Raw genomic sequence first — 44209 nt, forward strand, 5'->3', positions numbered from 1 at the left:
CACGCCCAGACGGTGATGCTGCCGCACCTGCGCCGGGGCGGCACGGTCGTCTGCGACCGGTACGTGTACACGACGATGGCCAACATCATCGCTCGCGGCCAGAAGTTCGAGGGCTGGTTCACCGAGGCGGCCGGGTATCTGCCGCGCCCCGACCTCAGTGTGCTCGTGCACTGCCCGGTGGAGCACGCCATCGCCCGTATCCGCACGCGTCCCGAGGAGGCCGAACGGCCCATAGACACCGCCCACATGACGAAGGTGTACGAGGCGTTCCGCAGTCTGGAGGCCGACGGGTACCTGCGTGGTATCGACACCTCGCGCACCGGCATCGAGGAGACGGCCGGCACCGTGCTGCGATGGATCGGCGATCGGACCGCCTCGTGAGCGTCGCGGTGCCCGAGGGCCTGGCCGCGGCCGTCCGGGCGCTGCGCCCGTTCGTGGACGGCCGGCGCGAGAACGGGGAACCGCTGGCCGACTACTTCGACGGGCACCGGGTGCTGGGCGACCCGATGGTGCTGTCCGAACTGGCCGACGTCCTGGCCGGGCGGATCGCGGACACGGACGTGGACTGCGTGGCGGGCGAGGCCGTCGCGGGCAGTTCGCTGGCGACCGCGGTCTCCCTCGCGCTGCTGCGCCGGGGCCGGGGCGTGCCTGTCCGGGCCCTGCGCCGTCAGCCGAAGTCCCGTGGCGTGCCGGGCATCCTGAGTTCCCACGTCCCGGACGGCAGCCGCTTCGCGCTGGTCGACGACGTCGCGGGGACCGGCGCCTGCCTGGAACGCAGCGTGCGCCGGCTGCGGGAGTTGCGGCACGAGGTCGTGGGCGCTTGGGTGGTCGTCGACCGGCAGGACGGCGCCGCCGCACGTCTCGAACGCCTCGGAGTGCGGCTCTCCGCCCTGTTCACCCTGAACGACATCAGCACAGCAAGGACGTCCCTTTCATGACCGAACTGTCAGCGCATCTCTCCGGCAACCGTTACCCCGGCCGGGGAGTCCTGTACGCCCGGGTCCACTCCGGCGCCCACGTCGTCGCGTACTTCCTCACCGGTCGCAGCCCCGCCTCGCGCGAGCGCAGCCTGCACATCGCCGGTGACGACCTCGTCGTCGGCCCGTCCACCGCGACCGGCCACGACCCGCTGCGCCACTACACGGCCGCCGAGAACGCCGGCGACTGGCTCGTTGTCGGCAACGGCGAGCAGGTCACCCAGGTCGCCGACCGGGTACGGTCCGGGATGCCGGCCCAACTCGCCCTGGGCGGCCTGGAGTACGAGCCGGACCCGCCGATCCACACCTCCCGTGTCACCGCCCTGGTGAGCCGGGACGGCGGAGGCGTGGGCGTGCTCGGTGCCGCCCGCCGCAGCCGGAACGGGCGTCGGGAGTCGGCGGATGTGATGACGCTGACGGTGCGCGACCTCGCGCCCGGCGACGCGGTGCTGCTGACCACGTACGCCTCCGACGGCGACACCGTCGAGACGGCCACCCCCTACGTGGAGTGCCGTGTCGCCGCTGAGCACCCCGGCAGCCTGCTCGACGAGATCTGGGCCGCCCTGGACCCGAAGCTGCGGATCGCCGCCGCCGTGCTGGACCCCGCCCAGGGGGCGGCCGGTGCGCTGCTCCGCGCCGACTGACACCCGTACCAGTCCACTTCAGGCGTGACTGCGCCGACCGGAGAGGTTCCCGTGAACGTACCGCGTACCCGTCCCCCAGCCCGGGACCGTGTGAGAGAGCTGCTCAGCCTGTGCAGTCTTCAGCCTCGCCACACTGTCGAGCAGAGCATCACCGCCGTCCAGCTCCTCGGAGCGGATGTGGTCGCCGACATCCTGGGGCGGCAGCGCTGCCGCAGCCTGGTGGTGACGCGGCTCTCGCCATACCGCAACCACGCCACCGTGGAACGGGTCCTCACGCTGCTCGAACCCCGGGCGGCCCGCATCCGGCGCATGCACGCCGTCCTGGAGGACAATCTGGCGCGCGTCGACGCCCTGGCCGCGAAGCACGGCGTGACCGTGCTGGCCTTCAAGGGGCTCGGCGCGCGCAAGGTCTATGCCGAACCGCGCTTCCGGGACTTCGGTGACCTGGACCTGTACGTGGCGGACCGGGCCCAGGCGGCGCTGCTCGCCGGGGCGCTGCGCAAGGAGGACCACTACACGGTCAACCCGGACGAGGTGCCGTGGCTGAAGTACGACGCACGGGCCCGGCTCCTGTACGGGCAGATCAATCTGCTCGCGCCCGCCGGGGGGGACGACCTCATCAATGTGGACGTGCACTTCGGGGATTACTCGGTGCGGCACAGCTCCCGGCTGGGTCTGGACCGCTCCCTTTCCTTCCCGGACGGCCCGGGACTGCACACGATGGACATCGAGCACACCCTCGCCAGCGGCGTGAACAACGCCGCCGGTGACCACTTCGTGACTGTCAAGGACACCAACGACCTGCTGTGCGCGCTGTCCCTGGAACGGTTCGACTGGGGAGTCTTCCGCGGCCTGCTGGAGGGTGCCGGGCTGACGCGGTTCTTCGGCTTCGTGGTCGATAAGCTGCGCGCGTGCTCTGTGCTGACGCCCCGTCAGGAGGAGGCTCTGGCCGTCGCGGGCGTGCGGACGTCCGGTCTGGAGCCGGCGCCGCGGCTGGACCGTCCCGATTGGGGGCGCCGCTGCTGGGCCACCACCGTGCACGCCTTCGCGGCCGCCCGCCCGCGCGGGCTGGGCCCGGCGGTGCGCACCGCGGCGGACGCCTATCGCTACTACCGGGAGCCGCTGCGGCTCACCGTGGACACCGATCCCGGGGCGACCGAGCCGCTGGAGCGGTTCGACATGGCGACATGTGTACGGCTGGTGCCGCTCGACCTGGCCCGTGAACTGCCGGGCGGAGGGCACCTGAACACGTCTTCCGGGCCCGACGTCCTGCGCCGTACGGCGCTGCGGGCCGACCGGGGTGTGGTCCGCCGGGACACGGTGGCGGGCACGTTCATCGATGTGGACGGCGAGCCGTTCGTGGCGACCGTGTCGTACCGGATACCGGGCGCCATGCTCGGCGGGAGCCGCGATGACCGGCGCCACGACTGACCTGACGGGACCCCAGCGCAAATGGCCGGAGCGGTTGATGGGCCGGTTCGCCGAGGCGCAGGAGGCGGCTCTGCGCAGCAGGGGATCGTGGGGTCCGCCCGCGCCGGGCGGTGACCGGCGGCTCCTGGACCGGCTGTGCGCCGATCTCGGCGCACCGGAGGGCCGGGTCTCGGTGACCGCCGGGGTGCGGGCTTTCGCCGGAGGGTGGGCCGGTCGGACGCGGCGGGTGCTGATCGAGCGCCCTGGCTTCGCCCCGCTGCCCGGACTGCTCGGCGCGGTCGGGGCTCGGGTACGGCAGCTTCCGTGGCGGGAACTGGCGCGGGAGGCGCCGGCCCTGGACGAGCCGGCGACCCTCTGGGTGACGAGTCCGGGCCGCAACCCGGACGGGCGCACCCTGTCGGCGGCGGGCGCGACGGAGCTGTCCTCGCTGGCCGGCCAGGGGCATCACGTCATAGTGAACCGGGTGTACCGGTGGTTCTCCGGGCCGGGGCCCGACGTGCCCGGCGGCTGGTCGGTGCACTCGCTGAGCAAACTGGCCGGCGGCGGTGCGCGGCTGGGCTGGGTGATCGGCCCCGAGGACGTCGAGCATCCGCCGCGGGTCCGGCTGACCGGCCCGGCCACGGTGTGGCAGCGGGCCTGGGCAGAGTTTCTGACCCCGCGCACCCTGGACGCGCTGGTCCGGGAGTGCGCGCAGCCGACGGTCGAGTCCCGGTCGGCGTTCGTCGCCTCGGTCCGCTCCACGCTGGGCTGGTACGAGCACGACGAGGTGGGCGGGGTCGCGGTGCTGCTGGCTGTGCGCGGGCTCGACGAGGACGCGGCCGTGGCGCTGTTCGCGGAGCACGGCGTGCGGGTCTCGCCGGGCAGTGCCTTCGGGACGCCCGGCCCCGCGGTGCGGCTGGCCTTCTCGGGGGTGACCGTCCGGCAGGCCACGGACACCGCCGGCCTGGTGGCCCGCCTCGTGTCCGCTTCGGCGACCCGCGGGTGTCTCGCGCCGTTCCGGCCGTGAGGCCGTCGCCGTAAAGGTGAAGAAGTCAGCCCCCGCGCCCCGCCGGAACCGCGCCCTGCCGCAACCGGGCCGCGCCGGGGCCGGGCGCGTGAACGGACCGTGAATTCAAGCCAAGTGAACCCTTGACAGGGTCAGTTGGCGGGATGGGATACTTGGTCTATACCAATGTCGTCCGTGTTTCCGACCTCTGCTCCCGTCGGTGCCGCAGCCGCGGCGCCCACCGTCCGAGGTGTGCGGTCGGTCTGGTCCGTATCCCCGGTCGATCCCATCGCCTCGGGACCGGGCGCACCACGCACGTGAACGGAGCGCAAACATCGCCGGGCCGGACGGTGTCGCGCGGGGGCACGTGCCGCGCGGGCGGCATCGCCACCGCAGGAACCGTGGAGAGAGGTCTGCATGCCTGTACAGAAGACGGAGAACGGCGACTGTCGCGGGCCCGCGGAGCCGGACCAAGCCCTCGGACCGGACAAGTTCGGCTGCTGCCTCGGCGAGCTGCTCGACGCCTGTGGCCCGTCGGCCGCCGTCGGCCTGCCCGGCGCGTCACCCGGAGCGGCGCACCCGATCCTCTCCTGCGGCTGCGAGAGGTCGCCAGTCGAGACCGTCAGCGTCTCCGCGCTGCGCTCCGCGGACTCTCCCCGGGCCCGCTCAAGAGACCCCGAACAGGTACGGGCCCTCGCCCAGCTCGACCCCGCCTCGCTGCCGCCGATCATCGTCCACCGCGCCACCATGCGGGTGGTCGACGGCACGCAACGCGTCGGCGCGGCCCTGCTGCGCGGTGACGAGGAGATCGAGGCATGCTTCGTCGAGGGCAGCGAGGAGGACATGTTCCTCCTCGCCGTCCGGCTGAACGTCGCGCACGGGCTGCCCCTGTCGCTGACCGAGCGCCGCTCGGCGGCGGCACGTATCCTCGCCTCCCGCCCGCACTGGTCCGACCGGGCCGTGGCCACGGTGACCGGCCTGTCCGCCGCAACCGTCAGCGATCTGCGCGCCGGTACTCCCGCCGCGGTACCGGACCCGGTCAGGATCGGCCGGGACGGCAAGCGCCGCCCCTTCAGCAGCGCGGAGGGACGCCGATCGGCGGGCGAACTCATCCGGGAGAACCCGCAGACCCCGCTGCGCCAGATCGCGAGGCAGGCCGGCATCTCGCTGGGGACCGCCTTCGACGTACGGGCCCGCATCCTGCGCGGCGAGGACCCGGTGCCGCCGCAGCAGCGCCGGCGCGGCGCCCTCGCGGCCGAGGCGGCCGGCAAAGTCACGGTCGTCACCTCCAGGATGCCGCCCGAGCCCCGCGCCGATGCCGGCCCGGTCGCCGGTACGGACGCGGTGCGCCCTTCCGAACAGCGACTCCCCCGGCGGGACACGACCCGGATGATGCGGAGCCTGGTCTCCGACCCCTCGCTGCGCCTGACCGGCCACGGCCGGACGATGCTGCGCTGGCTCAGCGGCAAGGTGATCCGCTCCGACGAGTGGCAGTCCTTCATCGGCGAGATACCGAGCCACTGCACGGAGACCGTGGCCGGACTCGCCCGGGCGTGCAGTGAGTCATGGGGCGAGTTCGCCCGGCAGTTGGAACAGCGCACGCAGGAACCGGACCGGCACGCGCCCGCCGTCCGGGCCCGGCCCGACCACGCCTGAGGGGAAAGTGCCATGGACACCGTGTCGACCCTGGTCAACTCGTGCCTGCTGCCCGCCTACGGCGGAAAGCGGCCGCCCGACTGGCTCCTGCGCGAGCTGGACGACGGCCTCGCCGGTATCGTCCTGTTCGGCGCGAACCTCGGCCTGCTCGACGGCCGGATACGGGAGATCGTCACCGAGCCGCTGCGGGCCCGGCGTCCGGACATGGTCATCGCCCTGGACGAGGAGGGCGGCGACATCACCCGCGCCGAGTACCACCGGGGCAGCAACTACCCGGGCAACCTCGCCCTCGGCGTCGTGGACGACGTGGAGCTGACCGAACAGGTCGCGCAGGCCGTCGCCGCCGACCTGATCGGCCTGGGGATCACGGTGAACCTGGCGCCCTGCGTCGATGTGTGCCCCGGCTTCGACATGCCCGTGCTCGGCGCCCGCTCCTTCCACTCCGACCCGGCCCGGGTCGCCGCCCATTCCCGGGCCTTCGTGACCGGGCTCCAGCGCCACGGGGTCGCCGCGACCGCCAAGCACTTCCCCGGCATCGGCGCCACCCGGGTCGACTCGCACTTCGAACTGCCGGTGGTGGACGCCTCCAAGAAGCTGTTGCGCGAGCGTGACCTGCTCCCGTTCGCGGCCTGCGTCGAGGCCGGCGCCCAGGCCGTGATGACGGGGCACGTCCTCGTCGGCGGCGTCGACGACGTGGCGGCCACCTTCAGCCGCACGTTCATCACCGGCATCCTGCGCGGCGAACTCGGCTTCGACGGTGTCGTGATCAGCGACGCCCTGGACATGAAGGCCGCGCAGGCCGGACTGGGATTCGGCGGAGCCGCCGTGCGGGCCTGGCAGGCGGGCGTGGACCTGATGATCCTCGGGCCCATGGACGGCGAGGACGTCTGCCGGGAGATCCACCTCGCGGCACACCGGGCGCTCAAGGACGGCACGCTCACCCTGTCCCGGCTGGAGGAGGCCGCGCGGCGGGTGGCCCGGCTGCGCGAGTGGACCAGCGCTCCCCGCGAGCCGGAGCGGGACCTGAGCGGCGTCGGGCTGGCAGCCGCCCGCCGCGCCCTGGAGGTGCGCGGCGAACCACCCGAGCCGGCCGCGCGGTACGTGGTCGAGCTGCGTCCCGAGCCCAGCATTTCCTGCGGCACCGTGCCCTGGGGGCTGTCCGGCGCGCTGCGCCGCTTCGGCCGACTGGCGGGCTCCTGCGAGGCCGCCCCGGGCACGTCGGCCGGGGAGCTGCCCGTACCCGGCGCGGAGGTGCCGCTCACGGTCGTGGTGCGGGGCGGGTCGGCGCAGGCGTGGCAGAAGGAGACGGTCGCCGCCTTGGTGGCCGACCGGCCGGACGCGGTCATCGTGGACATGGGATTCGCCGACACCCCTGTGCCGGCCGGCCGAACCGTGGTCAAGACGTACGGGGCCGGACTGGTCAACGCCGTCGCGGCGGCCGAACTGCTCAGCGGCCGCCGGGCCCGCTCCGCACCCCGCGACTGGTGGTGAGCGTCCGGTGGCTCACCCGCTGCCGGTGGTGCGCCGCCAGACGTCGTGACCCGACCGCACCACGGTCCACAGCCGGGTGCGGTCGGCCTCGTCCAGGTCGTCCAGGGGGAGACCGAAACGGCCGCGCAGCACGCCGAACCACTCGTCGCGGTCCGTCACTTCGCGGCGTTCCTCACCGTCCTCGGTAATCCGGGTCAGCACACAGCCGAGCAGCAGATCGGTGCCGTGCGCGTCCCTGCGCTGCACCCGCGCCAGGCGTACGAAATCCGACCCGGGATCGGTGGAGAGAAAGGCGTGCTGGGCCGCGAACTCCTCGGGGCGGGCGGGCCGGGCGGAAATGTCGGCGCCGGCGAAACCGCGTACCGGCCAGTGGTCCAGCCGCCATGCGTCCGGCTCGAACGCGGAAGGACCCAGCTCGTATTCGAAGGGGCCTTGCCGGGTCCGTCCCTTTCGCAGCGGAACGGGTTCGTGGAGGGTGAAGCCCAAGCCCACGTCCACCAGCCACTTACCGTCCGGTGACTCCGGCGTGGGCAGTCCGCCCACGGTCAGCGCCATGTGATTCGCATTGATTCCCGGCGGCGTGTCCTCGTCCACCTTCTGCACGCCCACGCGGTGCGTGGCGACCTGATAACCAAGTTCTCCAAGCAGCATCGCGAAGGCACCGTTCAGGTGGAAGCAGTAACCGCCCCGGCCGTGCCGCGCAATGCGCTCGAAGGCTTCCTCCGCGGTGATGCCGGGAACTCTGCCGAGCTGGAAGTCCAGCGTCTCGTAGGGGATCCGCTCCGCATGCGCGCGGTGCAGCAGCCGTAGATTCGCGTAGGTGGCGGGCAGTCTCTCCGGCATACCGAGCCGGTCGAGGTATGCGTTGACGCCACTGATGAGGGATGTCGGCACAGGCGGAATTTTAGCGGTGCCCCACGTTCAAATTCTGCCCGTGGCCGATGGGTGCCGCCGCCAGTAGTGTCCCGGTTGATCAGAAAGACGGCTACACAGCCCGCCTGGGAGTTCACCCTTGAGTTCTCTTCCGTCACGAAAGTTCCCGACGCCGGAAACGGTCGCCGAGTACGCGGCCCGAACCATCGCGCAAAACGTGAGAGAAGCCGTCTTCACACACGGTGAGTGCGTCATCGCCCTGACCGGAGGGAATACCCCGGTCCGCACCTACGAACTGCTCTCGGAGCAGGAAGTTCCGTGGGAGTCCGTGCACGTGGTGCAGACCGACGATCGGGTGCTGCCCGAGGCCGAGACCGGCTCCAACTGGCGGATGATCTGCGCGACACTGCTCGACCCGGCGTCCGTCCCCGAGGAGCGGCGGCATCCGATGCCCGTCCGCTCCCCCGACCCGGCCTCCGCCGCCCAGGAACACGCGCTGCTGCTGAGTTCACTGACACCTCGTCAGCACGCCGACCTGGTGCTGCTCCAGCTGGGCCCGGACGGACATCTCGCCTCGCTGTTCGCGGGCCGCTACGAGCCGGAGGACACCTCCGGCGTCACACTGACCACCACGGCGGACGGCGCGCTGCGCATGACGCAGACGCTGCCCGCACTGTGTGGCGCTACCACCCGCATCGTCCTGGCCACCGGAGCCGGCAAGACGGAGGCCGTGGCCAAGCTGGCCGCCGCGACCGACGACACCTTCGCGACCCGGTCCTTCCTCGGCTCCGACGGCCTGCTGCTGCTGGACGCCCAGGCCGCCGGCGTACCCGCGTGAGGGGCTTCTCCGCCGCCGCGGCCCGCGCGTACGACCGCCTCGTCGTGGTGTTCGACCTCGGCGGCACCTGGTTCCGTGCCGGGGTGCTCACCGGCGACGGCACCGTGACGAGGCTGCGCCGCGTCCCGGCGATCAGCAACCGCACCTGTCCCGCACCCGTCGCCGAACTCCAGCGCCGCATCACCGACTGGCTCGTACGAACCCTGGACGAGATTCGCGACGCCTGCCCCGATCCGGTCGACACCTGCGCCGTCTCGCTGGGCGCCGCCATGGACCACCGCACCGGCGAGGTCTTCGGCGCGGCACCGCTGTTCGGCCCCGCGCGGACCTCGTGGCGGCCCGCCGACGAGCTGGCCGCCCGGCGCCCCGGCGTGCGTTGGACCGTGGTCAATGACGTGTCCGCCCTCGCGTACGCCCTGCTGGCGGACGACGGCCTGGGCCGGTCCGGCAGCGCGGCGGCGGTCACGGTCAGCACCGGTATCGCCTACCGGACCATCGACCTCGCCACCGGCCTCATCCCGGTGGACTGGACATACGGCCTCCAGGGGGAGATCGGCCACCTGCCCGCCCAACTGGCCTGGAACGGACGGGCCCTGACACTGCCCTGCGACTGCGGCGCGGACGACCACGTCAGCTCCTACTCCTCGGGCCGCGGCATCGAGCAGTTGCTGCGCCGCCTGCCCGCCCCCGCATGGGGCGGCACGGAGGTGACAGCGCGGACGGGCGCGTTCGCGGCGTTCTCCACCGCCGTCGCCTCCGGGCACCCCGGGGCGCTGCGGGTGCTCGACGCCGTGACGGAACCGCTGGCCCGCGTCCTGCTGACCCAGGCCTGCCTGAACCCGCAAGTCGAGCGCACCGTGCTCACCGGCGGGGTGGTCGACAGCCTGGGCGACCCCTATCTGGCCAGCCTCCTGGCCCACCTGAACCGACTGGGGCTGTACGGGATGTCGGACCGGGACCCGGCCTACTTCACCGGACGGATCGTGCGGGGCCGCTCCGACGGTCTGAACGCGCTGCGCGGCGCAGGAATCCACGCGAGGGGACTTCCCGACGGGAGGGTGCGCTCAGCATGAGTCATGGGGACTGGACGGTACGGACGCGGCAGGATGTGGTGTACCGCGTGACCGACGCACCGGACGTGCTGGCGCCCGGCAACGGGGCCCTGGCCAGGGCCGCACGGCTGGAGCCCGGGGCGAGCCGGCTCGTCGTCATGGACGAGAACGTCTTCGCCCACCACGGGCAGGCGGTCCTCGCGTACTTCCTCGGCCGCCGTGTCACCCCCCACGTCCTGTGCCTGTCCGGTGGGGAGGGCCGCAAGACACTCGCCGCCGTCGAGAAGATCGCGCAGGGCGCCGCCGACGCAGGGGTGGCGCGCCGGGATCCGATCGTGGCCATCGGCGGAGGTGTGCTGACCGACCTGGTGGGTCTCGCCGCCAGCCTGTACCGGCGCGGCACCCCGTACGTACGCGTGCCGACCACGCTCATCGGCCTGGTCGACGCGGCCGTGGGCGCCAAGACCGCCGTCAACTTCCAGGGCCACAAGAACCGGCTGGGCACCTACTATCCGGCCGCGGACACGCTCCTGGACCGCGGTTTCCTGAGCACCCTGGACGACCGCCACATCAGCAACGGCATGGCCGAGATCGTGAAAATGGCCGTGATCAAGGACGCCACCCTCTTCGAGCTACTCGAAGGACACACCGCCGACCTCGTACGGACCCGGTTGGACGGCGAGCGGGGGCGGCAGGTGATGCACCGCGCCATCGACGCCATGCTGGAGGAGCTGGCCCCCAACCTGTGGGAGCGCGAGCTGCGCCGGGCGGTCGACTTCGGCCACACCTTCAGCCCCGTCGTCGAAATGGTCGCGGAGCCAAGGCTCCTGCACGGCGAGGCCGTGTCCGTCGACATCGCCCTGTCCAGCGCGCTGGCCCTGGACCGGGGCCTGCTGACGCCCGCCGACGCGGTGCGTGTCCTCGCGCTGCTGCGCGCGGCCGGGCTGCCGGTGCGGCACCGGGTGTGCGAGCCCGGCTTCCTCTGGGACGCGCTGGCCGACGCCACCCGGCACCGGGGCGGGGAGCAGCACATCCCGCTGCCCAACGGCCTCGGCAAGTGCGTGTTCGCCGATGATGTGACCCTGCCCGAGCTGACGCGCTGCGTGGAGCTGCTGCACCGGCTGCTGGACGAGCCGGAGGCGACGGTATGACGGCCCCGGTGGACGCGGTCCGCAACCCGACCTGGCGGCGCATCGCCGACGGGCGCGGCCTGCGCCTGGAGCACGAGGAACTGCCCACCCGCGACGGTGCGCTGCGCGTGCTGCGGGCCGGCCTCTGCGGAACGGACCTCCAGATCCAGCGCGGTGTACGCCCCGACGCGGCGGCGGTCCTCGGCCACGAGGGCCTGGTGGAGCACCGCGGTGACGGCGGCGAACTCGTGCGCGGCATCCCCAACCCGGTGGACCCGCACGACCAGGACAGCATCCTGGGACACTCCTACGACGGCCTGCTGCGCCAGTGGTACCCGGCCGGCGGGCACGCCCGGACGGTGCTACGGAACCTGGTGCGGGCCCGCCCCGACCTGCCCGCCGACCTGGCCGTGCTGGCCGAGCCGCTGGGTGCCGTCCTGTACGGCTGGGACCTGGTGGCGGACTCCCGCGGTGCGCCCGAGTCCGTCGTCGTCTGGGGCAGCGGTACCACGGCCGTACTGACCGCGCTGGTTGCGGAGTTGCGCGGCACACCGGTCACGCTGGTGCACCCGCGCAGTGAGCGGCTGGCGTATCTGCGCGGCCGCGGGGTGCTGGACGCGACCGTCCTCGGTACCGGTGCACCCTCCCCCGGCGCGGGAGCCGCGTTCGTGTGCCTGCCGAGAGAGGCCGCCGGCCAGGCTCTGGGCGAGGCCCTGCACACGGTGCGCGAGAACGCGGCGATCGACCTGTTCGGCGGTTTCGGCACTGGGACGGTGCACGAGCTGACCAGGGAGCTGGACCTCAACTCGGTGCGCCGCGCCAATGTGTGCGGCACGCCCGACCCCGGGACGGTGGTGCCGGTGGTGCTGCCGTCCGGCAAGCGGGTGCGGCTCACGGGCCACCGCGGCACCTCCGCCCGGCATCTGCTGCGTGCGCAGGAGCTGCTGAGCACGCATCCGCGGCGCTTCGGTCCGGTGCTCAGCCATGTGATCGCGCTCGCCGACGCCGGGCCCGTCCTGCGCTCCATGGCGGCCGACCGGCCCGGGGCGCGGCTGCCCGGCGAGCACCTGAAGGTGCTGATCGACCCTGAGCTGCCCCCGGGCGGCCACCGGCGGGCGGACCTCACCACGACCGTCGCCGACCTGCCCGCGGGCTGCTGAGTGTGTTCCCCCTGGAAGCTCGAAAGGTGCAATCATGCTGGTCCCGCGCTACGGATACCCCGCGCAGTTCGACGATGTAGACGGCCTCACCCGGAGCATCACCGACCTGCTGCTGTCCGGTGACTACATCCTCGGCAAGCCGGTCGAGCGGTTCGAGCAGGCCTTCGCCGGCTATTGCGGGGCCGGGCACGCGGTCGGCCTCAACTCCGGTACCGACGCGCTGATCCTGGCCCTGCACGCGCTGGACATCGGCCCCGGCGACGAGGTCGTCACCGTCGCCAACACCTTCCACTCGACGGTGCTGGCCATCGCCCGGGTCGGCGCGACGCCCGTCCTGGTGGACTGCACGGGCACCGACTACATGATGGACGTGGACCGCCTGGAGGCGGTGCTCACGCCCCGCACCAGGGCGGTCGTCGCGGTGCACATGTTCGGCGAGGTCCTCGACATGGACCGGATCACGGCCTTCACCAGCACGCACGGCCTCGCCCTGGTGGAAGACTGCGCGCAGGCCGTCGGTGCCCGCTGGGGCGGCAGGCCCGTCGGTACCTTCGGCGACATCGGCTGCTTCAGCTTCCACCCGTCGAAAAACCTCGCCGCCGCCGGCGACTGCGGTGCGGCCGTGACCGACGACCCCGCGCTGGCCGAACGGCTGCGCCGGCTGCGCGGCCTCGGCCAGCAGGGCCAGAACGATCACGTGGAGCTGGGCTTCAGCAGCCGGATGGACTCCGTGCAGGCGCTGGTCCTCCACCACAAGCTGCCCCGGCTCGACACGTGGAACCGGGCCCGGCGAGCGCTCGCCGAGCGGTACACGGCGGCTCTCGCGGGGAGCGCCGTGACCGTTCCCGCGGCCAGTGACGCCCATGTCTTCCACATGTTCCAGGCCGTCGTGCCAGAGCGGGACAGGACCCTGGCGGCGCTGCGGGAGGCGGGGGTCGACGCGGTGATCCGCTATCCGGTGCCGATCCCGAGGCAGCCTGCGTTCGCCCCGTACGCGTTCGACGCGGACGCCTTCCCCCACACGGACTTCCTCGCCCGTAACGGGCTGTGCCTGCCGCTGCGACCCGACATGGGCCACGACGACGTCGACCTCGTGGCCAGGACGCTGCGGTCGATCACCGGCTGACCGACAAGACGAGACTGAGGAGATCACCATGGACGGCAAACCGACGGACGAGGGCCGGGCCGCCATCGTGCCGGGCCTGTTCGGCGCCGACCCCCTGGAGTACGGGCGGGCGGTGGCCGACGCGGCCCGCACGGACGCGGAGCTGTTGCATCTCGACATCATGGACGGCCAGTTCGTGCCGGACATCAGCTTCGGGCTGAAAGCGGTACAGTCCGTCCGCAAGGCGTTCGGGCGCAGGCTGGACGCGCACCTCCAGGTGGAGCGGCCGCAGGCGCACCTGGACGGATTGATACGGGCGGGTGTCGACCTGGTGTCGGTGCACGTCGAGAGCACCCCGCACATCGCGCGGCTGCTGCGGGACTTGGGGAGCAACGGGGTCGCCGCCGGAGTCGTGCTGAACCCCGGCACACCGGTGTCGGCCGTCGAGGAGATCGCCCACCTCGTGGAGCAGGTCGTGGTGATGGCCGTGAACCCCGGCACCAGCGACTTCCTGGACTACACGGTGGGGAAGATCCGGCGGCTGCGCGCGGACCTCGACGCCCGGGGGCTGGGCCACATCAGGATCGCGGCGGACGGCGGGGTGACGGCGGAGCGGGTGGCGCTGCTGCGGAAGGCCGGGGCCGACCGGCTGATCGTGGCGTCCGCGCTGTTCCGGGATCCCGCCGGGGTGGAGCCGGCGTACCGGTCACTGTGCGCGGCCGCGGTGGAGGCCTGATGGCGGGCGGTGCCGGGTGGCCGGCCGACGCGCGGCTCCTCTTCGACATCGACGGCACCCTGGTCGACTCCAGGGACCTGATCGTCGCGGTGTGGCGGCAGGTGGCGGCCGAGTTCGGCGCGGACGCCGAGGCGATCCTCGCCGTGTGTCACGGAAGGCGGGACGCCGACATCGTGCCGGTGTTCTTCCGTCCCGGGGACGTGCCGGCGGTGCTCGCACGCATCCAGGAGTTGGAGAGGGCCCGGGGCGGCCTGGTCCGTCCGATGCCTGGCGCGCGCGCCCTGCTGGGCGGGCTCGCCGACGACCGGTGGGCGGCGGTGACCTCCGGCCCGAGCGCCCTGATGACCGGGCGGCTGCGCGACGCGGGCCTGCCTGTGCCGAAGGTCCTGGTCGCCGCCGACCATGTCGAGCGGGGCAAGCCGCACCCGGAGGGCTATCTCGCGGCGGCTTCCGCCCTCCACGTCGCCCCGTCGAGGTGCGTCGTCGTGGAGGACGCCCCGGCGGGTGTGGCCGCGGGGCGCGGCGCGGGCATGTTCGTCGTCGCCGTCACCACCACGCACACGGCGGGGGAACTGGAGGGCGCCCATGTGGTGCTGGAGGAGCTCGGCGCGCTCCACGGCGTGCTGCCGGGCGCCTTCTCCGGCCCGGCGTAGCCCTGCCCCCGTCCCGCGTGCGTCAGGCGGCGGGGGTCGCCTCCACGGCCGCCGAGACGATGACCTCCTCGACTGCCCGCAGCAGCTGCTCCGTCCGCTCCCGCGGCAGGTACCACAGGTCGGTCAGGGCGTGGTGGACGTCGACACCGTCCACCTCCTCCACCCAGTACCAGAGCGTGACCTCCTGCCGGGGCCGGGTCCCGTCCCACGTCACCGCCGTACGCGGCAGCAGGGCGCGGACCGCGTCGGCCGTGGCCTCGCCGTCGGCGGGCACGGGCCGGGCGGGGCGCAGGTCGTTGAAACCGCACGGAAGCTCGATCCGGGCCACGCCCCGTTCGGCGCTCACCCGCGAGCGCAGCTCGGCCAGCGCCACCGGGTCGCACTGGGACCTGCGGTACGCCTGGAGCGTGGCCCGACCGGTGTCCCGTACGACCTCGGGGAAGGTCCGTTCCCCGGTGTGAACCAGCGTCGCGCAGCTGCCGAGCGCGATGCCGACGAGGTTCTTCAGCTCCGTCAGTCCGCGGTTGGACGCGATGAGCTTCAGCGGCACCCGGGGGCGCCCGGTGAGGCGGCCCAGCACGACGTTGACCGCGGCCATCACCACGGTCGTGCCGCTCGCCCCGAGCCGGTGCGCCACTGCGCGCGTCGCGAGGGTGAGCGCGGGGGAAGCAAGACTGAGCTGCCCGAACCGCTCCGGATCGTCCAGCGGCGGTGGTGTGGGCCCCGGCGGGTCGAACACGGTGTGCGGGGCGTCCCGCAGAATCCGCTCCCAGTGGCCGAGCGCGGCCTGCGAGCGGTGCCGGCCGGCCGGCGCCGCCTCGGCCTCCGCCTGGTCGAGCGGCTGCCGCTCGGCCGGCGGGAGCGCCGGTACGGTGGTTCGGCCGCTCAGCAGTTCCGTCAGCTCGCCGGTGAGCAGCTTCAGACCGGAGAAGTCGATAGTGACGTGCGAGACGACGATCAGCAGATACCGGGGCGCGCCGGCGTGTTCCAGGACCGCGGCCCGCAGCGGCGGCTCCTCGGACAGCTCGAACCGCCGGCCGCGCAAGTGCCCCTGCAACCAGCCGGCGGCCTCGTCCGCTGTGGCGCCGTGCGTCCGGTAGACGTGCAACCGAAGCTCATCGGCGGCGAAGACCTCCTGGTACGGGCTGCCGTTTCCGTCGGTCGGGTAGCGGGTGCGCAGGCTCTCGTGCCGGGCCGCCACGGCCGCGAGCAGGCCGGCGAGGCCGGACACCTCCCAGCCTGACGGGACGGCCAGCCGCCGGGCGGTGTTGAAGTAGTGGTCGTACGGCTCCATCCACTTCGTGTCGTCCCACTGCACGCGCTGCGCCCAGGTCAGCGGGGCCCGGCCGGAGCGCTGCCCGACGACGGGCACCCGCACCTCGCGCACCAGAATCGCGGGGGCACCCGTCACCGCTGCTCCCGCAACGATGCCACGGCCGCCCACAGAGCACCGGGCGTGGCGAAGTTCTCGGGCGTCAGCAGCTCGTCAGGGATGGCCACCTCGAACGCCTCCTCCAGGCTGACCAGGAGCTGCACGGTCGCCAGCGAGTCCAGGCCGAGCCCGGACAGCGCCGCGTCCGGGCTGAGTTCCCGGTCGGCGTCCAGCAACGGCAGGTGTTCCCGCAGGACTTTTTCGAACTGCGCGTTCCACTCGGTTCGCACTGCGTGTCTCTCCGCTCTGCTTGTCAGGTGTGCGGCGCTCGTCAAGTGCGCGGCGCGCCGCCGATGAGGCCGACCGCGCGGTCCACGAGGCACAGAGTGCCCGTGGCAGTCAGCAGGCGGTCGTTGGAGTAGTTCAGGGCCGCCGAGCGCAGGTCGCGCAGGTGACGCTCCAGCGGTACGGGCGAGTCGGCCCGGTAGCCGAGGCCGAGCCCGGCCAGTGAGACGCACTGGTCGGCCGCCCGGTACGTCAACTCGGACGCCAGCACCTTCAGGGTGTTGAGGTGGATCTGCACCGCGGTGCCGGTCAGGTCGCCGCCCTCGGCACGGCGGCGCGAGACCTCCCCCACGCACTGGTGCAGGTAGGCGCTGACGGCCTCGATGTCCATACGGGCCCGGGCCAGCCGCTCGGCCACCAGGTCCGACTTCAGGTCGGTGGATGTCGGTCGCCCGGGCGAGCGGAGTACTGTGACCAGCTCGGACAACGCCTGCCGGGCCGCGCCCAGCCAGCAAGCCGCCCAGCCGATGTGCCCCAGCGGGATGAAGCTGCCGAGGGCGACGCGGGAGAAGGCGCCCCGCTCGCCGACGACGTTGCGGGCGGGCACCGTGCCCTTCAGGCGCAGGGCGACACTGTGTGTGCCACGCATCCCCAGCGGGTTCCAGTCACCGCTGACCGCCACGTCCAGCCGGTCGCGGTCGGCGTACACGAGCGTGACCTCGCGCGCCGCGGCGTCGGGCGCGTCGCGCATGGTCAGCAGGAAGCCGTCGGCCACGGCGCCGCCGGTGACGACGGGCGCGTCCCGCTCCACCAGCAGGCCGTCCCCGCCCTCCCGCAGCGGCGCCGCGCTGGTCAGCAGATGGCCACCGGTCTGTTTCTCGGAGGTGATGGAGCCGAGATACACCTCCCCGGCGGCGATCCGGGGCAGCAGGTCCGCGCGCAGCTCCTCGCTGCCGAACCGCACCACCGCGTCGGTCTGCTGGCAGTGCATCGCCCAGATCATCGCGCTGGACAGACAGCCCGAGGCGAGGATCTGCGCGACCTCGGCCAGCTCCGCCAGGCCGCCGCCGAGGCCACCGTAGCGTGCCGGAACCAGCAGGCCCATCAGTCCGCTGCCGCGCAGCGCGTTCAGCGACTCCACGGGGAAGCGGGCCTCGGCGTCCACTCGGCGGGCGTGCTCGGCCAGCACGTGCAGCACGGCGCGGGCCCGCTCCGCCGCGCGCGCCGACCGTGCCAGTGACGCTTCGGCGGGTCCGCGCCGCAGGTCCAGGCGGGTCGCGGACACCACATCGCCGCCGCGCAGGGCGACCTCGCCGGGGGCGGGCCGGGACAGGAAGCCGATGAGGCTGGCGCTCAGCCCGTAGGCACCGGTGTTGGGGATGACGAGAAGATCGTCCGGGGCGGGGACGGGCAGCACGGTGTCGTACGCCAGGGTGTCACTGGGCGTGCACAGCGGTCCGACGAGTACGACCCGCCGCTCCTCCCCGCCGTCGTCGGGGCCGGGGCCGGCGGGAACCGCCTGCGCCCGCACGGGCGGCAGCCTGCGCAGGCCGGCCAGCCCCCCGAGTGTGTTCACCCCGGCGTCCAGCACCACAAAGGTACGGCCCTTGCTCTCCTTGACGTCGGTCACCCTGGTCAGCAGTCGGCCGCAGGAGCCGCTGAGATACCGGCCCGACTCGAACACGACGTCCACCCCACCGTCCCGCCAGCCGGCGAAGTACTCGTCCAGCCCGTTCTCCAAGGCGCCTCGCAGCCGCGGGTAGTGAGGTCTCGTGCCAGGGATGGCGTAGGGGTGGGCGAAGCCGCCGCCCAGGTCGAGGACGGATACGGGCAGGCCGTGCTCGTCGCGCAGCAGGGCGGCCGTGCGGATGTTGGTGACGAGCTCGTGGATCAGGCTGTCCTCGTCGCGGGCATTGGTCATGGCGAACATGTGCAGCCCGACGGATTCCACGGCGCCCTCGGCGAGGACCCCGGCGACCGCTGGGGCCCACTCCCCCACCGCGTCCAGGTCCAGCCCGAACTGGGAACTCGTGCCGGTCATCCGCAGCCCGGCCGTTCCCTCGCCCGCGCTGCCGTTGATGCGCAGCAGACAACGCGCGGTCACTTCCCGTCGCCGCGCGGCGCGTGCGATGCGCCGCAGGTCGGTCACCGACTCCGCGGAGAAGAAGGTGACGCCGCGCTCCATGGCCCGGGCCAGTTCCCCGTCCGTCTTGCCCGGCCCGGTGTACAGGCACGTCCCGGGGTCGTGCCCGGCCAGCAGCGCGGACTCCAGCTCACCTGCCGAGCTGATCTCGGCACGGCAGCCCGCCTCTCGCAGGGCGCGCACGACCTCCGGGTGCGGGTTGGCCTTGAGGGAGTAGAACAGGGTCGCTCCCGGGGGAAGTTGGGAGCGCAGCGCGGTGGCGGCCCCGGCCGCCTCGGCCAGGTCGTAGACGTACAGAGGACTGCCGTACCGCTCGACCAGCGTGGTGGGCTTCATCTCTGCTGTGTCCTCACGATCTCGGCCAGTGCTCTGCGGTCGGTCTTCTGATGGGGGGTGAGCGGCAGCCGCTCCAGCATCAGACAGCGGTCGGGCAGCTTCGCCGCCTCCAGCCGCTCCACAAGCCCCTGGACCAGCGGCTCGGTGGAGGGCAGGTCGGCGACGGCGCACAGCACCAGCTTGTCCGGGTCGTGCACGGACACGGCCGCCGCCGCCCGTACGCCGGGGATGTCCAGGGCGGCCGCCTCGATCTCCAGCAGGCTGACCCGGGTGCCCCGGTGCTTGACGATGTCGTCCCGCCGGCCGGCGAAGTACAGGTGGCCGTCCTCGTCCATGTATCCGAAGTCGCCTGTATACAAAGCGACTTCACCGGTCCGTTCGTCGCGGCGGAATCGGCGCGCCGTCAGTTCCGGCGCACCCCAGTAGCCGCTCATGACGTGGGGACCGCGCACCACGAACTCGCCCTGCTCGCCCGGCGGGAGCGGCGTGCCGTCCTCGTCGGTCACCTCGACGGCGGTGCCGGGGAGCGGGGGCCCGACTGATCCCGGCTTCGCCAGATCGCCGTCGGGCTCCAGGACGGACACCCTCTTGCACTCGGTGATGCCGAACATGAGCGCGAGCCGGGCGCCGGGAAAGCCGGCCCGCAGGCCCCGGCAGGCGGTCTCGGTCAGCGCCGCGCCCGTGTTGGTGAACAGCCGGACGCGGGTGGCGGCCGGGTCGCGCCCGGCCAGGTGCGTGAGCAGCTGCGCCAGCGACGGCACCAGCGGTACGACGGTGGCGCCGGCCGACCGGATCCGCCGGAGCAGGGTCAGGTCGTGCCCCTCCTCGGCCAGATGTACGGCAGCGCCGCTGACCGCGGCGAGGAAGAGCTGGTAGAGGCCGTAGTCGAAGGACATCGGGAGACGCACGAACACCACGTCGTCCGGGCGGTATCGCAGCACCTGGTCGATCGCCCGTACGGCGAAGACGATCTGGCGGTGCGGGCAGACGACGGCCTTGGGCGCCGCGGTGCTGCCGGAGGTGTAGATGAGCAGGGCCGCGTCGTGTCCGGTGGCTGACGCGGGACGGACACCGGCCGGCTCGGTCGCCCGGATCTCCTCTCCTGCCTCGTCGAGTTCGAGGACCGGCGCGTGCGTCGCCTCCCGGAGCGCTCCGACCGTACGGGCGTCACCGAGCACCAGCGACGGGTCGGCGTCTCGCAGGACGGTGGTGAGGTGGAACGGCTTCATCTGCGGGCTGACCGGCACGAGTACGGCACCGAGACGGGACGCCCCGTACAGCAGCGTCACCAGCTCCTTGCGGTTGGGCAGCTGGGTGAGGACGCGGTCACCCCGGCGGATCCCCCGGTCGCGCAGCCAGGCAGCGGCCCGCAGGCTGGTCTCGCGCAACTCCGCGTAGGTCCACTGCCCGGCGGTGTCCGCGACGGCGGGCGCATCGGGTCGCCGGTGCGCGGCCGCGTCCAGCAGATCGTGGACGAATGCGGGGCCGGTCGCCGGGAACGGCTCGGAGGCATAGGACATGTCACCTCCCACGGGTGTGTTTCGGGGGTTGTCCACAAGATCGGGGAAAGAGCCTCGCTGGAAGATAGCAAGAGACCTGCTGTTCAACTTCCGTCCGGGATAAGGCGTTCAACTGCTCGGAATGGGCTGTTGAACGCCGACGCGCTGGTACCCCGCAGGTGTGTCATCGGGGCAGAGCCGCGAACGTGGCCTCGGCGTGCGCGAATTCCTGTTCCTCCAAGATATTGCCGAGAAGTACCGTGGTCGCCCCCGCGTCGAGATAGCGGGACAGATAGCGGGCCACGGACGCGTAGTCCCCGACCAACTGGGGTGCGTAGCCCTTTCCGCTGCGGTAGCCGCCGGTCCAGTACACGCCGTCGTACACGTCCCCGTCGGTGGCCAGGTGCGCCAGTCTGCGACTCCAGTCGGACTCGGAGTCACGGCGCAGCACGGTCCTCATGTGCGCCGCCCGGTTGGTGACGTACCGCTCGCGGGCCGCCGCCCACGCCTCGTCGGCGGTCGGGCGGGCGATCAGTTCGACCCGGACGGCGAGGCGGGGCCCGCCCGCGAGCCCTGCGGCGTAGTCCCGGGCGAACCGGTCGACGGGCTCGGGGTGGGTGACCGCGACGTCGGCCACGGCGCGGGCCGCGGCCAGTGCCTGCCCGGACGAGCCGGCCACGAAGACGCGGGGCATCAGCGACGGGTCGATCGGCGCGGGGCAGGGCAGACCCGCGTACTGGTAGTACCTGCCCTCGTGGTGCAGCGGCCCGGCCGAGCGCAGCAGTGCCCGAACCACGGTGATGAACTCCTCCGCCCGCTCGTACCGCTCGTCGTGTCCCAGCGGATCGCCGGCCTGGGCCAGCTCCGCCGCGGAGGCACCGGTGATCAGGTTCAGGTCGACCCGGCGGCCGTACAGCGCCGTCAGGGAGCGGATCATCTGCGCGACCGTGAACGGCGGTGCCGCGTACGGCTGGACGGCGACCAGCGGCACCAGCCGGCTGGTGCGTTCCAGTACGGCCGAGGCGATCTGCCAGGGGTTGAGGTCCCGGTTGTTGTAGAAGGACAGCAGTCCGGTGAACCCGGACTTCTCCGCGTTCTTGGCCACTTCTTCGAGCGTGGTGGCACTGTGCGCCTCGCCCGGGCGCGCGGTCGTGGCCGTCGCGTAAACGTCGAAAGGGTGATTCATCGTTTCCTCGCTCCGCCCTCGGACAGGTGTCCCGGACGGTCAAGCGGCGGGTGCGCCCGAACATAACAACGTCCCGAAAAAGGCGTCCAGGAGCGCTAATTCACACCGGTTGAACATCGTGGTCGTGCCGTCGGACACGATATGGTGATGCGCGTCGAAAACGCCTTGGCGTGTCTTTCCAGGGCTCGTGAGGATGCTGTTCCATCGGCAAGGACGCGTTTCCCTCGCCCCCGGAACAAGAGGCCACCGGTCCCCCGGGCCGTCTTCGCTTCGGCCCGTACGCGCGCGGCGGCCCGGGTCTCCGGTGCGCCCGCCCAGGGCTTGCCGTCACCCGCTGCCGAGCCCATCGAAGCTGGGGGAAACATGACCGTTCCGACCCTCACCGCGCCCGCGACCTCCCTGCGCGCACGCGCGGAGCGCTGGTTCGGCATCCTGCGGTTGCTGCCGCAGGCCGGCACCGGACCCCTTGTGGCATCCGTGCTGGTGAACATCCTCCTGGGGCTGCTGCCGCTCGCCTTCGTCGTCGCGATGAGCGCCCTGCTCCACCGGCTGCCGCGAGCCGTGGACGGCGGCGGCTGGGGCACGGTCGCCCTCGCGCTCCTCGTTTCCGTCGGCTCTTTCGTCGCACAGCAACTCGTCGCGCCGTTCCGGGTGTTCACCGGGGAGATCGTCACCCGCCGGGTGGACGGGTACTGTGTGCGGCGCCTGATGCGTGTCTCGCTCACGGACATACCGGTCGACGTGCTGGAGCGGCAGGGCACCCTGGACCTGCTCAACGACGCCCGCACTCCCTTCGAGGGCCACATGGCCGGCCCCGGCCAGGCCGCCGCCGGACTGCTGGCTTTGGTATCCCGCTACACCCAACTCGTCGGCGCCTGCCTGCTCGTGGGCGTGGTCCTCTCCCCCTGGACCGGGCTGCTGGTCGCCGTGACCGCGCTCGTCGTCCGCTTCGGGCAGCGCGGCTCCCTGGGCCGGTTCGCCGCCCTGTGGGGCGGGCTGACGACCGAACGTCGTCGGCTGATGTACATCCGCAGGACCGGCTCGGGCGCGGGCATCGCCAAGGAGATGCGGATGTTCGGGCTTTTCGAGTGGTACCGCGCCCGCCACCGTGAGGAGACCGACGCCCTGCTGAAGCCGCTGTGGGCCGGGCGCCGGCGGCTGCTGTTCGCGCCGTTCGTCCGGCTGGCCGTGGTCGGCCTGATCGGCGGTTCCCTGACGCTGCTGGAGTTGGGCCGGGCCGCCGGCGACGGCGAGCTGTCCCTGCTGGAGCTGGCCATCGCGGTGCAGGCCGTGCTCATCCCGCTGCGCTTCGGCGTCTATTTCCCCGAGAGCGACGTCGCCACCCAGTACGGCATGCAGTCCTTCGACGCGCTCCTGGAACTGGAGCGCGTTACCGACACCGCCCCGGCGACGGACGCCCGTACGGGAGCCTCCTCCCCGCGAGCGGCGCCCGGCGGGCCGGGCCGGCTGACACGGGGAATCCGCTTCGAGGACGTGACTTTCGCCTACGCTCCGGACGCGCCCGCCGTGCTCGACCACCTTGATCTGGAGATCGAGGCGGGCAAGGCCACCGCGATCGTCGGACTCAACGGCGCGGGCAAAACCACTCTGGTCAAGCTGCTCACCCGGCTCCACGACCCCGGCAGCGGAAGGGTGACCGCCGACGGCCACAACGTGACCGCCTTGGACCCGCGGGCGTGGCAGCGCCGCTTCGCCGTGATCTTCCAGGACTACATCCGGTACGAGATGTCCCTGGAGGACAACGTCCGCATGGGCGCCCCGGACACTCCCGCCACGCGCGCCGCGCTCACCCGGGCGATCGAACGCGCGGACGCCGCAGAGGTCGTGGACGCGCTCCCCGAGGGCCTTCGTACCGTCCTGTCCAGCCAGTACGAGGGCGGCCAGGACCTCTCCGGCGGACAGTGGCAGCGTGTCGCCCTTGCCCGCGCGTTCTTCGCCGCCGAAACGGGCGCGGAGATCCTCGTCCTGGACGAGCCGACGGCACAGCTCGACGTGCGGGCCGAGGTGCGGTTCTTCGACCGCTTCCTGAAGATGACCGAGGGGCTGACCAGCGTCATCATCTCGCACCGCTTCTCCACGGTCCGCCGCGCCGACCACATCGTCGTCCTCGAACACGGCCGGGTCGTCGAGCGCGGCACCCACGCGGAACTGATCGCCGGAGGCGGGCGGTACGCCGAACTGTTCCGGCTCCAGGCCCAGCGCTTCGACGGCTCCGGGGGTGGTACGGGATCAGCGGCCCGACGCCCGATGCCGGTCGAGGACGCGCGGTGAGGGCGGGCTCCCGGCTCTCGTGCTGTGTCCGCCACGGACGGGCCCGGCGCGCGTTGGCCCTGGGGTCCGGCGCTCCCCCGGGACCACGGGCCGCCGAGGTCCCGGAGCCCGCGGCCGGCCCCACATACCGGCATGACGAGACCGCGCAGACCACCGAGCACCAGGAGGCCGGGCAGTGAACACCGTGTGGACGGCCGTACGGCCCCTGCTCGTGATGGCATTCCGCACCAGCCGCGCGAAGTTCGCCGGCGCGGTGACGCTACTGCTGCTCGGCTACCTCGCCACCCCGGCCGTCGCCCTGCTCCTCAAGGGCGTTACCGACGCGGCCCTCTCCGGCACCCCCGGCACCGTGGCCGGCTACGCGCTCGCCACGGCGACGGCCCTCGTCTTCGAGCTGATGCTGGGTCACTTCGCGCACCTGCTCTACTTCGAACTGGGCGAGATGGGCGAGGCGGCGCTCCAGGAGGAGACCCTAGGCGTCGCCAACGGCACTCCAGGACTCGAACACTTCGACAGCCCGCGGTTCGCCGACCTCCTGGCCCTGGTCCGCCAGGATCTGCACCGTACCCGGCAACTCCTCGAAGCCGTACTCCAACTCGGAGGCCTTGCCGTGCAGTCCGCGGTGACAGCCGTCATCCTCGCGCTGCTCAATCCCTGGCTGATTCTGCTGCCGGTGGCGGCCGTCCCGCCCATCCTCATCGGCCGCCGCGCCCAGGCCCTGGTGGACCGGGCGAAGGAGGCGTCCGCAACGCCCGTCCGCCACAGCCGCCACCTGCTCACCCTGGCCACCTGGGCGAACTCGGTGAAGGAGCTGCGGCTCTACCGCGCCGAACGTACTCTGCTGCGCCGCCATGAGCAGGACTGGGACGCCGCCACCGACGTCCTCATGCGCGCCCACGCCCGCGCGGCGCTGCTGCGCGCCGCGGGCCAGCTGCTGTTCGCCCTCGCGTACGGCGCCGCCATCCTCCTGGTGGTGGACCAGGCCCTCGCGGGCCGCTCCACCGTCGGCGACCTCGTTCTCCTCATCACCCTCGCCGTGCAGGTCAGCACTCAAGTGGCCACCGCGCTCGGCCTGTTCGTCATGGTGCAGGACGGCGGGCGCACTTTCGAACGGCTGGCGGAACTGAAGGAGAGGGCAGCGGGTCACCGGCACGCGGACGGCACCGCCGCCGTTCCGCAGCGGATGAGCGGGGAGATCCGGCTGGAGAACGTCGGCTTCCGCTACCCCGGCAGCGACCGGTACATCCTGCGCGGCCTCGACCTCACGCTGGCCGCCGGCTCCACGGTCGCGCTCGTCGGCGAGAACGGCGCGGGCAAGAGCACCCTGGTGAAACTGTTGTGTGGCATGTACCAGCCCACCGAGGGCCGGATCCTGGTCGACGGCACTGACCTGCGGGATGTGGAACCAGGCGCCTGGACGGCACGTGTCGCCCCCCTCTTCCAGGACTTCGCCCGGCTGGAGCTGCTGCTGCGGGAGAACGTGGGCATCGGCGCCGTCGACGCCATCGGCGACGACGAGGCGGTCCGCGGTGCGCTGGCACGCGCCCACGCGGACAAGGTTCTCGCCCGTGTCCCCGGCGGGCTGAACGGACTGCTGGGCCGCAGCTACGGCGACGGGGCGGAACTGTCCGGCGGCCAGTGGCAGACCCTCGGGCTGGCCCGCACGCTCATGCGGGAGCGCCCGCTGCTCCACATCCTGGACGAACCTGCTTCGGCGCTCGACGCCGCCGCCGAGCACGCCCTCTTCGAACGGTTCGGCAGCGACGCCCGCCGCAGCCGCCGGGAACTCGGCGCCGTCACCGTCTTCATCTCGCACCGCTTCTCCACGGTCCGGATCGCCGACGTCATCGTGGTCCTGGACGGGGGCCGGATCCGCGAGGCCGGCAGCCACGAGGAACTCATGGCCGCCGGCGGCACGTACAGCGAAGTCTTCGCTCTCCAGGCCGATGTGTACCGATGAAGCGCCGGACCCTGACACGCCGGCCGCAAACCGCACGGCACGTCCCGGGGCCGGGGCGAGGTCCGCTTGAGCCATCCGGGCCGTGGAGGCGGCGGGAGCGGACGGTGTGGCCGGGCGCCGCGTGCGCGGCAACCCGGCCACACCGATTCACCGGGCCTGAGTGGCGGCCGCGATGACCTCGGACTCCTGTCCGGTCACCGCGGAAGACACCTCCGGAGCCTGTCCAGAGGACTTCTCCTGGGCCTTGCCTGCGGCCGTGTAGAGGATAGCCGTGCCCTGCTTGGAGCGCTCCGCGTGGCCCTTGGCAACCAGATCCTCGAGGGTGTTGCGCACGATGGTCGTCTTGACGCCGCGCTGTGGGTGAGTCTCGCCGAGGGCGGCGGCGATCTCCACGGCCGAGCGCGGTTCGTTCGTCCCGGTGAGATGTTCGCGCACCAGGTCCACCAGGGTGGGCTGCTTTTCGGCCTTCCTCTTTCCCGCCGCAGTCTCGGACTTCGCTTGCGTGGCCGTCTTCGCCTTGGTCTTCGACCGTGCCTCCGCCTGCGATTCGGCGTTTGCCTTTACCGGGCTGGTGCCGGCCGACTTCTTCCGCCGACCCTGCTTGGCTTGGCCCAGCCCGGACGCGGCAGACCGAGAGGCGGTTGACCTCGCAGCGGCGGCTCCCGATGCGCCGGAGCGAGCAGCGTTCTTCCGGGGGCCGGCACAGCTGCGGTGGCGGGCGCCGCAGGGCCGGGCCCTGGAGCGTGACGCCGAGCGCCTCCCGCGTGGTCACCAGCACAGCGTGGTCCCGCTGCAGCCCGGCCAACTTCCGTTGAGAGGAATCGATTTCGGAGCTGACGCGACCCTGCCCCTGCTCATTGTTCTTGGTGGCGTGCTTCGATGCCAGTTCACTGAAAGGCGCTGTCGCGTTCTCGGGCATATAGTCGAACCCTTTCCTCGGCAGCGGCGGACCGCCGCGTGCGTGAGCCAGTTGGGCCGCGAGACTCTCCCGAAACACTGCCGGCCAGCCGACTTCCGTGCTGCTATGTGCCGCGGCTCGGGCTGATGTACTCGCCATGCGGCAGTAGATGCAGAGCATTACCGACCGTGTCCGGGACGGGAAATGCCGACGCTAAAGTGGTCAACTCTCCAAATCCTTCGGCGGTTGCCGCAGCAGTGCCGCAGCAGTGGGTGCCGTGCCGGAGGGCTGGGGGGACCGCCCGGGCAATGAGGCGGATCCTGCATGCGTGGGGTAGGCCCCCTCAGTGCGCGAGCGCGGGCAGTGGGTCCGGGTGGGCGATCGCGGCGCCGCGGGATGGGCCCGTGCACCATTGGACAAATAGTCTCTGCATAGATAATCTTCGAACAGATCATCCAGTCGAGGAGACCACTCATGTGGGAGTACGAGCACAGCATCGAGAGCAGCGCCACCCCCGAGGCGATCTGGCGGCTCTGGGCCGACGTTGAGAACTGGGGCACCTGGAACGCCGAGATCGAGAAGATCGAGATGAATGGCCCGTTCGCGACGGGCACGCAGATCACGATGACGCCGCCCGGGGACGACCCGGTACTGCTGCGCATCGCCGAGACGGTCGAAGACGAACTGTTCGTCGACGAGGCGCGCTTCAACGGCCTGCTGCTGCGCACCGTCCACCGGATCGACCGGATCGACCAGGACCGGATCCGCGTGGTGTACCGGATGGAGATCACCGGCACCGGCGCCGCCGAGGCCGGCCCGCAGATCGGCCCGGGCATCACCGCCGACTGGCCCGAGACAATGGCCTCGCTGGCCGAGCTGGCGCTTCGCTGATGCCTCTCCACCCCGGCGACAGCCCTGGATTCCTGCTGTGGCACGCCACCCTGCGCTGGCAGCGCGACATCGCCTCAGCTCTGGCCCCGCTCGATCTCACCCACGTGCAGTTCGTGCTGCTCTCCTGCACCTGGTGGCTCAACACCCAGGGCGAGCATCCCAACCAGCTGGCCCTCGCCCGCCAAGCCGGCACCGACGTCAAAATGACCTCCCAGGTACTACGCACCCTGGAACACAAAGGACTCATCGAGCGTGAAGTCGACCCGGCCGACACCCGCGCCAAAAGACTGCGCGTCACCGACACCGGCGCCGACCTGGCCCCACGCGCGATTGCCGCTGTCGAGAGCGCCGACGCGCGCTTCTTCCAACCGGTGCCCCTGGACGACGCGGTAGCCCTGCTCGGCCGCCTGGCCCATCCCGAAACCTGAAACGCCCTCACCGCCAACTGCAGGCCACCGAACCCGAACCCCACCGGTCGGTGGCGTCTGCAACAGGCCGGCCGGCACGACAACGAACTGCTGGAACGCCTGAGCGCCACGCTCGATGGGCCGGAAACCCATGCGACTCCCTCAACAGATACCGATGCACCGAGCAAGGCCGGCGGACGGGACTCCCTTCCGCGAACTGCGGGCAGTGCCGGGAAATGGGTGCAGCAGTACCAGGTCGGGTTCAGCGGGGGTGACGCCGGTGCCCGCGTACAGGCCGGGTTCCAGTGACAGGACGGTCAGCGGTTCGCCGGCCTTCAGTGCCTGCCAGGTGATCGCCGCGGCGTGGGCCACCGGCCAGTCGAGGTTCTCCCAGTTCATCGCATCCGCCGCGTGCGCGGCTTGCCGAGGCGCGGCGCGTGCTGCCGCCGGGCGGGGCGCTGCCCGGAGGGATGATCATGGAACCCGAGGCCCGCGGTTTCCGCTCCCCGTTCTTCGCCCGGCCCGCCAGGGTGATGGTCCAGTCAGGTCAGGGTGCGGACCTGACGCCGGCGTCCCCGGACCTCGCGGTGGTGGCCACCGGGCTCGACGTCGTCCTGGACAACGAGCTGGTCGCACCCGTGCAGGGGCGGCTCGACTTCGCGTGCTGCAACAGCGTGCGCTGCGCCGGGGCCGCGGCGCCGCGCAGGCCGCTACCGAGACGCCCGCCTACCTGATGGTCTTCGACCTCCTGGAGGCCGATGGCCAGAAACTCCTCACCCGCCCATACCGGTACCGGCGGGCCGTCCTGTTGGGTCCATTCGCCCGGGACGTCCTCACAGCGCCGTTCACCCTGTGCCCGAGCACAACGGACAGGGCCACCCCACCCTCTGCCACCGCGACGGGCGGAACCGTCACGAGGTGGTGCGCCATACGGCTCGATATCCCGGTCTGCTGCCGCCGGTCGTGACCGCCGACTGGGCCGAACCGGGCCACGAGGGCGCCCGGCATCTGTCGCACGAGATTTTGGACGCGGGTTCCGCCGTCGCTCTCGCGAACGGCTCGCCGCCCCGTGCCGGCCTACGTGCGAGCCTGCGGCGGCGACGTGGCCGAGTGGGAGTGGCGAACGCCGACGGCGTCGTGCGGACCATCACCCGGGTGCTCGCCTGGACACGTGACCCTTTCCTGCCCTGCCTGCCCGACACGGGAATGATTCCGGCCGGACGAGCCATGAGGAGGGGAAGGGTGGGAGGGAAGGAGCTCGGGTTGTTGCAGGCGTCGGTGGGCGCGACGGTACTGGCCTACAAGGGATTCGGGGGTGCCCCGACCTGGCTGGCGGGCGTGATCGCCATCCTCGGCTTCGTCGTCTTCGGGATCGTACAGGTCCTCCGCAGGAGGAAGTAGGGCACCTCGGGCCGCCGCCCCCGCCGAGAGGCTGCGGACGGCCGGTCAGGGTTTGACGGTTGCCTCCCGTTCGGTGCCATCGCTGGGTTCGGGCAGCAGGCCCAGCGGTGGCGGAGAGGGGGCGCGGGTGGACGTGGCCGCTACATCGGTGGCCGTGCTGCACAACGTGCCGGCGTTCACCGTGACCGCGTTCGCCATCGTCGCGATCCCCGGCCCGAGCGCGCTGTTCGTCATCGGGCGCTCGCTCTGGGGCGGCACGGCGGCGTGCTCACCGTGGCCGGAGACGCGCTCGGCCTGCTTCCGCAGATCGCCCTCACGGCCATCGGGGGCCGGCTCCCCAGCGACATGCTGTCCACCGCCCAGGCCGTCCCCCTCCCGGTACGGCGCGGCGACCCACTGTCCGTAAGCCGGGCGACGGTCCACCCGCTCACCCAGCAGGACACGGACGGCGGCTTCACCTCCCGGCCGACCAGGTCGAGCGCCGACCACTGCCCTTCGGCTACCCGGTGCTCGCCGACCCGTTCGCACGTCTGAATCCCGCCCCCCGGAAGGTTTCCATGGCTGCCGTCCCGTCCGTGCCCGGAATCCCCCTCCCCCACCGCCCGCACCACCCAGCTGTCTCGTCACCTGGGCGACCGGCTTCAGCGGCAGCGGCACGAGGTGACTGCGCTGGAGGCGCGCGCCCTGCCACCCAGGGCGCTGCCCGGCGCCAGCGTCGCCATCGACTACGCCCTGCACCCCGCGCTGAGTTCCATGGGCACGGCACACATCGCGCAGGAGGCTTGTCCAGCCTCGGCCAGGACATCGCCGCAGAGGGCGGCATGTCACCCCTCGCGCCGGCCGCCGCACTGGCGTCGGAGCAGGTCACCGACCAGTTCTCCGCCGGGCCGGGTGGCCGTACGGACAGGTTCGCCGCCACAGGGTCGATCTCTCGGATCCTTCGACGGTCCGACGGCCGTCGCGGCCCCGGCGCCGAACACGCATTCTCTTGCCTGGCCCGGCGTTGAGGAGTTCACTGGTGTGATGCCGACCTTGGTCGCGACGCTGACGGGCTTCTGGCCCTCGCGTCGTGTGTATCTCTTCGACGGTCTCTGTCGCCGGGGCTCGTGATCCCGCTCGACGCCATCACCCCGTCCGTGCTTTTCCCCGTACGAGAGAACCGAGGTCCGTCATGTCCGTCACCGACGAACTGCTCGCCAACAACGCCCGCTACGCCGCGACCTTCTCCGGTCCGCTCCCGCTGCCGCCCTCCCGCCAACTGGCCGTTGTGGCCTGCATGGACGCTCGGCTGAACGTCTACGCGATCCTCGGCCTGAACGACGGCGAGGCGCACGTCATCCGCAATGCCGGCGGGGTGGTGACCCAGGACGAGATTCGCTCGCTCGCCATCAGCCAACGCCTTCTCGGCACCGAGGAGATCATCCTCATCCACCACACCGACTGCGGCATGCTGACCTTCACCGACGACGCATTCAAGGACGCGGTCCAGAAGGACACCGGGCTCCGTCCGCCCTGGGCGGCGGAGGCGTTCCCCGACCTGGAGGAGGACGTACGGCAGTCCATCGCACGCATCAAGGCCGACCCGTTCCTCCTCCACAAGGACCGCGTCCGCGGCTTCGTCTTCGACGTGGCCACGGGCAGGCTCACGGAAGTCCGCTGACCGGATTGCCACCGCACCCGGCCATCCCCCAGCCCCGGCTGGAGACGAGGACGCCGGGCAACGAGGAGGCAGCAACGCAGCGCCGGCCTCCGGCCTCTCGTGCCGGAGGCCGGCGTACTGCCGTCAGATCCTCGGCCGGGCTCCCGAAGCACGGGACGGCTCAGCCGATGGCGTACCGCACTGTTTCTCCGACGCGGTCGGCGGTAAGGCAGTGGCCGAGGGCGTCGGGGGTGTACGAACGACAGCTGACCGGGCAGGGCGACAAAGCCTTCGACCCACTTGCAGTCGACGCACACCCTCTGGCTACCGAAACGACGACCTGACCGGCCGGCTATACACCCGGCGCCTTGCCGCGCCGGAGGCCCAGTCCACGGAGCACAGCTCGACAGGCCGTGCGTGCAGTGCCCACCGACAATCGACCCAGCCCCGGCGCAGGAATGACTGTCGTGAGCAGGCCGGGGAGGAAGACCGCTCCTCCAAGCCGTGATACTCCCTCTTCATCACAGTAAGCCAGCCGGGAATATAACGACCCATGACAGCCGCGCAGGTCACGAAATACCACCGTTTTCCAGCGGCACGGCTAACTAGTCTGGCGGGCCGAAGGCAACCCCGCGCCCCGGGCCCGGAGCTGGGGGGACAGGCAGCATGGCTGGCCGGGGGGTCATTCGGAGTCATCACTCCGCGAGGTGCGCCTATCACTGTCCGTCGGAGACCGCCCTCCGACCGAGCCACGAATCGTACGCCACGCCACTAGAGCCGTGATCAAACTTGCTAAAGCAGTGATCAATCCCGCGATTGCGCTAATAACGCCGACCACAGAAGCAACCGCGGCGGGTTCACCCGATCCATAGTCAAATTCGGCGAATTTCAGGGGGGCAGGATGCGTCATATCCCAGCCGATAAGCAATCCACCGACATCAAGCAGGAAAACGGAAACTACAAGTAACTTGAGCACAAGTATCCGAAGATTCCGGTTCTTCATACTCGGGACGATACAAGAGGCAGTGCTCCAGAACCTCCGGGATTGCAGAAGCGGTCCGATGCCACGCCCGGTCTGCGGTCGGATACGACGCCGGGCCACGCACCACCAGCCTCCGGCAACCCCGCCCGGGTGGGGCCCGTCCCGGCCGGCGTCGGTCCGGCTCCGGTCATCGTCGGGCTCGAATTAGCCCCCGGAGGAGCGATGAGCTGTTCAGCGGCGAGGCTCCAGCATCTCCAGGGCGCCGGTCTCGGTGTCATAGCTGCGCAGAGCGACGAGCCGGACGGACAGCGGGGGCGCCGGCAGCAGTTCGAACACCCGCCGGCCTGCGAAGGCACCGGCCCGCCGGGATCGACCGAGGGTGACGTGCGGGCTCCAACGCCCAGGTTCATGAAAAGGGCTGAGGGTCCCGGACGGACTGTCCGAGGCCACCGCCTCCCACACCCGACGGTGCAAACCGGCCAACGCCGCATCGAGGTCCAGCCCCGAAACGGGCCGCTCGAAACGGATGACACCGATGAAGCGCACCGACAGCGGCAGGCCGGCGGCCACCCCGGCAAGCTCCCAGCGGATCGGGGCGGTCAGCTCCGGGCACGCGGCCAAAGTGAGGTGCGGACTGTTGGTCGGTGAACGGTGCTGCGCCAGACTCGGCAACCCCGCCTGCGCCAACCGCCGCCACGCCTCCCGAACCGCCAGCTCTGCCGCCTCGTCCAACAAGAGCTCGAGCGTGTGCACCGCCGCAGCCTACCCCCGATCGCCTACGGCCCCACCACCGGCCGGACCATAAAGGATGGAGATCAGCGGCTCGGCCCATTCCCGGGCTTCAGTCTCCTTGATGCCGCTTTCCGCAGCACGACGCAGGAGGGCCGCGCAGAGCCGACCACAGGCAGCATGAAGATGGCCGTCGACGTCCGCCCGGGACAGCGCCGAACAGTGACGGCACTCCTCCGACCGCACCACATCCGCACATTCACCGGCCAGGGACCAGTCCCGCAGGCGCGGGGAGCGGCGGCCGTATCAGGCGTGCCGGGGAACGGGCGGGACCATCCCAGCAGGCGCGGGAAGCAGGTCTCGGGCTGACGGGGAGCGGCTGCTGCCGCGGGACCCGAGGTCCACTCCGGCGGCCACATCGTTGCCATGTACGGCCGCCGGCACCGCAGGCGCCCTGTTCCGCAACCTCTACCGCGACTTCCTCGCCGAGTGCACCGAGGTGCTCGACAGCCGCCACCTGCGCACCGGTCACACCCCGTACACCGGGGCGGCCGGCCCGTGGACGCACACGGCGGCACTGATCGCGAAGGCCGGCGAAACCGGCGATGCGCAGTACCTCCACCAAGCCGGGCCGATCCTCGGCGACCTCTCCCGGATCGAACACGACGCCACGCGTACTGAGCCGTCTGAAGGTTGGGCGCGCGGCGCGGCGGCCGAGCTAGGCAGCCGCGCGGCGACGCAGCGTGCGGGCGGCGAGCGCCTTCCCCCGGGTGTCCGGAACGGCGCCGAGCGGACTGCAACGCCGTAACAGCGCGCAGGCGCGCCGCGAACGGGGTCGTTCAGGCACACGAGGCACGCGGAACTGCAGAGCGCGCGGCGAGGAGGACCGTGAGGGCGGGCCCAGGGCACGGCCCGACAGACGACGCGCACTCGTGGTCGGCGCGCTGCACGGCGCCGGGCGGTACGGGGACTGACTGGGCGGGGTGGCGGAACGCGGGTACATCGGCCGAGCGGGCAGTCGATGACCGGAAGACTCAGTCGGACGGGGCACGGCGATCAAGCATGCCCCTCGCCGACGTTACGAGCCCGGCTGTCTCCTCGTAGCCACCCGGGTGCTGTCTTCGGCCGCTGCTGTCACCGTCCCGGCAGGGCGGTGGGAAGGTGTTTGGGCTCGAAGACGTTCTGCGGTGCGCTCGGATGGGAGGTGGCCGCCCAGGGCAGTACCTGTGCCAGGTCGCGGCGTATCCGGTCGGCTTCACCACGGACCTGAACGGGGATGTCGCCGCGTTCGGCGACAAGGCGGTCGTAGACGGGGGTCTCTCGGAACACGGTGGGACGGTTTCCCTTCAGTGGGTGGCTCGCCGGACGGTCGCAGCATACGGCGTGCGTGTTCATGACCGCGCACGGCAGGCGGCGGCCGTTTGCGCTGTACCGTGTCGCGCGCGGTGCGGGCGAGGAGCAGCGGAAGCGTGGTGTGGGTCGCTTCAGGGAATCGGCGGGAGGTAGGCGATCCGGGTCGGGATGCACGTATCGGCGTCGTCGAACAGGCGCAATAGTGCGGGCAGTTCGGTGAGGACCGCGTCGTGGCGGCGCGGCGCTCGGGGTCCGGGGACTGGCCGGCCGCGCCCCCGTCTCGGCTCTCCCGCAGCGGCGTTGCGTTCGTTGACCCTCTCGGCCGCTGCGGCCAACTGCTCCTCGTACCAGGGCAGCTCCTTCTGAGGGAGTGCTCAGCGGCGGCTCACCAGCCGGCTGTGTCGATGCCGGTGGTGAGGGCGTACTCGTCGGACCAGTTCACGGCCGGGCGGGCCAACAGTCACATCGTGACCTCGGCGTCAGACAGTACGCGGACGCGTGCAGTTGGCATCGCACGGCCGCGGCCGGGCTCGGCGACCGGATGCGCGCGGTCCCGGCGGCCGGGCGGAGGCCGCACGAGGCGGCGGTCTCACACTCAGAGACGGCGAACCGCGCGGAACCAGGCCAGTACGAGGCCCGGTGGGTCGACAGAGGCGGGGTCGGCACGAGCGCAGGCGGGGGGGTCCCGCGCCATGGCGGACCAGGGCAGGTGATGACTGGCGGACGTCCGGTGGACGGCGACCAGCAATTCCTCCCCCTGGGAGTGTCCAGAAGAGAGCTTCCGGCGAGCCACGGCCGGAGACCGGCCGACCCAGCTGACGAGGCGCCGACCGCGGCCGCCGCGCGGGACTGGCACAGCGCGGCCGTCGGCGCGGGGCGGCGGGCCCGGCGGTGGCCGAGCTGAACAGGGCGGGGCGGACCGAACGGTGGCCCTTGGACGGGCGGAACCGCCGCACGGGACGGCGGTCCCCGCCGCGAGCGGCACCTCCCCCACGCGACCGCGTCGTCGCACGGGACGGCGGAGGCCGGGCCGGGCAGCAGTACGACGGTGCGGGCCAGGACTGGGGCGAAGTGACCGAGCTGGGCGCGCCGGCGGCCGAGCCGAGCGTGACGGCATGGTGCTAACCCACCAGCATGTGCCCTCGCAGGCTGCCGTGCTGGCCATGCTGGCGCAGGCACCATCGAGTCACCGCCCGCGGCAGGCACTGCCGGCGCCGGCTCGGCGACCACTCGAGGGGATAGAGCACGAAGTCGCGCTGGAGTAGCTGGAGTACCCGAAGGTGTTCATGTTTCCGGCATGTCCATACCAAGGTGGCGGGCACTACGCTCTGCCCCGTACCGTCGCCCGCGGCCGTCCACCTCACGGAGAAGCCATGACCGCGCACACTGCGAGCCGGACCCCCTCGTCACCCGCGTTACCGGACCCGCGTGTACGTCCGGGGCGGAGCACTCACCTGCGTCCGGGGCGGTTGCGCGCGGGCCTCACCGCCGCCGCCCTGGCCGCCGTCTGTGTCGTGGCGGGCGCCTCCCCGGCCCCCGCCGCAACGAACGTTCCCACCCTCACCCAGCTCCCGTTCCTGCCGGGCGACTGGTACAGCGACCCGACGGGGCTGAACGAAGAGGGGGTGATCGTCGGCTACTCCAGCCCCGCGGACGGCGTCTACCGGGCCTCCTTCAGGGATCACGCGGTGCGCTGGGGTGCGGACGGCGGCATCACCGCTCTGCCACCCGCCCCAGGCGACGTGTACGGCAGAGCCGTCGGCGTCAACGCGTCCGGCAGCGCGGCGGGTTACTCGTGGCCCGAGGCGACCGCCTCCGCGGCCCGGCACGGCCACGCCGTCCGCTGGAGCCCGGACGGGGTCGTCACGCCCTTGGCGCCCCTTCCCGGCGACGCCCACAGCCGGGCCGTCGCCCTGAACGACGCGGACGCGGTCATCGGGGTCTCCTGGAGCGGCGAGGGTGGCAGCGACGAGGGTCTCGGCGTCGTCTGGGGGCCCGACGGCGGCATCGTGAAGCTGCCCCCGCTGTCCGGCGACGCCTACAGCGTGCCCGTGGCCCTGAACCGCGCCGGCATCGTCGTCGGGTACTCCTGGAACGGCGGGTTGACCGCCCGGCACGCCGTGCAGTGGAGCGCGTCGGGGGTACCGGCCGACCTCGGGGCCGCGGCCCGCAAGCGCTGGCCCGATCACGACGCCAGTGACGCCACCGGTATCAACGACGCGGGCGTGGTCATCGGCGACAGCCGCAGGGCGTACCCCGCGGGCGACATGCAGTCCCACGCCGTGCGCTGGAATCCGGGCGGCGTCCTGCGGGACCTGGGTCCCTACGCCACCGCCACGGCCCTGAACGCCCGGGGCTCCGTGACGGTCACGCACTACGACCAGGACACCGGCGCCCGCACGGCGGAACGCTGGAATCCGGGCGGGGCCGTCACCGTGCTGGCGGTCCCCGCCGAGTACCCGGCCTCCGCCGGCTCCCCCGCCGACATCAACGACGCGGGACTCGTCGCGGGCGACCTCTGGAGTGGCAACCCCGCCCGGGAGAACAGGCTGGCGGTACGCTGGGCCGCCGACGGGACGCCCACCATGCTGGGCACCGCACCCGGGGACCCCTACAGCGCGGCCACTCTGGTGAACAACAGCGGGACCCTGGCGGGCGTGTCGATCAGAACGCCCCTGGCCACCTACCTGGCGGGCTCGCACCACGCCGTGGTCTGGCGCTCCTGACCGGGCACGCCCACACCATCGCGAACGCTCGTCCAGGACCGGGAACGACGCGGCAACGCTCCTCTTTGGCCGCCGCCTCCGGGTATGAAGAACCGCGCCGAACGCGCCGCCTCGGTCCAACAGCGATCGCACCGCGGCAGCCGGCAGCCGGCAGCCGAGCCTGCGGGTTCGAGGAGGGCGACGGCGTAGTCCTCGACGGAGAGGTGCTGTCGCCGTTCTCGTCCGTGACGAGGTCGTCCAGGGCGGTCCCGCAGACGCCGGTGCGGTCGCCGGGAGTGCTGTCCGCCGCGCGGCTGAGGTCATTCACAAACCGCTTGCCGTCGGGGGCACGCAGGGAGCCGGCGCCGCCGACGGTGATCAGACGGGAGGTGGACCCGTTCGCGGACGATCTGCGCGCGGGAGCGTGGCGCGGGTGAAGCATCCCAACGCGTGTGCCAGTGGCGTTCCGTCGCCCGGTGCGCGCACATCGGGAACCGTGGGTCGTCGGTTGCCGGCGGCGGGTCTCGGGGCCAAGGCGCGCGGGCTCACTCGTCCGGTCCACCCAGCGTGCCGGTTTCCGCTCGACCCGGGCGGCCGGCCCCAGGCGCCGCTGGGCGAGGTCTCTACCGGCGACTGCGTCGCGCCCGGGACGAACGGGCCTGCACGGCAGCGCCCGGCGGCCGCGTCAGCGGCGGTCGCGGCCGGGCTGCTCCTGCTGGCAGCGCGGCCGGCGTGCGGTGGGCTTGAGGGTGGGATCGAAGGGGCAGCGGGGCGGCTTCAGGAACGGGCGGTCGGCTTGCGGGGTGGCGGGACGGCGCGGAGCAGCTCCCACAGGGGGCGTGAGCCGGTCGCCCAGACGCCGAGGGTGTGGCGGTCGACCACGTGGAGGCGCTGCTGCCGGGCGAAGTCGAACGCGGGTGCGGTGACGCGTCCGTTGGTGACGATGACCGCGACGTCGGCGCCGTGGACCTGGCGGGCCGTGCCGTTGAGCACCTGGAGGTCCGGTGTGCCCACGGCGGAGCCGGCGAGGCCGTTGCGACGGTGTTTGCACTGGATCACCCAACGCCTGCCATAGGGGTCGGTGGCTTTCACGTCGGCACCCAGGTCGCCACCGCCCCCGACGCGGGCCGCGTCCTGGCAGCCGTCGCGGCGCATCAGGTCGCGTACCGCGTACTCGAACCGGGTGTGGTGCAGGGCGTCCAGCTGGGCAAGTCCGTACCGCAGGCCCTGCGCGCGGACCGTGTCCCATCGCGCCTGCTGCTGCCTGTGGTAGATCCAGCCGCCGCCGGCCAGTACCGCGAGCACGCCGACGACGGCCAGGATCCACCAGTGGACGAGCAGCCAGTTGACGACGGTCACCACCAGGGCGACGGCGAAGACGGCGGCCACCAGGAGGCCGATCAGCCGGTCGTCGGCGCGCTGCCGCCGCCGGCCTGGCCTGCGGGAGCGCCGCCGGGCCGGTGGACGCCTGGTCGCCGTCGCCCGGCCTTTGCGTGTACGGGGGCTCACCGGCTGGCCTGCGTGACGCTGCTCGCGAGCTCCTCGAGGACGTTGAGGATGCCCTGGCCCGCCGGTGTCGGGGCGATGAGGACGCCCAGCGCCAGGACGATGACGACGGTCATCCTCTCGTCGTTCCGGCTGCGGGCCTCGGTGCGCCGCCGCAGTCGGAAGAACACGATGACCGCGAGCAGCACCGCCATGTTGATGGTCAGCAACCCGCCAGACCTCCTTCACCAACCGGCCGTCGCTTGGCAGGACGGCTGGCGCCGCCCCGGCGTTCTTGTGTAGCGGCGCCCTGATGGTGGTGGCGGGCGGTTGCCGACGAATGGCACGAAGCCGTCGAAGTTGGCCGAATACCGTGCGCTGGATCAGTCGGTGACGTGTGCCTCACTCTTCATGTGCGTTTGATCTTTGACTGTCGGTCCCTAGCCGACCAGGCGGCGGCGCCAGTCCAGGGGGGTGACGGTGATGGCCCGGCCGGGGTCGTGGTCCCACTCGGCGTGGAGACCGACTGCTTCGAGTGCGGCCACGACCTCATGGCCGATGGCTGCGGTGGTCTCGGACGAGCCATCGAAACCGCCGTAGAGGAGCGTCAGTCCGTGGCCGGCCGCGGCAGAGTCCGTGCACTGGGTGTGGAAGTAGACGAAGCCGCGGGCGTCGGGGGCGCCTTCACCGCCGATCTCGGACTGGCCGCAGTTACGGCAACAGGTGAAGTTCTCCCGGGCCGTGATACCAGCATCCTGCAGGGCGGTGAACGCGCGGGTCAGTCGCTCAGGGTCCGTCTCGCCCTGCCACTCGGCCTGCTCCGCGACCCGCTCCAGCCACAGTCGGTCGGCCAACGCCTGTGCCTGCTCGGGCGAGACGGGCCGGCGGTCATTGGTGACCAGGTACTCCTCGGCGAGTTCGGCCAGTTCGGCGCGAGAGGCGTAGCCGCCGACCAGCACCTCACGGATGCGCTTCTCCAACTCCTCGCGCTCGTTCTCGCCTAGGTCGAGCGGCGGCACCTCGCGCGCGGGGCCCATGTCCAGCAACGACCAAGCCAGACCACTGTCCCATCCGGCCTCCTGGCGTGCCCAGCCGGTCATCGCCGCAATCACGGCCTCGGGCCCGTCGACCATCGCCTGGAACTGCCGGTCAGCGGCACCGTCGCGGTACTCCAGCGTGTAGTCACCACCGGCCTTGTGCCACACCTGGGCGAAGACGTCGGGCAGGTCGGGTATCCGCTGGACCACCAGGAACCGGTCACCGTCACCACCGATCCGCCGGACCAGCCCTGCCAGCTTCTCGGCGGACACATGGACGTGCCGCTCCCAGTTCTCCGTCTTCACCACGATCTCGAGCATGCGCAGACTCTGACATACCCCTCTGACTGCAGACCTCCCGGGACCCGCGACGCAACTGCTGCCGCGACGGCTCGTCCAGTCGTGACACCGGACGGTCGTTGGCCGAGGTGCAACGACCGTTCCCAGGGCGGTCGGGGGCCGCAGGTGGTCGCGGGTAGTGCTGCGGAGGGCGCGGCGATGTCGGTGTGACCGTCCTGGCAGTGGACGCCAACGGGGAGATTGCGCAGGCCGGCCGTGACGCGGGGCGGGTGGCGGGTGCGAATGTGCGAGGCGTCCCGTGGAAGGTGCGGTCGCGGGCGTGGTGCGGCTGGTTCTCGATGCGCCGGTGATCCAAGCCGCGAGCTGGCTGCCGGTGGCCGCGCGGGGCGGCAGGTTCGTGACCGGGCAGTCCTGCAGGGCATCGAGGACCTGGTAGCCGGTCAGGCCGGCGCGTGCGCTTGTGGCCGAACCGGAGGGTGAGGAAGGCCAGGGCGGGCGTGACGAGGGTGAAGTGGTGGTGCCGGCCGCGCCAGGTGCGGCCTTCGAAGTGGTCCGGGCGCAGGCCGTGTCCGGGCTCGCGGTGGTCGTGCTCGTCTGCCGGCGCAGCGTCGCCCACCGGCCGGGGCGCGGTCGGTGGGCGGTTGAATCCAGGTCCTTTTCCGTCCGGTGCCCCGTATCCGCGACCGGCGGCGATCGACTGGGCATGATGCGAGGACCAGGAGACGGGACAGACGGCTCGATCGGGGGAGCGATGAGTGACGACAGCGGTGGGACGCAGGCACTGCGGATGTGGGCTCGGGACGCCGCGGCCCGGGCCGATCCGCTGATTCCGTTCACCGAGGTTCCGGCAGCGGCCCGGTTCGAAGCCATGTCCGAACCGGGGATCCAGGACCGGATGCTCAGTGAACTGACCGAAGTGGAACGGCTGTTGGATTCCGGCGAGGCTGTGCGCCATTCGGTGCTCGCACGGCTGGGCGTGCTGCTCGCGCTGCGGTACGCCGGCCCGAACGGGGGCGCGGCCGAGGACCGCGCGCGGGTGCTGCGGTACATGCGCCAGGTCCGCGAAGCCGAGCCCAAGGCGCCCGAATGGGAGCGGCGGTGCGCTGCGTTCGGGTTGCTGGTGACGCTGTTTCCGAGTCCGGAGCTGGGCGGGCGCGCGGGAGGGCTTCCCGACCACACGGCCTTCATGGACTGGTACCTCAAGGACGGTGGGGGTTTCGACGTCGCGGAACTGCCCCGGCTCTTCACCGACGTCCAGGCTCTGCCGATGCCGCCGGAACTGCGACAGGCCCTCGACCGAGCGGTCCCCGCACTCGGCCTGCTGACGGAGATGCTGCGGCCGGGCGGCGCCGACCGGGTGACGGGTGAGCGCCTCGCCGGCGTACTCCCGGACGACTTCCCGTGGGCCGACCAGATCGCGACGGTGAACAAGGCAAGGGAACGTCTTCGGGAGCGACCGGCTTCCACGGATGAGAGGTTCCCGTCCGACCGACCCGATCGGTCCGAAGCGGGCGCGGCGGAGGCGCAGTCACGGAACAGAGCCCGGGTACTGTCCGCGCTCCAGGCCCTTCACCCGGGCTTCATCAGCCCGGAGACGCTCCGGAAGATGAACGAGGAACTCGACCGGGACCCGGCGCACCCCCCGCTCTCTCCCGAGGAGCGCGCACTGGACGCCGTTCCCCAGGCCCTGCAGGAAGCGCTGACGGCCTTCCGTAACGGTGACCCCGACCTGGTCGACGCGGCGCTCGGCCGCATGGCGGGCGTCTCCGGCCGGCTCCCGGCCGGGCACGAACTGGACGCCATGGTGGACGCGCTGCGGTCCACGGTCGTGGGCGGCGCGGAGGCGGTCGGCGGGAGCCTTGAGGACGCGGCAGTCGGCCACCAGCTCCTCGAAGCGGCGGTGGAGCGCCTCGCCGAGGCCCGGTCTCCACTGAGTCTCACCGTGCTGACCCGGACCGTCCTCGCACTGTCCCGACTGGAGCGCGCCCGGCAGGCCGAAGACCTGGCCGAGGTGGACGCGGTCCTCGACGAACTGCTGAGCCTTCGGGACAGTGCACCGCGCGACGACGACATCGTCGTCAACATCCTGATGGCCTTGGCCCAGGCCTACGAGGCACGAGGTGCCCTGCGCGGCGACGCAACGGACCGACGGCGCAAGTTCGCCTGTCTCGAGGAAGCCGTGCGGCTGGAGAACCTGTCACCGTCCCTCAAGGAGCTGACCCGGGAGCTGACCCGCCTGGTGCGGATCCAGCGCGGCCAGGAGGAGAACGACCCCGAGCTGATCCGCGCAGGCCTCGCCATCCCGACCACGAGCGAGGAGGGCGAGTTCCCGACAGCGGTAGGCCTGCTCTCCCTGTACGACCACACCAAGGATCGCGCCGATCTCGACCAGGCCATCGCGGGCTTCGAGCGGATCCGCGAGCGCATCCGGCGGGGCGAGGAGACCGTGCTCGCGGGGAACGTCCTGTGGCACCTCGCCAAGGCGTACGCCTGCCGGTCCGACCACACCGATGACCCGGCCGACCTGGATGCAGCCATCACCGCCGCGTTGGACTCCCTGCACTCCGTCGCCGCCGACGTCCTCCTGCAGTCCGGCGCCGAGCACGGCCTGATGACGGCCAGGCGCGGCGGCGAACGCGGGATCCTGGTCGCCCGCTGGGCCGCGGTGTGCGGTCGCCTGGCCGAGGCGGTCGAGGCCCTGGAATGGAGCCGCGCGCTGGTGCTCCAGGCCGCCTCGGCCTCTGCGGGGGTACCCGCGCTGCTGCGGGCGCGGGGGAGGCGAGAGCTGGCCGACGCCTGGGCCGAGGCGTCCGCCTCGCGGTCAGGTGAGCCCGACGGACAGCTCCCCAGCAGTCTGCGTCGCCGCGCCCTGGAAGCACTCGGCTACCGGAGCGACGATGATCGCCGGCAGTTGTTCGACATCCCGACGATCGAGGAACTGTGCGGCGCGGCAGCCGCGACCGACACCGACATGCTGGTCTACCTGGTGCCCGGCGATGCGGAGAATCCGGGGATGGCCCTCGTCCTGGCACCTGAGACGGGGGCGGTGAGCGCGCTGGTGCCCGCCTTGTCCGGCAAGGGGAGCGAACCGCTGGCCGGATACCTGGACGCGGCCGCGGCCCGGTCCCGGCACCGGAACGAAGCCGCCGAGCACGCCTGGGAGGAGGCCCTCGGAAAGCTCTGCGACTGGGCCTGGTCCGGGGTGATGGCACAAGTCTGCGAGCTGGCCGCCGGACTGCGCTCGGGCGCCGGCGGAAGTACGGACGATCCGGCCGCCGCGCCCCGGATCGTCCTGGTGCCCTGCGGGAACCTGGGCGTGGTGCCCTGGCACGCGGCGCGGGCGCGCGACGCGGACGGGTACCGCTACGCCTGCCAGGACATCGTGGTGAGCTACGCCGCCTCGGGCCGTCAGTTCCTCCTCGCGGCGGGGCGCGAGAGCATCCCGGTGGACTCGGCGCCGGTGCTGGTGGCGGATCCCCGGCTGACACTGACCCACGCGGAACGGGAGATCAGCGCGCTGCACGCCGGTTTCTATCCCCGGGCGAGGCTGTTCGGCGACTTCTACGAGCCGCCCGCTCCCCCGGAGGCGCCCGGAACGCCGGCCGAACTGCTGGAGCTGCTGACGGCCGGACATGAGCGGCCGCTCTCGCTGCTGCATGTGGCGTCACACGGTTCCGCGGGTTCGCGTCCGACCGTCTCGGCGCTCAGCCTGGCGTTCCCCGGCGACTCCGAGTCCTGGCCCGCCGGGCTGGGCGGCCCCGGAGCCCTGCCGGACGCGGGCATGCTGACCGTGACGCGCCTGCTGGACTGCCCGGCCGAGGACATGGCTCGGCCGGCGGGCGGGCCGCTGGTCGTCCTGAGCGCGTGCGAGACGGATCTGAGTACCCGCGACCACGACGAGGCGCTGACCCTTGCGACGGCCTTCGTGGCGCGGGGCGCGCGGAACGTCGTGGGCTCGCGTTGGACGACGACCGACAGCGCCTCCGCGCTGATGATGGCGGTCTTCCACCACTTCGTGGCCGTTGAGGGCTTCGATCCGGCCGGTGCCCTGCGAGCGGCGCAGCTGTGGATGCTGGATCCGGGGCGTCGGCTGCCCGACGGCGTGCTGGACGTACTCACCGCAGACGAAGCCGAACTGCCGGGTCTCACCCGGCCGGCACTCTGGGCATCCTTCATCCACCAGGGGCATCCCGGCCCTTCGTACGCGACACTCCCGCAGAAGGGCACCCCGGTTCTTCGTACGTGGCACGCACGCACAGGGTCGCCAAAAAGTGGCACAAGTGCCTGACCGGCGTCGACGGGATGGTCATCTCGCTGGCTGCCAAGGGCCTGACCACCGCCTAGGTCCGGGCCCACCTGGCCGAGGTGATCGCTCATGCGGCCAGTCCCCCATGGCTAGCCTGTGGACAGTGACTGGACGAGTCGTGATCGCCCAGACCGATGGGATCCTTCCGGGATTCTCCGACCGCGGACGGATCGCCTTACAAGTCATCTCATTTGGCGAGTCGGCGGTAGCAGATGAGGGTGCAGGCGAGGCTGGTGAAGGCGAGGAAGTGCTCGGCTTTGCGTTCGTAGCGG

The 44209-nt window shown here is 71.9% G+C and carries 40 protein-coding genes and 1 pseudogene (1 of these 41 running past the window's edge); 25 read left to right on the top strand and 16 right to left on the bottom strand.

From position 1 onward, the window contains the following. The 7 genes from ACZ63H_RS23030 to ACZ63H_RS23060 all read left to right on the top strand — a co-directional run. Window positions 1-381 carry the 3' portion of a dTMP kinase gene (locus tag ACZ63H_RS23030; protein ID WP_469867829.1) on the top strand. Its footprint begins 291 nt before the window's first position, so only the last 381 of its 672 coding nucleotides appear in the window; the start codon falls outside the window, past its left edge; it ends in the stop codon at window positions 379-381. After that, window positions 354-938, top strand: coding sequence for an orotate phosphoribosyltransferase (locus ACZ63H_RS23035; RefSeq protein ID WP_469867831.1), 585 nt, complete (start codon window positions 354-356; stop codon window positions 936-938). Before ACZ63H_RS23030 ends, ACZ63H_RS23035 begins: the two co-directional genes overlap by 28 nt. After that, the gene (locus tag ACZ63H_RS23040) at window positions 935-1621 is read left to right on the top strand and encodes an IMP cyclohydrolase (RefSeq protein WP_469867833.1); all 687 of its coding nucleotides are present in this window, start codon (window positions 935-937) and stop codon (window positions 1619-1621) included. The genes ACZ63H_RS23035 and ACZ63H_RS23040 overlap by 4 nt, the downstream gene beginning before the upstream one ends. Window positions 1622-1711: 90 nt before the next feature. Beyond that, complete coding sequence (locus ACZ63H_RS23045) at window positions 1712-3052, top strand: nucleotidyltransferase family protein (protein WP_469867835.1); 1341 nt, start codon at window positions 1712-1714, stop codon at window positions 3050-3052. Continuing rightward, window positions 3033-4058, top strand: coding sequence for a pyridoxal phosphate-dependent aminotransferase (locus ACZ63H_RS23050; RefSeq protein ID WP_469867837.1), 1026 nt, complete (start codon window positions 3033-3035; stop codon window positions 4056-4058). The genes ACZ63H_RS23045 and ACZ63H_RS23050 overlap by 20 nt, the downstream gene beginning before the upstream one ends. Window positions 4059-4454: 396 nt before the next feature. Next, window positions 4455-5693 (top strand): hypothetical protein, encoded by a 1239-nt coding sequence (locus ACZ63H_RS23055; RefSeq protein ID WP_469867839.1) that lies wholly within the window; start codon window positions 4455-4457, stop codon window positions 5691-5693. Window positions 5694-5705: 12 nt separating this feature from the next. Beyond that, window positions 5706-7184: a glycoside hydrolase family 3 protein gene (locus ACZ63H_RS23060; protein ID WP_469867841.1), complete on the top strand. Its 1479-nt coding sequence runs from the start codon at window positions 5706-5708 to the stop codon at window positions 7182-7184. 12 nt (window positions 7185-7196) lie between these two features. On the opposite strand, the gene ACZ63H_RS23065 is transcribed toward ACZ63H_RS23060, so the two are convergent. Beyond that, entirely contained in the window at window positions 7197-8078 is an 882-nt protein-coding gene (locus ACZ63H_RS23065; RefSeq protein ID WP_469867843.1) for an arylamine N-acetyltransferase family protein, read from the bottom strand. 118 nt (window positions 8079-8196) lie between these two features. Here ACZ63H_RS23065 and pgl point away from each other — a divergent pair, with 118 nt between their 5' ends. Genes pgl through ACZ63H_RS23100 form a run of 7 tightly spaced genes read left to right on the top strand, consistent with a single transcriptional unit; the run spans window position 8197 to window position 14731 of the window. Next, window positions 8197-8895, top strand: a complete 699-nt coding sequence (gene pgl, locus ACZ63H_RS23070) for a 6-phosphogluconolactonase (RefSeq protein ID WP_469867845.1) — start codon at window positions 8197-8199, stop codon at window positions 8893-8895. After that, entirely contained in the window at window positions 8892-9968 is a 1077-nt protein-coding gene (locus ACZ63H_RS23075; protein WP_469867847.1) for an ROK family protein, read from the top strand. The genes pgl and ACZ63H_RS23075 overlap by 4 nt, the downstream gene beginning before the upstream one ends. 47 nt (window positions 9969-10015) lie before the next feature. Then, the gene (locus ACZ63H_RS23080) at window positions 10016-11098 is read left to right on the top strand and encodes a sedoheptulose 7-phosphate cyclase (RefSeq protein ID WP_469867849.1); all 1083 of its coding nucleotides are present in this window, start codon (window positions 10016-10018) and stop codon (window positions 11096-11098) included. Beyond that, window positions 11095-12237 carry a dehydrogenase gene (locus ACZ63H_RS23085; RefSeq protein ID WP_469867851.1) on the top strand — a complete coding sequence of 381 codons (1143 nt, stop codon included), beginning with the start codon at window positions 11095-11097 and terminating at the stop codon, window positions 12235-12237. The genes ACZ63H_RS23080 and ACZ63H_RS23085 overlap by 4 nt, the downstream gene beginning before the upstream one ends. A gap of 34 nt (window positions 12238-12271) precedes the next feature. Further along, on the top strand, window positions 12272-13363 hold the full coding sequence (locus ACZ63H_RS23090; protein ID WP_469867853.1) for a DegT/DnrJ/EryC1/StrS family aminotransferase: 1092 nt from the start codon (window positions 12272-12274) through the stop codon (window positions 13361-13363). A gap of 28 nt (window positions 13364-13391) precedes the next feature. After that, a complete protein-coding gene (locus tag ACZ63H_RS23095; protein ID WP_469867855.1) occupies window positions 13392-14078 on the top strand; it encodes a ribulose-phosphate 3-epimerase in 687 nt (228 codons plus the stop codon). Next, a complete protein-coding gene (locus ACZ63H_RS23100) occupies window positions 14078-14731 on the top strand; it encodes an HAD-IA family hydrolase (protein ID WP_469867857.1) in 654 nt (217 codons plus the stop codon). The genes ACZ63H_RS23095 and ACZ63H_RS23100 overlap by 1 nt, the downstream gene beginning before the upstream one ends. 22 nt (window positions 14732-14753) lie before the next feature. Here the strand turns inward: ACZ63H_RS23100 and ACZ63H_RS23105 are convergent, their stop codons facing one another. The 5 genes from ACZ63H_RS23105 to ACZ63H_RS23125 all read right to left on the bottom strand — a co-directional run bounded on the left by ACZ63H_RS23105 (window position 14754) and on the right by ACZ63H_RS23125 (window position 21552). Continuing rightward, a complete protein-coding gene (locus ACZ63H_RS23105; protein WP_469867859.1) occupies window positions 14754-16142 on the bottom strand; it encodes a condensation domain-containing protein in 1389 nt (462 codons plus the stop codon). After that, a complete protein-coding gene (locus ACZ63H_RS23110) occupies window positions 16139-16393 on the bottom strand; it encodes a phosphopantetheine-binding protein (RefSeq protein ID WP_469867861.1) in 255 nt (84 codons plus the stop codon). Before ACZ63H_RS23110 ends, ACZ63H_RS23105 begins: the two co-directional genes overlap by 4 nt. Window positions 16394-16434: 41 nt before the next feature. Beyond that, window positions 16435-18867: an acyl-CoA dehydrogenase family protein gene (locus tag ACZ63H_RS23115; RefSeq protein WP_469867863.1), complete on the bottom strand. Its 2433-nt coding sequence runs from the start codon at window positions 18865-18867 to the stop codon at window positions 16435-16437. Further along, the gene (locus ACZ63H_RS23120) at window positions 18864-20387 is read right to left on the bottom strand and encodes a class I adenylate-forming enzyme family protein (RefSeq protein WP_469867865.1); all 1524 of its coding nucleotides are present in this window, start codon (window positions 20385-20387) and stop codon (window positions 18864-18866) included. Before ACZ63H_RS23120 ends, ACZ63H_RS23115 begins: the two co-directional genes overlap by 4 nt. Window positions 20388-20550: 163 nt before the next feature. Next, window positions 20551-21552 (bottom strand): LLM class flavin-dependent oxidoreductase, encoded by a 1002-nt coding sequence (locus ACZ63H_RS23125; RefSeq protein WP_469867867.1) that lies wholly within the window; start codon window positions 21550-21552, stop codon window positions 20551-20553. Between the two features lie 363 nt (window positions 21553-21915). Here ACZ63H_RS23125 and ACZ63H_RS23130 point away from each other — a divergent pair, with 363 nt between their 5' ends. Together ACZ63H_RS23130 and ACZ63H_RS23135 are read left to right on the top strand one after the other, a co-directional pair. Next, the gene (locus tag ACZ63H_RS23130) at window positions 21916-23844 is read left to right on the top strand and encodes an ABC transporter ATP-binding protein (RefSeq protein ID WP_469867869.1); all 1929 of its coding nucleotides are present in this window, start codon (window positions 21916-21918) and stop codon (window positions 23842-23844) included. A 175-nt stretch (window positions 23845-24019) separates the two neighbouring features. Then, window positions 24020-25804 (top strand): ABC transporter ATP-binding protein, encoded by a 1785-nt coding sequence (locus ACZ63H_RS23135; protein WP_469867871.1) that lies wholly within the window; start codon window positions 24020-24022, stop codon window positions 25802-25804. A 147-nt stretch (window positions 25805-25951) separates the two neighbouring features. Here ACZ63H_RS23135 and ACZ63H_RS23140 read toward each other — a convergent pair whose 3' ends face one another. Further along, window positions 25952-26248, bottom strand: a complete 297-nt coding sequence (locus tag ACZ63H_RS23140) for a BlaI/MecI/CopY family transcriptional regulator (RefSeq protein WP_469867873.1) — start codon at window positions 26246-26248, stop codon at window positions 25952-25954. Window positions 26249-27176: 928 nt separating this feature from the next. Between ACZ63H_RS23140 and ACZ63H_RS23145 the strand changes: the two genes are divergently transcribed. Together ACZ63H_RS23145 and ACZ63H_RS23150 are read left to right on the top strand one after the other, a co-directional pair. Then, complete coding sequence (locus tag ACZ63H_RS23145; RefSeq protein WP_469867875.1) at window positions 27177-27593, top strand: SRPBCC family protein; 417 nt, start codon at window positions 27177-27179, stop codon at window positions 27591-27593. Continuing rightward, the gene (locus ACZ63H_RS23150) at window positions 27593-28021 is read left to right on the top strand and encodes a MarR family winged helix-turn-helix transcriptional regulator (protein WP_469867877.1); all 429 of its coding nucleotides are present in this window, start codon (window positions 27593-27595) and stop codon (window positions 28019-28021) included. The genes ACZ63H_RS23145 and ACZ63H_RS23150 overlap by 1 nt, the downstream gene beginning before the upstream one ends. Window positions 28022-28162: 141 nt before the next feature. Here ACZ63H_RS23150 and ACZ63H_RS23155 read toward each other — a convergent pair whose 3' ends face one another. Then, a complete protein-coding gene (locus ACZ63H_RS23155) occupies window positions 28163-28399 on the bottom strand; it encodes a PIN domain-containing protein (RefSeq protein ID WP_469867879.1) in 237 nt (78 codons plus the stop codon). A 77-nt stretch (window positions 28400-28476) separates the two neighbouring features. Here ACZ63H_RS23155 and ACZ63H_RS23160 point away from each other — a divergent pair, with 77 nt between their 5' ends. After that, window positions 28477-28734 carry a hypothetical protein gene (locus tag ACZ63H_RS23160; RefSeq protein WP_469867881.1) on the top strand — a complete coding sequence of 86 codons (258 nt, stop codon included), beginning with the start codon at window positions 28477-28479 and terminating at the stop codon, window positions 28732-28734. Between the two features lie 508 nt (window positions 28735-29242). Then, the gene (locus tag ACZ63H_RS23165; protein ID WP_469867883.1) at window positions 29243-29401 is read left to right on the top strand and encodes a hypothetical protein; all 159 of its coding nucleotides are present in this window, start codon (window positions 29243-29245) and stop codon (window positions 29399-29401) included. A gap of 45 nt (window positions 29402-29446) precedes the next feature. Here the strand turns inward: ACZ63H_RS23165 and ACZ63H_RS23170 are convergent, their stop codons facing one another. Next, window positions 29447-29635 (bottom strand): hypothetical protein, encoded by a 189-nt coding sequence (locus ACZ63H_RS23170; RefSeq protein ID WP_469867885.1) that lies wholly within the window; start codon window positions 29633-29635, stop codon window positions 29447-29449. A 39-nt stretch (window positions 29636-29674) separates the two neighbouring features. Between ACZ63H_RS23170 and ACZ63H_RS23175 the strand changes: the two genes are divergently transcribed. Together ACZ63H_RS23175 and ACZ63H_RS23180 are read left to right on the top strand one after the other, a co-directional pair. After that, window positions 29675-29935, top strand: a complete 261-nt coding sequence (locus tag ACZ63H_RS23175) for a hypothetical protein (RefSeq protein ID WP_469867887.1) — start codon at window positions 29675-29677, stop codon at window positions 29933-29935. A gap of 637 nt (window positions 29936-30572) precedes the next feature. Continuing rightward, window positions 30573-31061, top strand: a complete 489-nt coding sequence (locus ACZ63H_RS23180) for a beta-class carbonic anhydrase (protein ID WP_358268768.1) — start codon at window positions 30573-30575, stop codon at window positions 31059-31061. 661 nt (window positions 31062-31722) lie between these two features. On the opposite strand, the gene ACZ63H_RS23185 is transcribed toward ACZ63H_RS23180, so the two are convergent. Next, window positions 31723-32043: a hypothetical protein gene (locus ACZ63H_RS23185; protein ID WP_469867889.1), complete on the bottom strand. Its 321-nt coding sequence runs from the start codon at window positions 32041-32043 to the stop codon at window positions 31723-31725. Window positions 32044-32253: 210 nt separating this feature from the next. Further along, the gene (locus ACZ63H_RS23190; protein ID WP_469867891.1) at window positions 32254-32775 is read right to left on the bottom strand and encodes a 2'-5' RNA ligase family protein; all 522 of its coding nucleotides are present in this window, start codon (window positions 32773-32775) and stop codon (window positions 32254-32256) included. Between the two features lie 397 nt (window positions 32776-33172). Here ACZ63H_RS23190 and ACZ63H_RS23195 point away from each other — a divergent pair, with 397 nt between their 5' ends. Next, entirely contained in the window at window positions 33173-33559 is a 387-nt protein-coding gene (locus tag ACZ63H_RS23195) for a DUF4872 domain-containing protein (protein WP_469867893.1), read from the top strand. A gap of 326 nt (window positions 33560-33885) precedes the next feature. Here ACZ63H_RS23195 and ACZ63H_RS23200 read toward each other — a convergent pair whose 3' ends face one another. Further along, on the bottom strand, window positions 33886-34080 hold the full coding sequence (locus tag ACZ63H_RS23200; protein ID WP_469867895.1) for a hypothetical protein: 195 nt from the start codon (window positions 34078-34080) through the stop codon (window positions 33886-33888). Between the two features lie 1493 nt (window positions 34081-35573). Between ACZ63H_RS23200 and ACZ63H_RS23205 the strand changes: the two genes are divergently transcribed. Next, window positions 35574-36830, top strand: coding sequence for a hypothetical protein (locus tag ACZ63H_RS23205; RefSeq protein WP_469867897.1), 1257 nt, complete (start codon window positions 35574-35576; stop codon window positions 36828-36830). 756 nt (window positions 36831-37586) lie between these two features. Here the strand turns inward: ACZ63H_RS23205 and ACZ63H_RS23210 are convergent. The 4 genes and pseudogenes from ACZ63H_RS23210 to ACZ63H_RS23225 form a co-directional block, all read right to left on the bottom strand. Continuing rightward, window positions 37587-38318 (bottom strand): restriction endonuclease, encoded by a 732-nt coding sequence (locus ACZ63H_RS23210; protein ID WP_469867899.1) that lies wholly within the window; start codon window positions 38316-38318, stop codon window positions 37587-37589. Next, window positions 38315-38524: a hypothetical protein gene (locus tag ACZ63H_RS23215; RefSeq protein ID WP_469867901.1), complete on the bottom strand. Its 210-nt coding sequence runs from the start codon at window positions 38522-38524 to the stop codon at window positions 38315-38317. The genes ACZ63H_RS23210 and ACZ63H_RS23215 overlap by 4 nt, the downstream gene beginning before the upstream one ends. A 210-nt stretch (window positions 38525-38734) precedes the next feature. After that, window positions 38735-39652: a DUF6891 domain-containing protein gene (locus ACZ63H_RS23220; protein ID WP_469867903.1), complete on the bottom strand. Its 918-nt coding sequence runs from the start codon at window positions 39650-39652 to the stop codon at window positions 38735-38737. A 419-nt stretch (window positions 39653-40071) separates the two neighbouring features. After that, window positions 40072-40249, bottom strand: a pseudogene (locus ACZ63H_RS23225) (IS701 family transposase); the annotation flags it as partial. Window positions 40250-40382: 133 nt separating this feature from the next. On the opposite strand from ACZ63H_RS23225, the gene ACZ63H_RS23230 reads away from it, so the two are divergent. Beyond that, entirely contained in the window at window positions 40383-43919 is a 3537-nt protein-coding gene (locus tag ACZ63H_RS23230) for a CHAT domain-containing protein (protein ID WP_469867905.1), read from the top strand. Window positions 43920-44209 lie beyond the last annotated feature (290 nt).

The sequence above is a fragment of the Streptomyces sp. NPDC104831 genome (genome assembly GCF_055583025.1).

What these genes read in the sequence shown, in the direction of transcription:
- ACZ63H_RS23170 (WP_469867885.1), bottom strand. Translation starts at nt 29,635, where the DNA reads ATGACGAACAGCGCGCTCGGGCCGGGGATCGCGACGATGGCGAACGCG.
- ACZ63H_RS23185 (WP_469867889.1), bottom strand. Translation starts at nt 32,043, where the DNA reads ATGAAGAACCGGAATCTTCGGATACTTGTGCTCAAGTTACTTGTAGTT.
- ACZ63H_RS23085 (WP_469867851.1), top strand. Translation starts at nt 11,095, where the DNA reads ATGACGGCCCCGGTGGACGCGGTCCGCAACCCGACCTGGCGGCGCATC.
- ACZ63H_RS23150 (WP_469867877.1), top strand. Translation starts at nt 27,593, where the DNA reads ATGCCTCTCCACCCCGGCGACAGCCCTGGATTCCTGCTGTGGCACGCC.
- ACZ63H_RS23180 (WP_358268768.1), top strand. Translation starts at nt 30,573, where the DNA reads ATGTCCGTCACCGACGAACTGCTCGCCAACAACGCCCGCTACGCCGCG.
- ACZ63H_RS23040 (WP_469867833.1), top strand. Translation starts at nt 935, where the DNA reads ATGACCGAACTGTCAGCGCATCTCTCCGGCAACCGTTACCCCGGCCGG.
- ACZ63H_RS23125 (WP_469867867.1), bottom strand. Translation starts at nt 21,552, where the DNA reads ATGAATCACCCTTTCGACGTTTACGCGACGGCCACGACCGCGCGCCCG.
- ACZ63H_RS23120 (WP_469867865.1), bottom strand. Translation starts at nt 20,387, where the DNA reads ATGTCCTATGCCTCCGAGCCGTTCCCGGCGACCGGCCCCGCATTCGTC.
- ACZ63H_RS23155 (WP_469867879.1), bottom strand. Translation starts at nt 28,399, where the DNA reads ATGAACTGGGAGAACCTCGACTGGCCGGTGGCCCACGCCGCGGCGATC.
- ACZ63H_RS23035 (WP_469867831.1), top strand. Translation starts at nt 354, where the DNA reads ATGGATCGGCGATCGGACCGCCTCGTGAGCGTCGCGGTGCCCGAGGGC.
- ACZ63H_RS23060 (WP_469867841.1), top strand. Translation starts at nt 5,706, where the DNA reads ATGGACACCGTGTCGACCCTGGTCAACTCGTGCCTGCTGCCCGCCTAC.
- ACZ63H_RS23160 (WP_469867881.1), top strand. Translation starts at nt 28,477, where the DNA reads ATGGAACCCGAGGCCCGCGGTTTCCGCTCCCCGTTCTTCGCCCGGCCC.
- ACZ63H_RS23145 (WP_469867875.1), top strand. Translation starts at nt 27,177, where the DNA reads ATGTGGGAGTACGAGCACAGCATCGAGAGCAGCGCCACCCCCGAGGCG.
- ACZ63H_RS23055 (WP_469867839.1), top strand. Translation starts at nt 4,455, where the DNA reads ATGCCTGTACAGAAGACGGAGAACGGCGACTGTCGCGGGCCCGCGGAG.
- ACZ63H_RS23095 (WP_469867855.1), top strand. Translation starts at nt 13,392, where the DNA reads ATGGACGGCAAACCGACGGACGAGGGCCGGGCCGCCATCGTGCCGGGC.
- ACZ63H_RS23130 (WP_469867869.1), top strand. Translation starts at nt 21,916, where the DNA reads ATGACCGTTCCGACCCTCACCGCGCCCGCGACCTCCCTGCGCGCACGC.
- ACZ63H_RS23090 (WP_469867853.1), top strand. Translation starts at nt 12,272, where the DNA reads ATGCTGGTCCCGCGCTACGGATACCCCGCGCAGTTCGACGATGTAGAC.
- ACZ63H_RS23100 (WP_469867857.1), top strand. Translation starts at nt 14,078, where the DNA reads ATGGCGGGCGGTGCCGGGTGGCCGGCCGACGCGCGGCTCCTCTTCGAC.
- ACZ63H_RS23220 (WP_469867903.1), bottom strand. Translation starts at nt 39,652, where the DNA reads ATGCTCGAGATCGTGGTGAAGACGGAGAACTGGGAGCGGCACGTCCAT.
- ACZ63H_RS23050 (WP_469867837.1), top strand. Translation starts at nt 3,033, where the DNA reads ATGACCGGCGCCACGACTGACCTGACGGGACCCCAGCGCAAATGGCCG.
- ACZ63H_RS23230 (WP_469867905.1), top strand. Translation starts at nt 40,383, where the DNA reads ATGAGTGACGACAGCGGTGGGACGCAGGCACTGCGGATGTGGGCTCGG.
- ACZ63H_RS23115 (WP_469867863.1), bottom strand. Translation starts at nt 18,867, where the DNA reads ATGAAGCCCACCACGCTGGTCGAGCGGTACGGCAGTCCTCTGTACGTC.